General features: G+C 63.7%; 54 protein-coding genes and 2 pseudogenes (1 of these 56 cut by a window edge). 25 read left to right on the top strand and 31 right to left on the bottom strand.

Annotated elements, in window-relative coordinates:
• The 8 genes from NKH97_RS29330 to NKH97_RS29295 form a co-directional block, all read left to right on the top strand.
• Window positions 1-473 carry the 3' end of a sugar ABC transporter ATP-binding protein gene (locus NKH97_RS29330; RefSeq protein WP_352440798.1) on the top strand. Its footprint begins 1,063 nt before the window's first position, so 473 of the gene's 1,536 nt are visible here — the last part of the coding sequence; its start codon lies beyond the left edge, outside the window; its stop codon occupies window positions 471-473.
• A gap of 76 nt (window positions 474-549) precedes the next feature.
• A complete protein-coding gene (locus tag NKH97_RS29325) occupies window positions 550-1,473 on the top strand; it encodes an ABC transporter permease (RefSeq protein ID WP_245270382.1) in 924 nt (307 codons plus the stop codon).
• A 25-nt stretch (window positions 1,474-1,498) separates the two neighbouring features.
• Window positions 1,499-2,479, top strand: a complete 981-nt coding sequence (locus NKH97_RS29320) for a sugar-binding transcriptional regulator (RefSeq protein WP_023812425.1) — start codon at window positions 1,499-1,501, stop codon at window positions 2,477-2,479.
• Window positions 2,476-3,471, top strand: a complete 996-nt coding sequence (locus NKH97_RS29315) for an aldo/keto reductase (protein ID WP_023812426.1) — start codon at window positions 2,476-2,478, stop codon at window positions 3,469-3,471. The genes NKH97_RS29320 and NKH97_RS29315 overlap by 4 nt, the downstream gene beginning before the upstream one ends.
• Before the next feature lie 21 nt (window positions 3,472-3,492).
• Complete coding sequence (locus NKH97_RS29310) at window positions 3,493-5,190, top strand: glycerol-3-phosphate dehydrogenase/oxidase (RefSeq protein ID WP_352799329.1); 1,698 nt, start codon at window positions 3,493-3,495, stop codon at window positions 5,188-5,190.
• Window positions 5,181-6,023, top strand: coding sequence for a class I fructose-bisphosphate aldolase (locus NKH97_RS29305; protein ID WP_352799328.1), 843 nt, complete (start codon window positions 5,181-5,183; stop codon window positions 6,021-6,023). Before NKH97_RS29310 ends, NKH97_RS29305 begins: the two co-directional genes overlap by 10 nt.
• 22 nt (window positions 6,024-6,045) lie before the next feature.
• Complete coding sequence (locus NKH97_RS29300; protein WP_128304537.1) at window positions 6,046-7,560, top strand: FGGY-family carbohydrate kinase; 1,515 nt, start codon at window positions 6,046-6,048, stop codon at window positions 7,558-7,560.
• The gene (locus NKH97_RS29295) at window positions 7,557-9,173 is read left to right on the top strand and encodes a GMC family oxidoreductase (protein WP_352629598.1); all 1,617 of its coding nucleotides are present in this window, start codon (window positions 7,557-7,559) and stop codon (window positions 9,171-9,173) included. Before NKH97_RS29300 ends, NKH97_RS29295 begins: the two co-directional genes overlap by 4 nt.
• Window positions 9,174-9,185: 12 nt before the next feature.
• On the opposite strand, the gene NKH97_RS29290 is transcribed toward NKH97_RS29295, so the two are convergent.
• Window positions 9,186-10,103: a LysR family transcriptional regulator gene (locus NKH97_RS29290; RefSeq protein ID WP_352440802.1), complete on the bottom strand. Its 918-nt coding sequence runs from the start codon at window positions 10,101-10,103 to the stop codon at window positions 9,186-9,188.
• Between the two features lie 131 nt (window positions 10,104-10,234).
• Between NKH97_RS29290 and NKH97_RS29285 the strand changes: the two genes are divergently transcribed.
• Both NKH97_RS29285 and NKH97_RS29280 read left to right on the top strand, forming a co-directional pair.
• A complete protein-coding gene (locus tag NKH97_RS29285) occupies window positions 10,235-10,873 on the top strand; it encodes a DsbA family protein (protein ID WP_352440803.1) in 639 nt (212 codons plus the stop codon).
• A gap of 35 nt (window positions 10,874-10,908) precedes the next feature.
• The gene (locus NKH97_RS29280; protein WP_352799325.1) at window positions 10,909-11,520 is read left to right on the top strand and encodes an NAD(P)-dependent oxidoreductase; all 612 of its coding nucleotides are present in this window, start codon (window positions 10,909-10,911) and stop codon (window positions 11,518-11,520) included.
• Window positions 11,521-11,691: 171 nt separating this feature from the next.
• Here NKH97_RS29280 and NKH97_RS29275 read toward each other — a convergent pair whose 3' ends face one another.
• From NKH97_RS29275 to NKH97_RS29255, 5 genes are all read right to left on the bottom strand, one after another.
• Entirely contained in the window at window positions 11,692-12,468 is a 777-nt protein-coding gene (locus tag NKH97_RS29275; RefSeq protein ID WP_352799323.1) for an ABC transporter ATP-binding protein, read from the bottom strand.
• On the bottom strand, window positions 12,465-13,478 hold the full coding sequence (locus tag NKH97_RS29270; RefSeq protein ID WP_352799321.1) for an ABC transporter ATP-binding protein: 1,014 nt from the start codon (window positions 13,476-13,478) through the stop codon (window positions 12,465-12,467). Before NKH97_RS29270 ends, NKH97_RS29275 begins: the two co-directional genes overlap by 4 nt.
• The gene (locus NKH97_RS29265; RefSeq protein WP_352440807.1) at window positions 13,475-14,305 is read right to left on the bottom strand and encodes an ABC transporter permease; all 831 of its coding nucleotides are present in this window, start codon (window positions 14,303-14,305) and stop codon (window positions 13,475-13,477) included. The genes NKH97_RS29270 and NKH97_RS29265 overlap by 4 nt, the downstream gene beginning before the upstream one ends.
• A complete protein-coding gene (locus tag NKH97_RS29260; RefSeq protein WP_352612873.1) occupies window positions 14,302-15,288 on the bottom strand; it encodes an ABC transporter permease in 987 nt (328 codons plus the stop codon). Before NKH97_RS29260 ends, NKH97_RS29265 begins: the two co-directional genes overlap by 4 nt.
• A gap of 264 nt (window positions 15,289-15,552) precedes the next feature.
• On the bottom strand, window positions 15,553-17,163 hold the full coding sequence (locus NKH97_RS29255; protein ID WP_352440809.1) for an ABC transporter substrate-binding protein: 1,611 nt from the start codon (window positions 17,161-17,163) through the stop codon (window positions 15,553-15,555).
• 370 nt (window positions 17,164-17,533) lie between these two features.
• Here NKH97_RS29255 and NKH97_RS29250 point away from each other — a divergent pair, with 370 nt between their 5' ends.
• Window positions 17,534-18,724 (top strand): M24 family metallopeptidase, encoded by a 1,191-nt coding sequence (locus NKH97_RS29250; RefSeq protein WP_352440811.1) that lies wholly within the window; start codon window positions 17,534-17,536, stop codon window positions 18,722-18,724.
• A gap of 130 nt (window positions 18,725-18,854) precedes the next feature.
• On the opposite strand, the gene NKH97_RS29245 is transcribed toward NKH97_RS29250, so the two are convergent.
• Genes NKH97_RS29245 through NKH97_RS29235 form a run of 3 tightly spaced genes read right to left on the bottom strand, consistent with a single transcriptional unit; the run spans window position 18,855 to window position 21,350 of the window.
• Window positions 18,855-19,271, bottom strand: coding sequence for a cupin domain-containing protein (locus tag NKH97_RS29245; RefSeq protein WP_352793454.1), 417 nt, complete (start codon window positions 19,269-19,271; stop codon window positions 18,855-18,857).
• A 5-nt stretch (window positions 19,272-19,276) separates the two neighbouring features.
• Window positions 19,277-20,140 carry a phosphoenolpyruvate hydrolase family protein gene (locus NKH97_RS29240; protein ID WP_352793455.1) on the bottom strand — a complete coding sequence of 288 codons (864 nt, stop codon included), beginning with the start codon at window positions 20,138-20,140 and terminating at the stop codon, window positions 19,277-19,279.
• 13 nt (window positions 20,141-20,153) lie between these two features.
• A complete protein-coding gene (locus tag NKH97_RS29235; protein WP_352793456.1) occupies window positions 20,154-21,350 on the bottom strand; it encodes a Tm-1-like ATP-binding domain-containing protein in 1,197 nt (398 codons plus the stop codon).
• Between the two features lie 111 nt (window positions 21,351-21,461).
• On the opposite strand from NKH97_RS29235, the gene NKH97_RS29230 reads away from it, so the two are divergent.
• From NKH97_RS29230 to NKH97_RS29200, 7 genes are all read left to right on the top strand, one after another.
• Window positions 21,462-22,157, top strand: coding sequence for a TetR/AcrR family transcriptional regulator (locus NKH97_RS29230; protein ID WP_352793457.1), 696 nt, complete (start codon window positions 21,462-21,464; stop codon window positions 22,155-22,157).
• 359 nt (window positions 22,158-22,516) lie between these two features.
• Window positions 22,517-23,833, top strand: coding sequence for an ABC transporter substrate-binding protein (locus NKH97_RS29225; RefSeq protein WP_127293507.1), 1,317 nt, complete (start codon window positions 22,517-22,519; stop codon window positions 23,831-23,833).
• 65 nt (window positions 23,834-23,898) lie between these two features.
• A complete protein-coding gene (locus NKH97_RS29220) occupies window positions 23,899-24,804 on the top strand; it encodes a carbohydrate ABC transporter permease (protein ID WP_013529495.1) in 906 nt (301 codons plus the stop codon).
• A 1-nt stretch (window position 24,805) separates the two neighbouring features.
• Window positions 24,806-25,765, top strand: a complete 960-nt coding sequence (locus NKH97_RS29215; protein ID WP_013529496.1) for a carbohydrate ABC transporter permease — start codon at window positions 24,806-24,808, stop codon at window positions 25,763-25,765.
• Window positions 25,762-25,983, top strand: coding sequence for a hypothetical protein (locus tag NKH97_RS29210; protein ID WP_352799316.1), 222 nt, complete (start codon window positions 25,762-25,764; stop codon window positions 25,981-25,983). Before NKH97_RS29215 ends, NKH97_RS29210 begins: the two co-directional genes overlap by 4 nt.
• A complete protein-coding gene (locus NKH97_RS29205; RefSeq protein ID WP_023812449.1) occupies window positions 25,980-27,083 on the top strand; it encodes an ABC transporter ATP-binding protein in 1,104 nt (367 codons plus the stop codon). Before NKH97_RS29210 ends, NKH97_RS29205 begins: the two co-directional genes overlap by 4 nt.
• A complete protein-coding gene (locus tag NKH97_RS29200) occupies window positions 27,083-28,186 on the top strand; it encodes an ABC transporter ATP-binding protein (RefSeq protein WP_128304526.1) in 1,104 nt (367 codons plus the stop codon). The genes NKH97_RS29205 and NKH97_RS29200 overlap by 1 nt, the downstream gene beginning before the upstream one ends.
• 13 nt (window positions 28,187-28,199) lie before the next feature.
• Here the strand turns inward: NKH97_RS29200 and NKH97_RS29195 are convergent, their stop codons facing one another.
• From NKH97_RS29195 to NKH97_RS29185, 3 genes are all read right to left on the bottom strand, one after another.
• Window positions 28,200-28,631: a DUF4437 domain-containing protein gene (locus NKH97_RS29195; protein WP_128304525.1), complete on the bottom strand. Its 432-nt coding sequence runs from the start codon at window positions 28,629-28,631 to the stop codon at window positions 28,200-28,202.
• 153 nt (window positions 28,632-28,784) lie between these two features.
• Entirely contained in the window at window positions 28,785-29,756 is a 972-nt protein-coding gene (locus NKH97_RS29190; RefSeq protein ID WP_352728047.1) for an AraC family transcriptional regulator, read from the bottom strand.
• Window positions 29,757-30,054: 298 nt separating this feature from the next.
• On the bottom strand, window positions 30,055-31,038 hold the full coding sequence (locus tag NKH97_RS29185; RefSeq protein ID WP_352612890.1) for an AraC family transcriptional regulator: 984 nt from the start codon (window positions 31,036-31,038) through the stop codon (window positions 30,055-30,057).
• A gap of 92 nt (window positions 31,039-31,130) precedes the next feature.
• Here NKH97_RS29185 and NKH97_RS29180 point away from each other — a divergent pair.
• Window positions 31,131-32,344, top strand: a pseudogene (locus tag NKH97_RS29180) (MFS transporter).
• A 49-nt stretch (window positions 32,345-32,393) separates the two neighbouring features.
• Here NKH97_RS29180 and NKH97_RS29175 read toward each other — a convergent pair.
• Complete coding sequence (locus tag NKH97_RS29175) at window positions 32,394-32,972, bottom strand: TetR/AcrR family transcriptional regulator (protein ID WP_352799313.1); 579 nt, start codon at window positions 32,970-32,972, stop codon at window positions 32,394-32,396.
• Between the two features lie 98 nt (window positions 32,973-33,070).
• On the opposite strand from NKH97_RS29175, the gene NKH97_RS29170 reads away from it, so the two are divergent.
• Window positions 33,071-33,979 (top strand): SDR family oxidoreductase, encoded by a 909-nt coding sequence (locus NKH97_RS29170; protein WP_352799311.1) that lies wholly within the window; start codon window positions 33,071-33,073, stop codon window positions 33,977-33,979.
• 61 nt (window positions 33,980-34,040) lie between these two features.
• Here NKH97_RS29170 and NKH97_RS29165 read toward each other — a convergent pair whose 3' ends face one another.
• Window positions 34,041-34,388: a GFA family protein gene (locus NKH97_RS29165; protein WP_352799309.1), complete on the bottom strand. Its 348-nt coding sequence runs from the start codon at window positions 34,386-34,388 to the stop codon at window positions 34,041-34,043.
• A 107-nt stretch (window positions 34,389-34,495) separates the two neighbouring features.
• Here NKH97_RS29165 and NKH97_RS29160 point away from each other — a divergent pair, with 107 nt between their 5' ends.
• The gene (locus NKH97_RS29160) at window positions 34,496-35,791 is read left to right on the top strand and encodes an amidase (RefSeq protein WP_352799307.1); all 1,296 of its coding nucleotides are present in this window, start codon (window positions 34,496-34,498) and stop codon (window positions 35,789-35,791) included.
• An 18-nt stretch (window positions 35,792-35,809) separates the two neighbouring features.
• Here the strand turns inward: NKH97_RS29160 and NKH97_RS29155 are convergent, their stop codons facing one another.
• The 5 genes from NKH97_RS29155 to NKH97_RS29135 are packed head-to-tail and all read right to left on the bottom strand — an operon-like array spanning window position 35,810 to window position 40,061.
• Window positions 35,810-36,196 carry a hypothetical protein gene (locus NKH97_RS29155; protein ID WP_352799305.1) on the bottom strand — a complete coding sequence of 129 codons (387 nt, stop codon included), beginning with the start codon at window positions 36,194-36,196 and terminating at the stop codon, window positions 35,810-35,812.
• A 42-nt stretch (window positions 36,197-36,238) separates the two neighbouring features.
• On the bottom strand, window positions 36,239-37,219 hold the full coding sequence (locus tag NKH97_RS29150) for a hydroxyacid dehydrogenase (RefSeq protein WP_352799304.1): 981 nt from the start codon (window positions 37,217-37,219) through the stop codon (window positions 36,239-36,241).
• 5 nt (window positions 37,220-37,224) lie between these two features.
• On the bottom strand, window positions 37,225-37,941 hold the full coding sequence (locus tag NKH97_RS29145) for a FadR/GntR family transcriptional regulator (RefSeq protein ID WP_127295118.1): 717 nt from the start codon (window positions 37,939-37,941) through the stop codon (window positions 37,225-37,227).
• A 2-nt stretch (window positions 37,942-37,943) separates the two neighbouring features.
• On the bottom strand, window positions 37,944-39,113 hold the full coding sequence (locus NKH97_RS29140) for a mandelate racemase/muconate lactonizing enzyme family protein (protein WP_023812460.1): 1,170 nt from the start codon (window positions 39,111-39,113) through the stop codon (window positions 37,944-37,946).
• 60 nt (window positions 39,114-39,173) lie between these two features.
• Entirely contained in the window at window positions 39,174-40,061 is an 888-nt protein-coding gene (locus tag NKH97_RS29135; RefSeq protein WP_023812461.1) for a sugar phosphate isomerase/epimerase family protein, read from the bottom strand.
• Between the two features lie 398 nt (window positions 40,062-40,459).
• Here NKH97_RS29135 and NKH97_RS29130 point away from each other — a divergent pair, with 398 nt between their 5' ends.
• The 3 genes from NKH97_RS29130 to NKH97_RS29120 all read left to right on the top strand — a co-directional run bounded on the left by NKH97_RS29130 (window position 40,460) and on the right by NKH97_RS29120 (window position 43,744).
• The gene (locus tag NKH97_RS29130) at window positions 40,460-41,515 is read left to right on the top strand and encodes a sugar phosphate isomerase/epimerase family protein (RefSeq protein WP_128304518.1); all 1,056 of its coding nucleotides are present in this window, start codon (window positions 40,460-40,462) and stop codon (window positions 41,513-41,515) included.
• A gap of 148 nt (window positions 41,516-41,663) precedes the next feature.
• Complete coding sequence (locus tag NKH97_RS29125; RefSeq protein WP_127295124.1) at window positions 41,664-42,851, top strand: Gfo/Idh/MocA family protein; 1,188 nt, start codon at window positions 41,664-41,666, stop codon at window positions 42,849-42,851.
• Between the two features lie 41 nt (window positions 42,852-42,892).
• Window positions 42,893-43,744, top strand: coding sequence for a sugar phosphate isomerase/epimerase family protein (locus NKH97_RS29120; RefSeq protein WP_352774977.1), 852 nt, complete (start codon window positions 42,893-42,895; stop codon window positions 43,742-43,744).
• Between the two features lie 263 nt (window positions 43,745-44,007).
• Here NKH97_RS29120 and phnE (NKH97_RS29115) read toward each other — a convergent pair whose 3' ends face one another.
• From phnE (NKH97_RS29115) to phnG, 12 genes and pseudogenes are all read right to left on the bottom strand, one after another.
• On the bottom strand, window positions 44,008-45,375 hold the full coding sequence (phnE, locus tag NKH97_RS29115; protein ID WP_352799300.1) for a phosphonate ABC transporter, permease protein PhnE: 1,368 nt from the start codon (window positions 45,373-45,375) through the stop codon (window positions 44,008-44,010).
• A gap of 2 nt (window positions 45,376-45,377) precedes the next feature.
• Window positions 45,378-46,334 carry a phosphonate ABC transporter, permease protein PhnE gene (gene phnE / locus NKH97_RS29110; RefSeq protein WP_128306075.1) on the bottom strand — a complete coding sequence of 319 codons (957 nt, stop codon included), beginning with the start codon at window positions 46,332-46,334 and terminating at the stop codon, window positions 45,378-45,380.
• Between the two features lie 57 nt (window positions 46,335-46,391).
• Complete coding sequence (gene phnD, locus NKH97_RS29105; protein ID WP_352799298.1) at window positions 46,392-47,300, bottom strand: phosphonate ABC transporter substrate-binding protein; 909 nt, start codon at window positions 47,298-47,300, stop codon at window positions 46,392-46,394.
• A gap of 92 nt (window positions 47,301-47,392) precedes the next feature.
• Window positions 47,393-48,250: a phosphonate ABC transporter ATP-binding protein gene (gene phnC / locus NKH97_RS29100; RefSeq protein WP_352723354.1), complete on the bottom strand. Its 858-nt coding sequence runs from the start codon at window positions 48,248-48,250 to the stop codon at window positions 47,393-47,395.
• 277 nt (window positions 48,251-48,527) lie between these two features.
• Window positions 48,528-49,145: a DapH/DapD/GlmU-related protein gene (locus tag NKH97_RS29095; protein WP_128306073.1), complete on the bottom strand. Its 618-nt coding sequence runs from the start codon at window positions 49,143-49,145 to the stop codon at window positions 48,528-48,530.
• Window positions 49,142-49,849 (bottom strand): phosphonate C-P lyase system protein PhnL, encoded by a 708-nt coding sequence (phnL, locus tag NKH97_RS29090; RefSeq protein WP_023812471.1) that lies wholly within the window; start codon window positions 49,847-49,849, stop codon window positions 49,142-49,144. Before phnL ends, NKH97_RS29095 begins: the two co-directional genes overlap by 4 nt.
• Window positions 49,850-50,171: 322 nt before the next feature.
• Window positions 50,172-50,948 carry a phosphonate C-P lyase system protein PhnK gene (gene phnK, locus NKH97_RS29085; RefSeq protein ID WP_023760811.1) on the bottom strand — a complete coding sequence of 259 codons (777 nt, stop codon included), beginning with the start codon at window positions 50,946-50,948 and terminating at the stop codon, window positions 50,172-50,174.
• A gap of 134 nt (window positions 50,949-51,082) precedes the next feature.
• Window positions 51,083-51,910 (bottom strand): annotated as a pseudogene (locus NKH97_RS29080) (alpha-D-ribose 1-methylphosphonate 5-phosphate C-P-lyase PhnJ); the annotation flags it as partial.
• Complete coding sequence (gene fosX / locus NKH97_RS29075) at window positions 51,907-52,326, bottom strand: FosX/FosE/FosI family fosfomycin resistance hydrolase (RefSeq protein WP_352555814.1); 420 nt, start codon at window positions 52,324-52,326, stop codon at window positions 51,907-51,909. The pseudogene NKH97_RS29080 and the gene fosX, both read right to left, overlap by 4 nt.
• Complete coding sequence (locus NKH97_RS29070; RefSeq protein ID WP_352555812.1) at window positions 52,323-53,435, bottom strand: carbon-phosphorus lyase complex subunit; 1,113 nt, start codon at window positions 53,433-53,435, stop codon at window positions 52,323-52,325. Before NKH97_RS29070 ends, fosX begins: the two co-directional genes overlap by 4 nt.
• A 3-nt stretch (window positions 53,436-53,438) precedes the next feature.
• Complete coding sequence (gene phnH / locus NKH97_RS29065; RefSeq protein ID WP_352555810.1) at window positions 53,439-54,050, bottom strand: phosphonate C-P lyase system protein PhnH; 612 nt, start codon at window positions 54,048-54,050, stop codon at window positions 53,439-53,441.
• Window positions 54,050-54,511: a phosphonate C-P lyase system protein PhnG gene (phnG, locus tag NKH97_RS29060; protein ID WP_352799294.1), complete on the bottom strand. Its 462-nt coding sequence runs from the start codon at window positions 54,509-54,511 to the stop codon at window positions 54,050-54,052. The genes phnH and phnG overlap by 1 nt, the downstream gene beginning before the upstream one ends.
• Window positions 54,512-54,643: 132 nt before the next feature.
• Here phnG and phnF point away from each other — a divergent pair, with 132 nt between their 5' ends.
• On the top strand, window positions 54,644-55,393 hold the full coding sequence (gene phnF / locus NKH97_RS29055; RefSeq protein WP_352799332.1) for a phosphonate metabolism transcriptional regulator PhnF: 750 nt from the start codon (window positions 54,644-54,646) through the stop codon (window positions 55,391-55,393).
• The last annotated feature ends 291 nt before the right edge of the window (window positions 55,394-55,684 follow it).

Genomic DNA, 55,684 nt, shown 5'->3' with positions numbered 1-55,684 from the left:
TCTCCGCGCTCGACCTCGGCCGGCTCACCGGGCGCCTCGGCCTGCTCGACCGCAAGGCCGAGGATCGTCAGGCGAGGGAACTGACCGGCAGGCTCGGCGTGCGCATGGCCGGCATCGAGGCCGCCGTCTCGACGCTGAGCGGTGGCAACCAGCAGAAGGTCGCCATCGCCAGGCAGCTGTCCGTCAGTCCCAAGGTCATCATCATGGACGAGCCGACGCGCGGAATCGATGTCGGCGCCAAGGTCGAGATCCACCGGCTGCTGCGCCAGCTTGCCGGCAGCGGTGTCGGCGTCATCGTCATCTCGTCGGAACTGCCGGAGCTGATTGGCTTGTGCGACCGCGTTCTCGTGGTGCGCGAAGGCAGGATCGCCGGCGAACTCACCGCCGACGAGCTCGGCGAGGAAGCCATCATCATGCTCGCCTCTGGCGTTCAGGATAGTTCAAATCAAAGGCAGGCCCAGAATGTCGCCTAGGGAATCAGGAGAAGCGCTCGTGCACGCCGAGATCAAGGCCGCCGGGCGGCGCATCAATTTCGCTCAGCTCGCCTCGATGCGCGAGGCCGGGCTGATCGTCATCATCCTGGCGCTGTGCATCGCCATGAGCTTCGCCTCGCCGCACTTCCTGACATGGGGCAATTTCCGCGCCATGCTGATGAGCTTCTCCATCGAAGGGATCGTCGTCGTCGGCATGACGATCCTGCTCATCGTCGGCGGCATCGACCTTTCCGTCGGCTCGGTCGTATGTTTCTCGATGGTGGTCTCGGGTGCGCTGTTCCTCGCCGGCCTCGACCCCTGGACGGCAAGCCTGATCGGCATAGGCGTCAGCGCGCTGATCGGCGCGGCGATGGGCTTCTTCGTCACGGTGATAGGCCTCAATCATTTCATCACGTCGCTGGCCGCCATGGTCATCGTGCGCGGCATGTGCCTGGTCGTCACCAAGGGCACGCCGCTGTCGCTGTTCACCCTGCCGCCGGCCTTCAAGGCCATCGGCCAGGGCAGTTTCAACAACATCCCCTATGTCATCCTGATCTTCGTCGTCGTGGTGGCGATCTTCGACTTCCTGCTGCGCCGCGCCACGGCCTTCCGAAAGGTTTTCTACACCGGCTCCAACGAGAAGGCCGCGCAGTTCTCCGGCATCAGGACCAATCAGGTGAAGTTCTGGGTCACGGTGCTGTGCTCGACCCTCGCTGGACTGGCCGGTGTGATCTACATGGCGCGCTTTGGCGCGGCGACGCCGACCTTCGGCGCCGGCATGGAGCTCAACATCATCGCCGCGGCCGTCATCGGCGGCGCCTCGCTGAATGGCGGCTCGGGCACCATCTTCGGAGCGATCCTCGGCATGGCGTTGCTGTCGGTGGTGACGAGCTCGCTTATCCTGCTCGATGTCTCGGTCTATTGGCAGGACATGATCAAGGGATGCATCCTGCTGGCGGCGGTGTCGATCGATCACTTCCTGCACCGCAAGAAGTCCTGAACCTCAAAGGCGGCGAAGCAAGACCATGGCCCCTCCCAACACCCGAGACGACATCGCCGCTGTTCGTCAGATGCACCAGGCGCTTGTCCTGCATTATATCGAAGGCAAGACCCAGGCCGAGATCGCCGGGGAACTCGGCCTCTCGCACGCGACGGTCAACCGGCTGATCAAGCGCGGCCACCAGCTCGGCCTCGTCGAGATCAAGATCAAGTCGCCGATCGACCATCTGGTCGACCTGGAAGCGCGGCTGGTTGCGCTGGGCGGCATCGAGCGGGCGATGGTGGTGCCGTCGGTTTCCGAAAATCCGCACACGGCCCTGCAGCGGGTCGGCGAGGCGGCGGCTGGGCTGCTGCTCGACACCATCAAGGACGGCGACACGATCTCGATCACCGGCGGCAAGGGCGTCAGCGCGCTGGTCGCCGGTCTCAAGCCGGGGCGCCGATACGACGTCGAGATCATTCCCGCAACCGGCCTGGTGCAGGGCAAGCACTATACCGACGTCAACCACGTCGCCTCGCTGATGGCCGACAAGCTCGGCGGCCGCGCTTACCAGATCCATGCGCCGCTGTTTGCCGACACCGCGCAGCAGCGCGAAATGCTGATGGGCATCAGCTCCGTCGCCGACGTGTTTCGCAAGGCGCGCGAGGCGGATGTCGCGGTGGTGGGTGTCGGCTCCATCCTGACCGACGATTCCAGCTACTACGACCTGCATCCGTCCTCGAATGCCGATCGCCAGGCGATCGAGAAGTCCGGGGCGACAGGCGAGCTGCTCGCTCATCTCATCGACCGCCAGGGCAAGCTTTGCAACTACTCGCTCAACCGTTCGCTGGTCTCGTTGACGCTTGACGAGTTCGCGACCATCCCGCGCTCGATCGGCATTGCAAGCGGCCCCAGCAAGGTCGCGCCGATCCTCGCCGCCCTGCGCGGCAACCATCTCGACACCATCGTCACGGACGAGGCCACGGGGCTCCAGATCCTCGAGCTGGCCGAACAGGAGGTAGCATGAATTCTCGACAGATCCAGCGGCAGATCGGCAAGTCCGGCATATCGGCGTCGGCTGTAGGCCTGGGCACCTGGGCGATTGGCGGGTGGATGTGGGGCGGCACCGACGAGAAGGAGTCGGTCAAGGCGATCGAAGCCTCGATCGATGCCGGCCTCAGCCTGATCGACACAGCGCCGGCCTACGGTCTTGGCCGCAGCGAGGCGATCGTCGGCACCGCCATCAAGGGCAAGCGCGACAAAGTGGTGATCGCGACCAAATGCGGGTTGAACTGGCATTCGGGCAAGGGCGGCCATTTCTTCGATCAGGACGACAAGCCTGTGCATCGCTATCTCGGCGCCGATGGCATCGCCTATGAGGTCGAGCAGAGCCTGCGGCGTCTGGGCACCGACTACATCGACCTCTACATCACCCATTGGCAGGATCCGACGACCCCGATCGCCGAGACGATGGCGGCGCTGGAAAAGCTCAAGGCGGCCGGCAAGATCCGCGCCATTGGCGCCAGCAACATCAGCGCCGAGGATCTTGGCCAGTATATCGATGCCGGCCAGCTCGATGCGATCCAGGAGCGCTATTCGATGATCGACCGCGACATCGAGAGCAGCCTGCTGCCGATCACCCGCCGCCATGACATTGCCACCCTCAGCTACTCGTCGCTGGGGTTGGGGCTACTTACCGGCACGGTCGACCCTGAGCGCACATTCGGCGGCGACGACCAACGCAAGGACAACCCACGCTTCTCCACGGCCAACCGGCAGAAGGTCGCAAAGCTGAAAGAGGCAATCGCCCCGATCGCGGAAAGCCACCAGGCGTCGATGGCGCAGATCGTCATCGCCTGGACGCTCGCCCAGCCGGGCATCACCTTCGCCCTGTGCGGCGCACGCAATCCTGAGCAGGCGCTCGACAATGCACGGGCCGGGGAGATCACGCTTGCCGCAAGCGAGCTTGCGGCAATCGACGCCGCGGCAGCCGCACATCTCACCGCGATGGATGCCTGAGAAAAAAAGGCAACAGCCCCGATGAAGCGTAGTCATACAATCGCCGGTCTGCGCGACCGGCCGGACATTGCCGTGCTCGTCATTGGTGGCGGCATCAACGGCATCAGCGTCTTTCGCGAACTGGCCTTGCAAGGGGTCGATGTCGTGCTGGCGGAAAAGGGCGACTATTGCAGTGGTGCCAGTGCCGCCCTGTCGCGCATGGTGCATGGCGGCCTGCGCTACCTCGAAAACGGCGAATTCAAACTGGTGCGCGAATCGCTGCTCGAACGCGACCGGCTGCTGAGGAATGCCCCGCACTATGTGGCTCCGCTGCCGACGACGGTGCCGGTCTTCGACATTTTCTCCGGTCTCGCCAACGGTGCGGTGCGTTTCCTGGGGCTGACGCGGCGGCCCAGCCGGCGCGGGGCGCTGGTCATCAAAGCCGGGCTTGCCATGTATGACCTTTTCACCGCTGCACGGCGTTTGATGCCGACGCACCGGTTCAGGGGCCGCGCCGAAACCCTGAAGACATGGCCGGCGATCAACCCGGCGATCCGCAATTCGGCGACCTATTACGACGCCTGGGTGAGCCGGCCCGAGCGCCTCGGCCTGGAGATGCTGCTGGACGCCACGACGAGCGGGGCGAACGCGCGCGCCCTGAACTACGCTCAGGCGTCGTCGACCGGCGACGGCCTTGTCATCACCGACACGCTGACCGGCGAAAAGTTGCCGGTGCGGGCGCAACTGGTCATCAACGCCACCGGTGGCTGGATCGACCTGACCAACAAGGCCATCGGGGCGACGGCGCAGACGATGATGGGCGGTACCAAGGGCTCGCATCTGATCGTCGACAACAGCGAACTGTTCGACGCGCTCGGCGGCCACATGGTCTATTACGAAAACGAGGACGGACGCATCTGCATCCTGTTTCCCTATCTAGGCAAGGTGCTGATCGGCTCGACCGACATCCGGGTCGACGATCCGGACAAGGTCCGTTGCGAGGCGGACGAGCAGCGCTACATCCTGCAGTCGCTCGCCTTTGTTTTTCCCTCAATCAGAGTGGCCGAAAACCAGATCGTGTTTCGCTTCGCCGGCGTGCGTCCTTTGCCGGCCAGCGAGGACAGTTTTACCAGCCGCATACCGCGCGATCACTTTTGCGAGTTCGTGGAAGCGAACGGGCATCTGCCGGCGACGTTGTGCATGATCGGCGGCAAGTGGACCACCTTCCGTTCGTTTGGAGCGCTGGCCGCCGACATGGCGCTGAAGCGGCTCGGCCTCGCGCGCAGCAAGGGCACGCAGGACATGGCCATCGGTGGCGGCCGTGGTTTTCCGGCCGACCCGCAGGTCTGGTGCGCATCATTCGCTGGCGAGCATGGCCTGCCGGTCGAGCGCGCGCACACACTTCTGCAGCGCTACGGCACGTCGGCCGGGGATTTCGTTTCGCATCCGGCAGGCGAACAGATGCTGCCGCGGTCGGACTATTCGGCAAGCGAGATCGGGCGCATCATCGAGCGCGAGCAGGTCGAGTGCGTTGCCGACCTGTTCCTGCGCCGCACCACCATCGCCATTTCGGGTGGCCTCAGCTTCGACCTCGTCAACGCCGTTCTCGACATGCTGGCGGCGCACAAGGGTTGGAGCACCAGCGAGGCCGCCACTGAGCGCTCGACCTTCCTCGCCTTGCTGGCAGACCGGCACGGCATCGACCTCCAGACGCATCAAAGGAGCGCCCTATGCGCGTAAACAAGAAAGTCCGCATGAACCGTCTGTTCGGCGGCGGCCGCTGTCTCGACGTCGCCATCGATCACGGCGTCTGCCACGAGCCGAGTTTCCTTGCCGGGCTGGAAGACATGGCAAGCGTCGTCAACCAACTGGTCAAGGCCGGCCCCGACGCCATCCAGATGAACTACGGCCAGGCCGACCTGCTGCAGGCCGTGCCTGGCAAGGACAAGCCGGCGCTGGTGATGCGCATCGACATGGGCAATCCCTACAACAGGATACGCCACCGAGCGATGTGGGCGGTGCTGCAGAACGAAGCCGAGCCCTTGCTTGGCGCCATCGAGATGGATGCGGCTTGCGTCGTGGTCAATCTGTTCATGCTGCCCGACGAGCCGGACCTGTTCCGGCAATGCGTGCAGAACATCGCCCGCGTGCGCGCGGATTGCGAGAAATACGGCCTGCCGCTGATGATCGAGCCGCTGGCCATGCTGCCGGTCGCAGAGCATGGCGGCTACATGGTCGACGGCGATGCCGAAAAGATCGTCACCTTGACCCGGCTTGCCCGCGAGATGGGTGCCGATATCGTCAAGGCCGATCCGACCACCGATCCCAACGACTTCCACCGCGTCGTCGAGGCCGCGCGATGCCCGGTGCTGGTGCGCGGTGGCGGCAAGGAGGATCTGCGTGCCGTGTTCGACAAGTCGGCTGCCTTGATGGCACAGGGTGCGCTTGGCATGGTCTATGGCCGCAACATCTACCAGCATGCCAATCCGAGCGCCGTCGTGCGCGGGCTGATGGCGATCATTCATGACGATGCCGATGGCGGCGTGGCCTGGGATCTGTACAACCAGGCATAGGCTGCGGCCTCGGGAGGCGCCAATGGCAAGCTATATCCTCGGTCTCGATGCCGGCAACACCGTCATCAAGGCTATCCTCTTCGACCTGTCCGGCCGCGAACTGGCATTCGCCGCTCGTGACGGCCGCTCATCCATGCCAAAGCCCGGACATGTCGAACGCGACCTCGACGAACTCTGGCGCAACGCGGTTTCGGTCATCGCCCAATGCATCGCTGAAGCCGGTATCGACGCCCGCGAGATCGTTGCCATCGGCTGCGCCGGTCATGGCAACGGGCTCTACGCGCTCGATCGCGATGGTGCGCCATTGATCGGCATCCAGTCGCTCGACACACGCGCGGTCGGCATCGTTGCCGAATGGGCAGAGCAGAATGTCGGCGACCGCACCTATGCACATTGCCTGCAACGGCCGTGGGCGGCGCAGACGCCAACCCTGCTTGCCTGGCTCAAGCGCTTTTCGCCGGCCTTGTTCGCCAGCATCGGCACCGTCTTCCTGTGCAAGGATTTCGTCGTCAACCGCCTGACAGGTGCGCGCAGCAGCGATACCTCCGACATGTCGGGCTGCGGCCTGCTGCAGATGCGGGATCGGCGTTACGAGCCGGACCTGCTTGCCGCCTATGGGCTCGGCGACTGCGCGGACCTGCTGCCGCCAGTGCTGGAATCGGCCGACATTGCCGGTCATGTCAGCGAGGACGTGGCGGCCCTGACGGGACTGCGCGCCGGCACGCCTGTCGTCGCCGGGCTGTTCGATGTCGTCGCCAGCGCGGTCGGTTCGGGCGTGACCAGAACCGGTGCCGCCTCGGTCATCGCCGGAACCTGGAGCATCAACCAGGTCATCACCGACGAACCGATCCGCGACCCTTCGATCTTCATGCTGTCGACTTTCGATCGCCAGCGCTATCTGGCGATCGAATCCAGTGCCACCTCGGCCGCCAATCTCGAATGGATCGTTCGCGAATTCCTCGAACATGGCGGCGAAGCCGGCAAGTCGCCGTTCGAATTGTGCAGCGAACTGGTGGCGTCAGTCGATCCTAACAGTGACATCCCGATCTATCATCCCTTCCTGTACGGCTCGCAGCAGAATGGCCATGCGCGCGCCGGCTTCTACGGTATCGCCGGCTGGCACAGCCGAGCACATCTGCTTCGTGCGCTGTTCGAGGGCGTCGCCTTCGAGCACAAGCGCCATGTCGAGACCTTGCACAAAGCGGGCGCCGATTTCGACCAGGTGGTGCTGTCTGGCGGCGGCTCGCGCAGCAGCGTCTGGCCGCAGATATTCGCCGATGTGCTCGGCGTGCCCGTCACTGTGGCGCGCAGCCGCGAAACCGGCGCGCTGGGAGCGGCGATCGCGGCGGGCACCGGGGTCGGCATCTTCGCGGACTACAGCGCAGGTGCCGCCGCCATGACTGCGGCCGCTCGACACTTTGTGCCTGACGAGGCGGTTGCCGACGCGTATGCACGGCGGTATCGACTGTACGGCGAGATCAACCAGGCGATGACCCCGATGTGGGAGCGCATCGCCGGACAGCAGGCGCGCACGTGACCGAAGCTCCACCGTCCCCGTTCGGCAGTTACGACTACGTCATCGTCGGGGCCGGCTCCGCCGGCTGCGTGCTCGCCAACCGGCTCTCCGCCGATCCGCGCAACAATGTGCTGCTGCTCGAGGCCGGGGGCAGCGACCGCTATCACTGGGTCGATATCCCGATCGGCTATCTCTTCTGCATGGGCAACCCGCGCACCGACTGGATGATGAAGACGGAGCCGGAAGCCGGTCTCAATGGACGCAGCCTCAACTATCCGCGCGGCAAGGTGCTCGGCGGCTGTTCATCGATCAACGGCATGATCTACATGCGAGGCCAGGCTGCGGACTATGATGGTTGGCGGCAGGCCGGCAATGCCGGCTGGGGCTGGGACGACGTGTTGCCCTATTTCCTCAAATCGGAAGACTATCACGGCGGCAAGAGTGCCATGCACGGCGGTGGCGGCGAGTGGCGGGTCGAACGGCAGCGGCTGTCGTGGCCGATCCTCGACGCCTTTCGGGACGCTGCCGAGGAACTCGGCATTCCGCGCACCGAAGACTTCAACACCGGCACCAATGAAGGCTCGGGTTATTTCGAGGTCAACCAAAGGAAGGGCGTGCGCTGGAACACGTCGAAGGCGTTTTTGCGCGGCATCGCGGGGCGCAAGAACCTGCGCGTGGTGCTCGGCGCGGAGACCGAACGGCTCGAATTCGACGGCCGGCGCGTCACCGGACTGGTTTTCCGCCAAGGCGGCCGCCTACACCAGATCCGCGCTGGACAGACGATCCTTGCGGCCGGTGCCATCAACTCGCCGAAGCTGCTCGAACTGTCGGGGGTGGGCCGCCCCGACCTGCTTTCGAGCATCGGCCTGGATGTTCGTCATGCCTTGCCGGGCGTTGGAGAAAACCTGCAGGACCATTTGCAGATTCGCACCGTCTTCAAGGTCGCCAACACCGCCACGCTCAACCAGCGCTACCACAATCTGGTCAGCCGTGCGTCGATGGGGCTGGAATACGCGCTCAAGCGCAGCGGGCCACTGTCGATGGCGCCGAGCCAGCTCGGCATCTTCGCCAGGAGCGATCCACGCCTCGCAACGCCCGATCTCGAATATCACGTGCAGCCGCTGAGCACCGACCGTCTGGGCGAGCCGCTGCATCGCTTTCCCGCGGTCACCGTCTCGGTCTGCAATCTGCGTCCGGAAAGCCGGGGCAGCGTGCACATGGGTTCAGCCGATGCGCGGGAGGCGGCGAAGATCCGCCCGAACTATCTTTCCACCGAGGGGGACCGCAGCGTGGCCGTCGCGTCGTTGCGCCATGTCCGCAGTCTGATGAAGGCACAGGCGGTGGCGCGCTTTGCGCCGGAAGAGATGCTGCCCGGCACGCAGTATGACAGCGACGAAGAGCTCATCCGCAAGGCCGGCGATATCGGCACGACGATTTTCCACCCCGTCGGCACCTGCAAGATGGGTTCGGATACGATGGCGGTGGTCGACGAGGCCCTGCGTGTTCACGGGCTTGGCGGGCTGCGCGTGGTCGATGCCTCGATCATGCCGACAATCGTCTCGGGCAACACCAACTCGCCGGTCGTCATGATCGCGGAAAAGGCAGCCGAGATGATCCTGCAAGAGGCCCGCTGACCGCCATCGGCTTCAGGCCGCGGCAACACCGCGCGATCGCCGTCTCTCGGCCGCCGCGAGCAGATCGACGAAGGTGCGCACCTTGGCGGGCCGGAACCTGGCCGGCGGAAAAACCGCGTGGATGCCGCCTGACGGCAGGCTCCAGTCGGCAAACACCGGCACCAGTCGCCCCTCGGCGATATCGTCGCTGACGCTGTAGTCCGGAAAGACGCCGAGCCCGATGCCGGCGAGCACACAAGCCAGGGCGGCGGGGCTCTTGTCGCACATGACGACCGGATTGAGTTCGGTCAGCACCGTTTCGCCGTCCCTGGAAAACAGCCATTGGCCGATGCCGCGCAACTGGGTGTTGCCGACCCAGGCCAGCGATCTTGCCTGGCGCGGCGTCACGTCGGGCGGCAGGCTCGCCGCGAAGCCAGGGCTCGCCACCACGATCTGCCGGATCGTCCCCAGGCGCCGCGCCTGGTTCGAGGAATCGGTGAGCCAGCCGACGCGGATGCCGAGATCGATCTGCTCGTCCACCAGATTGCTGACGGCGTCGTCGAAGATCGCCTCGACGCGCATATGCGGATAGGTTCTGAGATAGGCCGCCATGACCGGAGCCACCATCTTGGTGCCGTAGTCGAGTGGCGCCGTGAGCCTCAGCGTTCCGCTCGGTTCGACGGCTCCGCGCGAGATTTCGCCATAGGCCGCCTCCGCTTCGCGCAGGATGATCATCGCGCGGTCATAAAAGAGGCGACCCTCTTCGGTCGGCGTGACACGCCGGGTCGTGCGCTGCAGCAGCGTTGCGCCCAGCTCCTCTTCGAGCTTGCCGATCTGATGGCTGACCACGGCCTTGGCGACGCCAAGCCGGTCGGCCGCGGCAGTGAACGAGCCGGTTTCCATCACCGTGGTGAAATAAGCCAGCCGATTGAGGTTCAGAAGTTCGGCCAAGCTGGCTGCCCTTTGTATGATCAGATCAGACAGTTTGTATAATTGGGCGCCATTTATCGCAAGGCCGCCGTCTGCCACATACGAGCGACGGCCTTGATGAGTCCGGTGGCCGGACAGGAATGGCAGCGACTATGAGCAATTCAGAAGTGACCTATCTTTTCGATCCGCTCTGCGGCTGGTGCTATGGCGCCACCCCGATGCTCGACCGGTTGCCGGCCGCCGGCCTGAACGTCGAACTGCTGCCGACCGGCCTGTTCTCCGGCGCCGGCGCGCGTCCGATGGATGAAGGTTTTGCCGCCCATGCCTGGGCGAACGACCAGCGCATCGAGCGCCTGACCGGACAAGTGTTCACACCGGCCTACCGGCACAATGTCCTTGGCGTCCGCGGAACCCTGCTCGACTCGCATGCCGCCACGCTCGGTATCAGTGCCGCCGGCCTGGAAGATCCCAGCCGCCGGCTTGCCGCGCTGAAGACGATCCAGCGGGCGCGCTACGTGGATGGACGCGATGTCGTGACGATCGGCGGTGTGGCCGAGGTGCTCGCCGCCGCCGGCATGGCGGACGCCGCCGAGATGCTCAAGGCGCCGACCGAAACATTGCTGACGGCCTACCGCGAGATGGTCGGCCGCGGCCGCGCGCTGTTACAGCGCCTGCATGCCGATGGCGTGCCTTCGCTGGCGGTCATCCGCAACGATGCGCCCCGGCTCATCGGTTCGAACGCACTGTTCGGCAGCTTCGACAATCTCGTCGCCCATATCGCGGCGGCGTGATCCCCAGCAAATCTTCAACAAGGGAACTGAAAGACATGGCAAAAGTCGCTCTCATTGGTGCATCCGGCGCAGTTGGTTCGCGCCTTCTCAAAGAACTCTCCGATCGCGGCCACACCGTCACCGGCATTGCGCGCAACCCGGAAAAGATCGCGGCGCTGCCACGCGTGACGGCCAGGAAGGGCGACGTCTTCGACGAGCAGGGTCTTGCCGATCTGATCCGCGGCCATGATGTGGTGATCAGCACGGTGCATTTTCTGGACAGCGACGCCGACACGCTGATTGCCGCTGTGCGGGCCTCCGGCGTGAAGCGCTATCTCGTCGTCGGCGGCGCCGGCAGTCTCGAAGTCGCACCGGGCAAGCGGCTGGTCGATAGCCCCGACTTCCCGGCGATCTACAAGGCAGAAGCGCAGAAGGGCGCCGACTTTCTCGACAGATTGAAGACGGTCAGCGACCTCGATTGGACGTTCCTGTCGCCATCCGCCATGTTCGTGCCTGGTGAGCGCACCGGCAAATTCCGCCTCGGCAAGGACACGCTTCTCGCCTCCGACAAGGGGAGCAGCATTTCCTTCGAGGACTACGCGATCGTCATGGTCGACGAGATCGAGAAGCCTGCCCACATCAGGCAGCGCTTCACCGTCGGCTATTGAGCGAACGGGTGGTGGCGGCCGGAGCTCAATCGAGGCCGGCCGACGCCAGCCGCATCAAGATTTCGCGGACGGCGACGCCCCGGTAGGTCATCGGTGACGACGCCGTCCCGTCTCGGTGCCTTGGGCAAAGCAAATGCTGGGCTGTCATGCCTGCGATCTCACTTTTCGGGATCATGGTCCGGCCCGGTTCAATCTTGGCGCGGCCGCCACCAGCGCCTTGCCGATGGCTGATTGCGGCGCGCCGATGACGGTTTGGGCATCGCCGTTTTCGGCAATTCGGCCGGCGTCGAGAAGGATGACGCGGTGGGCGACCGACCTGATGACGCCGAGATCATGTGAAATGAAGAGATAGGCGATCTTTTCCTGGCGTTGCAGGTCGAGCAAAAGCTCGAGGATCTCCCCGCGCACGGAGACGTCAAGCGCCGACACCGCCTCGTCGAGCACGATCAGCGACGGCTTCGTGACGATGGCGCGGGCAATGGCGACACGCTGCCGCTGGCCGCCGGAGATTTCATGAATGGCGCGCGGCGCGAGATTAGCCGTCAGCCCGACGCGCTCCAGCAACGCGGCGATGCGGCGCGGGCGCTCGGCGCGGGAGGCGATGCCATGGATGCGCAAGGGATCGTCGAGCACACGCGCCACCGTGGCGCGAGGGTTGAAGGCGGCCAATGGATCCTGGAACACCATTTGCAGGCGTGCGCGGCGTGCTCGCAGCGCGGCGCCGCTCAAGGCCAGGAAATCGTCGCTTTCGAATTCGATGCGCCCGGCGTCCGGCTCGATCAATCGCAGCACCAACCGCGCGATCGTCGACTTGCCGCTGCCCGAAGGTCCGGCCAACGCCAGCGTCTCACCGGGGTCGATGTGAAAGGAGACATCGTCGACGGCAGCGATGGTCTTGCCGCCGCGACGGTAGCGCTTGGTGAGGTTGGACACCGCCAGCAGGTTCATGCGTGGAGCCTGGCTCGGTTCAGCAATGGCCTGGTGTCGAGGCCTATATGGGCATCGAGCAATGCGCGCGTATAGGGCTGGGCTGGGGCGCCGACAATCTGCGCCCTCATGCCAAGCTCGACCAACTGGCCATGACGGAAAACAGCGATGCGCTCGGCAAGCTCGGCCGCCAGCGCGATGTCGTGGCTGATGAACAGCAACGTCATGCCGTCCTCGGTCACCAGGCGTCGGATCAAGGCGACGATCTCGGCCTGCACGATGGTATCGAGCGCGCTGGTCGCTTCGTCGGCGATCAGCAATTTCGGACCGGCCGCAATGGCAGCGGCGATCGCCACACGCTGCTTCTGGCCGCCGGAGAGCTGATGTGGGAAGGCGCGCAAGGCCGAGTCCGGGTCCGGCAGGCGGACGCGCTCGAGCAGGCTTTTGGCCCTGGCATAGGACTGGGACCAGGTGAGGCCGAGATGCGTGCGCGCCACTTCGGCGATTTGCTTGCCGATGGTCATCACCGGATCGAGGCTGGCGGAGGGGTCCTGGAAGACGAAGCCGATGTCGCGGCCGAGGCGGGGGATTTTGTTGAGTTCGGATTTGAAAGGTTGGCATTCCGTCACACCCCCCTCTGTCCTGCCGGACATCTCCCCCGCAAGGGGGGAGATCAGCAGCTTCGCCGACCGCTCCCCTTCCGCGACATTGGTGATTGGCGAAGGCAGAGGTGAGAGCGCAATCTCCCCCCTTGCGGGGGAGATGTCCGGCAGGACAGAGGGGGGTGCCTTGGCACCCAAGATTGGCGATGGTTGCAAGAACCAATCGATATGCCCCTCAACCCTGGACGAGACCGGCAGCAGCTCGGCAATGGCCAACGCCAGCGTGCTCTTGCCAGAGCCGCTTTCGCCTATGATAGCCAAGCGCTCGCCAGCCTCTATATCGAGGTTGACACCCTTCAACGCCGTCACTTCGGTGCCGTCACGGCGGTAGGTCACCGTCAGGTCGCGTATCGAAGCCAGCGCGGTCACGACAGGCCTCTCCTGACCGCCGTCGTCTCGACGATGCCTTCACCGGCGAGATAGACGCCGAGCACGGTCAGCACCAGCGCTATGCCCGGGACGATCGACAGGAAGGGTGCGGTGCGCAGGACGGCGCGGCCTTCGGCGATCATGCCGCCCCAGGTGACCCGGTTGGGATCGCCGAGGCCGAGGAAGGACAAGGCCGCCTCGGTGAGGATCGCGGCGGCGACGATCACCGACGACATCGCCAGCACCGGAGGCAAGGCATTGGGCAGCACCTCGCGAAAGGCGATCGCCAGCGGGTGCATGCCGATGACCCTGGCCCCGGCGACATAATCGCGTTCGCGAATGGAGAGGACTTCAGCGCGGGCTACTCTAGCCGGTCCGGTCCAGGTGCCGAGAGCGATGGCAATCACGACGACGCCGAGCGACGGTCCGACGACGCTGACGAAGGCCAGCGCCAACAGGAAGCTCGGCACGGTCTGAAAGGCGTCGGTGACGCGCATCAGCACCTCGTCGACGAGGCCGCCGGCAAAGCCGGCCAATGTGCCGACCACCGCGCCGACGACAAGTGCCGCCGCCGCGGCCGCGAGCCCGACGGCCAGCGACGTGCGGGCGCCATGAAAAAGCTCGGCCAGCACGTTGCGGCCAAGCCGGTCGGTGCCGAGCGGCAGCGACCAGTCCTGGAACGGCGGCAGCAGTGCGGGGCCGGCGATGGCTTGGGGATCGCCTGGGAACAGCAGCGACGCCGACAGCGCCATGGCAATCAGCGCCGCGAGGAGGATGGCACCGGCAACCGCCTCAGGCACGCGCAGAAAGCGGCGGAGCGGGCTCATGCGCGGGCCTCGCTCGCGCCGACGCGCGGATCGAGGAAGGCGTAGGCGATGTCGACGAGCAAATTGATAACGATGACCAGGACGGCGCTGGTGAGGATAATGCCGAGCAGAAGCGGGGTGTCGCGGGAGGCGACCGCCTCCTGCGCCAGCCGGCCGAGGCCGGGCACGGAAAAGACGCTCTCGATGACGACGCTGCCGCCGAGCATCTGCGCCGACTGCAGGCCGAGCATGGTGACCAGCGGCAGCAGCGCATTGCGGGCGACGTGGGCGAGCACGATGCGACGGCGTGACAACCCTTTGGCGCGTGCGGCCAGGACGAAATCCTGCCGCCAGACCTCGGCCATGCCGGCGCGCATCATGCGCAGATAGAGCGCCAGATAGATGAAGCCGAGGGCGGAAACGGGCAGGATAAGATGGACAGCGATGTCGGCGACGCGATCAAGGCCGGTCTTGTCAGAGGCCAACGTCTCGATGCCGCCGATCGGCAGCCAGCGCAGATCGACGGCAAAGACGACGATCAGCACCAGTCCGAGCCAGAACCCAGGCACGGCATAAAGCGCCAGCGAACCGATCGACAGGAAGCGATCGCGAAAACTGCCCGGCCGCGCGCCGGCATAGATGCCGAGTGCCGAGCCGAGCCCGAAGGAAAGCGCGGTGGCGCTGACCATCAACAGCAGCGTGTTGGGCAGGCGCTCGAGGATGACGTCGCGGATCGGCCGGGAGAAGGTCACCGACTGGCCGAGGTCGAGATGCAGCAGCGCCCAGAGGTAATTGGCGAGCCGCGTCAGCTCCGACTGGTCGAGACCCCAGCGATGACGCAACAGCTCGATCATGCCGGCGTCGCCGCCGGTCGAGACGATATAGGCGTCGACCGCGTCGCCGGGAGCTGCTTCGAGCAGCAGGAAGGTGCCTATGACGACGATCAGCAGCACGAAGATGCTGCCGACGAGGCGACGGCGGATGAGCGTGAGGGCGCGGGTCATGGGAAAAGGACGCCGGCCTGATCGTGAGAGGTGCGGTGTCTGGGCACCCCCCTCTGTCCTGCCGGACATCTCCCCCGCAAGGGGGGAGATTGGATGTCACCGACGGCTTCGCCAATTTTCGAGGTTGCATAATTGGCGGGGCGGACAAATAGCCGATCTCCCCCCTTGCGGGGGAGATGTCCGGCAGGACAGAGGGGGGTGTGAAGGAACTCGGCCTTCGGCCAAATTCCCCTTTTCTCGCGAACTTTCATCCGCGCAATTCTGTCACGATTCCAGATACGTGTCCGCCCAGTTCGACACCGCCCAGCGCGGGTTGTTTGCTATGTTGCCGACAGTGTCGCGCGCGACGCTGATAAAACTCCATTCGGCGACGTTGATCAGCGGCAGGTCGGTGGCCACCTCCTTCTGGAATTCCTTGTAGAGGTCGGTGCGGGCTGATGTGTCGAGCGTTTCTGATGCCTTGGCGATGAGCGCGTCGAGCGCGTCGTTCTTGTAGCCGCCCTGGTTGGAGAACGGCACGCCGTCCGGAATGCCGCTCTGCACCAGGATGGTGGTCGAGATCGCCGGGTCGCCGCGGAACACCGGCGGGCCGACCGCGAGGTCGAAGGCGTGGTCGGTGTAGACCGCCTTGATGTGCGCGGCCGAGTCGTTGTTGACCAGTTGGGCGTCGATGCCGATGGCGGCGAGCGCCTGGCGCAGATAGTCGCCGAACTGCTTGGTCTCGTTGAAATAGGGCGCAGGCAGCAGTTTTAGCGTGAAGCGCTTGCCGTCCGGACCTTTCTTGTAGCCGGCCTCGTCGAGCAGCGCGTTGGCCTTGGCGACGTCGAAGGCATAGGTCGGCACATCGGCGGTGTAGAATTGCGGATCGTTCTTCGGCACCGGACCGGTGGCCGTGGCGGCATAGCCGAGGAACACCGTCTTGACGACGAAATCCTTGTCGATGGCGTGCGCGATCGCCTGGCGCACTTTCAGGTCGGCCAGTTCCTTGCGGCGATGGTTGATCTCGACGACGAGCTGATAGGTCAGCCCTTCGTAACCCTTGGAGATCACCTTCAGGCCTGGCACCTTGGAGATGCGGTCGAGGTCGGCCAGCGGCACGGCGGAGAAGGCCGCCAGTTGGATCTCTTCAGCCTCCAGCGCGCTCGCCGCTGACGTGCGATCCGGCAGCACCTGATAGATGATCTCGTCGAGATAGGGCTCGTCCTTGCCCCAGTAGTCGGTGTTTTTGGTCAGCCGGTAATATTGGCCGGCCTTGTACTCGCCGAATTTGAACGGCCCGGTGCCGACGGGCGCGTTGTTGGCCGGGTTTTCCTCGATCTTGCCGACCTCGTAGATGTGCTTCGGCACCACGCTGCTCAGCGCCGGCAGCGCGTTGCGGATCAGCTGGAACGGCGTCGGCTTGGCGAATTTGAAGACGGCGGTGAGATCGTCAGGGGTGTCGACGTTGGCCAGATCCTTGAACACAGTGCGGCCGAGATTCTGCAGCGGCTTCCAGATCTGCAGCGCCGAAAAGGCGACGTCGGCCGAGGTGAACGGCTTGCCGTCATGCCATTTGACGCCGTCGCGCAGTTTGAACGTCGCCGAGAGCCCGTCGGCGGCACCTTCCCAGCTCAGCGCCAGCCGTGGCGCAAGCCCGTCCTTGCCGTCGAATGAGGCTTCGGCCAGCGTTTCGACGATCTTGCTGGAGATGAAGAACACGCCGTTGGAGGCGACGATCGCCGGGTTGAGGTTGCGCGGTTCGGAATCGGCGGCAAGCACCAGCCGCCCGCCCTTCTTCGGCGTCTGCGCCCAGCCCGATGTCGGCATGGCGGTGGAGGCCAGCAGCATTGCCGAGCCGGCAAGCATCGTGCGTCTGGAAATCGTGAAACCTGACATGATCGAACTCCGTCCTCTCCGCGACCCGGTCGGGTGCGCCAATACCCCTCGGACGCCGGCAAGCCCGCCAGCATCCCTTGCGGCGGTGATTATGAGCTTTGCCGAGGGTTTCGCCAGAGACGGAATTGGCGCATCCTCGCTTGGCTTTGAAATTTTCGTCCGCTGGACCAGTTTGGAGGGCGTGGCTCATTTGATCATTCTGGTAGGACCAGATTGATTGAATATGCGACGAATGACAACAAAGAGACATAGAGAGACGACATTTCATCTCTTTCTGGCTGGACCAGAACGGGCAAAATGGTGCAGATTTGACCACTGCCAAGGGATCGGGAGCGGAACAGCGGCGATCCGGCTATTCAGGGAGAGAGAGATGAACATTGCTCCGGGCAAGAATGCGGTCGGCAATATCCCGTTCGACCAGGCAAGGGTCGACCGGCTGATGGAGGACGCCGGCATCGATGTGCTGCTCGCCACCTCCAAGCACAACACGCAATACCTGCTGGGCGGCTACAAGTTCATCTTCTTCGCCGCCATGGATGCGATCGGCCACAGCCGGTATCTGCCGATCGTCGTGTACGAAAAGGGCGGGCCGGACCATGCCGCCTATATCGGCAACCGCATGGAAGGCGGCGAACATCAGAACAACCCGTTCTGGACGCCGACGCTGCACGCCGCCTGCTGGGGCACGCTCGACGCTGCCAATCTCGCCGTCGAACATCTGCAGAAGATCGGCAAGGCCGGCGCCCGCATCGGCATCGAGCCTGGCTTCCTGCCGTCGGATGCCTATACGCTGATCCGCAAGGCGTTGCCGGACGCCAGACTGATCGATGCGACCGATATGCTGGAGCGCATGCGCGCCATCAAGACCGATGCCGAACTGGAGAAGCTGCGCACGGCCTCCGAACTGATCACCGATTCCATGCTGGCGACCATTGCCTGGGCACGCGAAGGCACGACCAAGGCCGAGATCATCGAGCAGCTGCGGCGCGAGGAAACCAATCGCGGCATTCATTTCGAATATTGCCTGCTGACGCTGGGCTCCAGCCACAACCGCGCCGCTTCACCGCAGGCGTGGAAGCAAGGCGAGGTGCTGTCGATCGATTCAGGCGGCAATTATCACGGCTATATCGGCGACCTCTGCCGCATGGGCATCCTCGGCGAACTGGATGCCGAACTTAGAGATTTGCTGGCCGAGGTCGAGACGGTGCAGCAGGCGGCCTTCTCCAAGGTCAAAGCGGGCACGCTGGGCGGCGACATGATTTCCCATGCCGAGGGCGTGCTGAAGGCCTCGAAGGTCGCGCCCTACACGGATTTCTTCGCCCATGGCATGGGCCTGATCACACATGAGGCGCCGTTCCTGATGACCAACCACCCGGTGACCTATGAAGGCACCTATGCGGCCAAGCCGCTGGAGAAGAACATGGTGCTTTCGGTGGAGACAACCATGCTCCACCCGACGCGCGGCTTCATCAAGCTGGAGGACACGCTGGCGGTGACGGATGCTGGTTATGCGATGTTCGGTGATCGGGGCCGGGGGTGGAACAGGGGTGCGAGCGCCTAGCTGGTATTGAGGCTGCTGCCCCCTCACCCGGAGCCGGCGATAATGCTCGTCCCTTCTCCCCTCGGGGAGAAAGTGGCCGCGAAGCGGCCGGATGAGGGGCCCGCCAGCAAACGCGGGAACCGAGGAAAGATCACTGCCCCGGCGGGATCAGCCTGAAATCCGGCAGCTCACGCAAAACCAGTTCAGGCCCGGCCGGCGAATAGACGACGAAAAGCTGCATCGGCCCGTTGCCGGTGTTGAGCGTCGAATGAAAGCGGCTTTCCGGGACATAGATGGTGCAGCCGGGGCCCACTTTTTCGACCACCGGATTGCCTTTCTCGTCCTCGACCATCTGTTCGCCATGGCCCGAAATGACGAAGATGATTTCCTCGGCACCGGGATGATTGTGGCGCGTGTGACCCTTGCCGGACGGCAGATCCACCACGCCGCCGGAAAAGCGGGTCGCGCCATTCACTTCGGGCGCCACCGTCAGCGCCAATTTTCCCCAGTCGAAGCCGAAGGCGCTGACGTCCTTCGGGTAGACAAACATTTTGCTCTTGTCGGTCATCTCTCTCATCCCTTCTTTTTCTTCGTGGTCTTCTGGCCACCAAACGTCACCGATTTGAAATCAGCGGTCTGCCGGGCGATCGCGGCTTCCGCCGGCAGCCGCTCCATCGAGCTGGCGCCATAGAAGCCGTGCAGACCCTTGCAGCGGTCGAGAATGTAGCGGGCGTCGTCCGGCATAGAGATCGGGCCGCCATGGCAAAGCAGGATGACATCCTTGCGCACCGAGCGGGCCGCGTTGGCAATGGCGTCGATCTCGACAACGCAGTCGTCGAGCGACTTGGCCGACGTCGCGCCGATCGAACCGCCGGTCGTCACACCCATATGAGCGACGACGATGTCGGCGCCGGCCTTGGTCATGGCGCGCGCTTCGTCGGGATTAAAGACATAGGGTGTGGTCAAGAGGTCGAGCTTGTGCGCCTCAGCGATCATGTCGACCTCAAGCCCGAAGCCCATGCCGGTCTCCTCGAAACTCTGCCGCATACTGCCGTCGAACAGACCGATGGTTGGAAAGTTCTGCACGCCGGAAAAGCCCATGGTCTTCAGCTCGGCCAGCAGCAGCGGCATGATGATGAAGGGATCGGTGCCGTTGACGCCGGCCAGCACCGGCGTCTTCTTGACTACCGGCAGCACCTCGTAGGCCATTTCCTTGACGATCTCGTTGGCGTTGCCATAGGCGAGCAGGCCGGCGGCCGAGCCGCGCCCGGCCATCCGGTAGCGGCCGGAATTGTAGATGATGATGAGGTCGATGCCGCCGGCTTCCTCGGCTTTCGCCGACAGGCCGGTGCCGGCGCCGCCGCCGACGATCGGCACGCCCTTGTCGATCATTCCCCTGAATTTCTTCAATATGTCCTTGCGCGGTATGGCGGGCATTTTTTGAGATCTCTCACTGTCTGGCGATGTCGAGGAAGGCTGATGTTGCAGCCTTTGCGAATTCCGGGTCGTTGATGTGCAGCGGCAAGTGCGTCACGCGGCGCTTGCCGTTGGGTTCGATGGTGCGCTCGATGGCATCGAACAGAACGGCATCGGCTTCCGGGTCGAAGAAGGCGCCGCCTTCGATGTCGAGCGCCGAGACGCCTTTTTCCGGGATGAGAAAATGCACCGGCCCCCCGCAGCGGGCGAGCCTGGTGCCGATCCACTCGCCGATCGCACGGCATTCGTCCGCCGTGGTGCGCATCAGCGTGACATTGGGATTGTGTTCGTAGAACAGCCGATCGCGATAGTGCTCCGGGATGGTCGAAGGCGCCCAGAAGTTCACCATGTCGAGCGCGCCGACGGAGCCGACATAGGGCAGCCCCGTGCGAGCGATGGCGCCGAAACGATCGTCAGTCGCCGGCAGAACGCCGCCGAACAGCAGATCGCAGACTTCGGTCGTGGTGATGTCTACGACGCCGGACAGCAAGCCGCTGTCGGCCAGCTTTTCCATGCTGCGGCCGCCTGTGCCGGTGGCGTGGAAGACTATGCAGTCATATCTAGAACGGAGCTGGTCGGCGATGGCCGTCACGCAAGGCGTGGTGACGCCGAACATGGTGAGGCCGATCGACGGTCGGCCGTCTGGCGGCGGCGCCGGTCTGGCCGCCATGCCTGATATGGCTTGAGCCGCATTATGCAGCACGACACGGGAGAGCCGGTTCAGTCCGGCCATGTCTGTCACCGCCGGCATCATGATGATGTCGGAGACATCGACGTAGGGTGCGGTATCGCCGGAGGCGAGCGTCGAGACCATGATCTTGGGCAAGCCGAGCGGCAGGGCGCGCATGCCCGACGCGATGATCGATGTGCCGCCACCGCCGCCGATGCCGATCATGGCTGCGATGTCGTTGCGCGATTGGGCAAAGCGGGCGAAGGCGATGCCCATCGCGGCGACCGCGGCGCCACGATCATTGCCGCCGAGCACGGCGTCACGGCCGCCGGGATGATGGTCGGCGATTTCCCTCGCGCTGATATCGACGGGGATGGTTGCGCCGCGCGTTCCGACATCGACACGGCTAACGAGGGCGCCCGCAGCAGCGATCGCATCGGCCAGGAAGGCGAGTTCCTCGCCCTTGGTGTCCGCGGTACCCACCACATAGATACGCTTCATTGCGCTCCTCCAATCCTGGCAGGCGCGATGCCGCCTCCATCGCTCATTGCCCGGGCCACTCGACGATGCGGACGCCATTGCAAATTTTTGAGACGCGCGTATCGTATTGGCATGAATGTCTCACGTCAACAATCCGCTGCGAGTGACGACGCTGAACGGGCAACCGGTCCAGTGCCCGAACGTGGGCCGCGCGCGCGGACGAAACGGCTGATGCTGGAGACGGCAACAAGGCTGATGCAGGCGGGCGTCACACCCTCGGTCAGCGAGGTCGCCGAGGCCGCCGAGGTTTCCCGCGCCACCGCCTATCGTTACTTCCCGAGCCAGTCGGCACTGGTGCAAGCGGTCGTCGACGAGGGGCTGGGGCCAATCCTCACCTGGCGATCGACCTCCGCCGATGCCGAGCGCCGGATCGCCGAGCTGTTCGATACGGCCATGCCGCGCATCGAGGCCTTCGAAGCCACGTTCAAGGCAGCACTGAAGCTGTCGCTCGATCAATGGGCGCGGCGTCAGGCCGGCACGCTGGGCGGTGAGCCCGCCTTTACGCGCGGCCATCGCATCGACTTGCTGAAAGATGCGATCGCGCCGCTCAAGGGCCGTTTGCCGCCGCGCGACTTCAAGCGGCTGGCGCAGGCGCTGTCGCTTATCTTCGGCGTCGAGGTGCTGATCGTGCTCAAGGATATCTGGGGGCTGGACAGCCGCCGGACGAGGGCGGTCGCACAGTGGGCGGCCGGGGCGCTGGTGCGTGCGGCAGTCGCGGAATCGGTCGATGAAGGAGGCAGCCTCGATCCGAAGGCAGTCATGAAATAGAGCCTAACTGGTTCGACCAGATTGGCATGCACACTACCGATCTTAGCCGTTGGGTGGAGTATCGGACAATACCCAATCATATCACTGAGTAGGAAAATCTTGGTAAAACAGGCAGATAAAGCGGGAATCCCATGGCAATGGCCATGTCAAGCTGCCAAGAAAGGGCTTGACGTGCATGCAAAATTGGTAATACCAGATTGGATCAGAAATGCGGATCGAAAGTGAGGGCTGCGATCCATTTTCCGGCGGGGCGAGGAGGCTCGAAACCGGAAAGGTGCGATCACGGGAGGAACTACCAGGGCCGGCCACGTTGCCGGCTCGCACGATAAGGTAGAACGCGCACAAGGGAGGAAATCATTATGCGCAAGTTAGTGACCAGCGTACTTGCTGGTATCGGCTTAACGCTTGCCTGCGGAACGTCCGTTTACGCGCAGGAAAAGTCACTCACCATCTTCTGGGCTGAATGGGATCCCGCAAACTATCTGCAGGAACTCGGCAACGAGTACGAGAAGCAAACCGGCGTCAAGATCACGGTGGAAACCACCCCGTGGGCCGATTTCCAGACCAAGGCCTTCACCGAGTTCAACGCCAAGGGCAGCGCCTATGACCTGGTCGTCGGCGACTCGCAATGGCTTGGTGCCGCCTCCGAGGGCGGTCACTATGTCGACCTCACGGACTTCGTCAAAGAGAACCAGGTTCTCGACAAGATGGCTCCGGCGACGGTCAAGTTCTACTCCGAATATCCCGGCAACAGCGGCAAATACTGGTCTATCCCGGCCGAGGGCGACGCAGTGGGCTGGGCCTACCGCAAGGACTGGTTCGAGGACCCGAAGGAAATGGAAGCGTTCAAGGCCAAGTATGGCTACGAACTTGCCGTTCCCAAGACCTTCAAGGAAATGACCGACATCGCGGAGTTCTTCAATAGGCCCGACCAGAACCGCTACGGCATCGCCATCTACACCCAGAACCAGTATGACGGCCTGGCGATGGGCTTCGAGAACGCGCTGTTCTCGTATGGCGGTGAGCTCGGCGACTTCGGCACTTACAAGGTCGACGGCATCATCAACTCGGACAAGGCGGTAGCCGCGGCAGAAAACTACCGCAAGCTGTTCGGCTTCACGCCTCCGGGCTGGACCAACGCCTTTTTCGTCGAGAACAACCAGGCCATCACCGAAGGCCTGGCGGCGATGAGCATGAACTACTTCGCCTTCTTCCCCTCGTTGATCAACGAGGCGTCGAACCCGCATGCCAAGAACACCGGCTTCTTCGCCAACCCGGCAGGTCCAGGTGGTGAGCAATTCGCCGCGCTCGGCGGCCAGGGCATTTCCGTCGTCTCCTATTCCAACAACAAGGAAGAGGCGATGAAATTCCTGAAGTGGTTCATCCAGGACGATACGCAGAAGAAGTGGGCAGCCCTCGGCGGCTACACCTGCAACAAGGCCGTGCTGGAATCGGCCGAGTTCCAGAACGCCACGCCCTACAACAAGGCCTTCTACGACACGATGTTCAAGGTCAAGGACTTCTGGGCGGTGCCGGAATATGCGGAACTGCTGCAGCAGCTCAACCAGCGTGTCTATCCGTACATCGTAAATGGCGATGGTACGGCCAAGGAAATGCTGGATGCGCTGGCGAAGGATTGGGACGCCACGTTCAAGAAATACGGCCGCGGCCAATAACCGACATGTAGTGCGGAGGAGGCCCGTGCCTCCTCCGTTTTCTTTTTCAGGAATGGGAGCAGGTCTTGGCGACCACAATGATCACACCGCTGAATACCTCCTCCAGAGCCGCCTCTCGCGGCCTCAGCGACATTTCGATACGCAACCTCTTCATCATCCCGACGATCGTGTTCCTGATCGTCTTCAACATCTTTCCGCTGATCTATTCGCTCGGCTATTCCTTCACCGACTTTCGCGCATCGACCAATGCGCCGGCCAATTTCGTCGGACTGAAGAACTATCGCGAACTCCTCAGCGACCCTTATATCTGGAACAATTTCGCGGTGACCGCGAAATACGTCATCGTCTCGGTCGTCGGTCAGGTTGTCGTCGGCTTTGGAACGGCGATGCTGCTCAATCGTACCATTCCGCTCAAGGGCCTGATCACGACATTGCTGCTCTTGCCGATGATGCTTTCGATGGCGGTGGTCGGCCTGTTCTGGAAACTGCTCTACGATCCGTCCTGGGGTGTCATCAACTACGTGCTCGACCTCGGCAAATTCCAATGGCTCGGCGATCCGAAGATGGCGCTCTACGCGGTCGCGTTCACAGACATCTGGATGTGGTCGCCCTTCGTCATGCTGTTGTCGCTCGCCGGGCTTTCGGCGGTGCCGAAGCATCTTTATGAAGCTGCCGCGATCGACCGCGCCGGGCCGTTCTATACCTTCTTCCGCATCACGCTGCCGCTGGTCGCGCCGATCCTGATGATCGCGGTCATCTTCCGCACCATGGAAGCCTTCAAGACTTTCGATCTTGCCTATGTGCTCTCGACGCAGCCGAGCACCGAGGTGATTTCCATCCGTCTCTACAAGATGGCTTTCCAGGAATGGCAGACAGGGCGCTCCTGCGCGCTTGCCTATATCGTGCTGATCATGGTGCTGGCGATCACCAACATCTATGTGAAATACCTCAACAAAGTTAAGGAGCGCTGAGATGGCGGCCGTCCAGACTTCGGGTGAACGGGCGCTCAACAAGGTCGCTATTGTCGCCGTCCTTTTGGTGACGATCATCTTCCTGGCGCCGATCTACTGGATCGTGGCGACCTCGTTCAAGCCACGCAACCTGGCCACGACGATCCCGCCGACCGTGATGTTCGAGCCGACCATCTCGCCTTTCGTCAAACTTTTCACAAAGCGCTCACAGTTGCGCAGCCCGCCGTCGGCCGAAGAATATGCCGCCGCCCCGTGGTGGGAGCGCGTCGTGTTCGACGGCGGCGAGAAGATCGTGCGCGACGGCAAGGGCCAGGTGCAATGGTCGGGATATCCGAGCCGCTTCCTGAACTCGCTCATCATCGCCATCACCTCGACGGTGTTGGCGGTCGGCATGGGGACATTCACCGCCTATGGCTTCTCGCGCTTCAAGGTGAAAGGGGAGGCGGACCTGCTCTTCTTCATCCTGTCGACCCGCATGTTGCCGGCGGTGGTGGTCGCCATTCCGATGTTCCTGATGTACCGGGCAGTCGGGCTCAACGACACGCATCTGGGCCTGATCATTCTCTACACCGCCTTCAACCTGTCCTTCTCCGTGTGGCTGATGAAGGGTTTCATGGACGAGATCCCGAAGGAGTATGAGGAGGCAGCGCTTGTCGACGGCTACACGCGCATGGAGGCGTTCTTCAAGATCGTGCTGCCGGAGGCCGCCACGGGCATCGCCGCCACCGCCGTGTTCTGTTTCATCACCGCGTGGAACGAATACGCCTTTGCGCTGATCATGACCAACCGCCGCGCCCAGACCGCGCCTCCCTTCATCCCGAGCCAGGTCGGTTCGGGCCTGCCGGACTGGACGGTGATCGCCTCCGGAACCTTCCTGTTCCTGCTGCCGGTCGCAATCTTCACCTTCCTGCTTCGCAACCACCTGTTGCGCGGCATGTCCTTCGGAGCGATCCGCAAATGAGTTTTCGCGCCATCAACCAGAAATACCTCGAGCCCGGATCGCAGATCCTGATGGTGCTCGGCATCATCGCGCTCTGCCAGCCCTGGAGCATGCTGCTGCACAGCTATGGCCTGACCATCATCCTGATCGGACTCGTCAGCTTCAACGTAACCTCCAAGATCGCGCCCGAGGAAAAGGCCGGCACCGGCCAGGTGCGCAATCCGGGAGCACAGCATTGACCCAGATCGAGCTTCGCGGCGTCCAGAAATTCTTCGGCGCCGTCCAGGTCATCAAGGACCTGAACCTCAAGATCGCCGACAACGAGTTCATCGTGCTGCTCGGCCAGTCGGGCTGCGGCAAGACGACAACGCTGCGCGCCATCGCCGGGCTGGAAACCATCGACGAGGGCGACATCTTCATCGACGGCAAGCCGGTACAGCATTTGAAGGCCGCCGACCGCGACATCGCCATGGTGTTCCAGTCGTTCTCGCTCTATCCGCATATGAGCGTCTACGAGAACATCGCCTTCCCCTTGCGTGCCACGCGCAAGAGCAAGACGGAGATCGACAGCGAGGTTCGCTCCGTCGCCAAGACGCTGCAGATCACCGACCTGCTGGACAAGAAGCCGTCGGCGCTCTCGGGTGGCGACATGCAGCGCGTCGCCATCGGCCGGGCGCTGGTGCGGCGGCCGAAGGCCATGCTGATGGACGAGCCGATCGGCGCGCTCGACGCCAAGCTGCGCGAGGAGATGCGCGCGGAAATCAAGCGGCTGCACATCAAGCAGGGCTCGACCACCATCTATGTCACGCACGACCAGATCGAGGCCATGAGCCTGGCCGACCGCATCGTCATCATGCACGCAGGCGTCTTGCAGCAGGTCGGTACGCCGGACGAGGTCTATTCGCAGCCGGCAAATCTGTTCGTGGCGCAATTCGTCGGCAGCCCGGTGATGAATGTCACCGATGCCGCAGTCGCCGAGACCGGATCCGCGGTCTCGGTAACGGTCGGCGGCGCGGCTTCCGGCTTCGAATTTCCGCAGGCATTGCTGTCGAAGCTCAACGGCCATGCCGGGCGGCAGCTCGCGCTGGGCATCCGCCCGGAGGGGGTGCTTATTCGGCGCGAGGCGACCGAGGGCTTCGTGCCTGTCGACACGCATATCGTCGAGCCGCTCGGCTCCTTCGACATCGTCGATCTCAAGGTCGGAACCGAGTTACTGCGGGCTCGCACCAAGAGCGGCTTTGTTGCCGGACCCGGTGAAAGGGTCTTCGCCAGGATCGACCCGACCCAGGCGCATTTCTTCGACAAGGCAAGCGGCAAGTCGCTTGAGGTGAGACTCTGATGGCCCATATCCAGCTCAAGAACATCTCGAAGACCTTCGGCAACCACACTGCGCTCACCGGGCTCGATCTCGATATTGCCGATGGCGAGTTCTTCGTGCTGCTGGGCGAGACGGGCGCCGGCAAGACGACGACGCTGCGGCTTATCGCCGGCCTGGAAAAGCCCAGCGAAGGCCAGGTCTTCATCGACGGCGTCGACGTCGCCGACTGGGGTGCGGCCGAGCGTGACGTGGCGCTGGTGCTGCAGCAATACTCGCTCTATCCGCGCTACACGGTGCGCGAAAATCTAGAATTCCCGCTCAAGCCGAAAATCCGCCGGCTGCCCGACGCCGAGATCAAGGATCGCGTCGACCGTGCCGCCCGTACGCTGCGGATCGAGCATCTGCTCGACCGCAAGACGGATCGGCTGTCCGGCGGCGAGATGCAGCGCGTCTCGATCGGCCGCGCCATCGTGCGCAAGCCGCGTGTGTTCCTGATGGACGAGCCGCTGTCGGCGCTCGACGCAAAGCTGCGCGAGGCGCTGCGGACTGAACTGAAGAACCTGCAGATGCAGCTCGGCGCCACCTTCCTGTTCGTCACCCACGACCAGATCGAGGCGATGTCGATGGGCGACAAGGTGGGCGTGCTCAACCATGGCCGCATCGTCCAGACCGGTACGCCGCACGAGATCTACAACAACCCGCGCGACACCTATGTGGCAAGCTTCGTCGGCTCGCCGCCGATGAACCTCATCGACGGCAAGCTTGTGAACGGCCGCGCGGTGATGGCTCCGTTGAACTTCGAACTGCCTTTTTCGCAGGGCGCCAAGACTTTTGGGGGGCTAAAGGCGGGTGCGGCGACCGACGGTCGCCCGCTCGTCTTCGGCATTCGTCCCGAGGACGTCTATCTCGAGAGCGGCGCGCCGGTCGAGGCGCGCGTCCACGACGTCGAGAACCACGGCGTCGAAAAGATCCTGACACTGCGCGTCGGCGACGCGACGCTGCGTGCCACCGTGCCGGCCAGGACCGACGTCGCCATCGAGCAGGCGGTGCGCTTTGCCTGGAACCCCGACAAGGTGGTGCTGTTCGACAAGGGCAGCGGCGTCAGTTTGCGACACGCCTCATAGGCTGCATCCGAGCCTATTTCTGGAAGTAGGTTTCGTAGGGCGTGTCGTTGATCAGCAGGATCACGCATTCCGTGTCGGAGACGCAGGCGTCGTCATGCATCTCATCGGCCTTCTGGGTCCAATAGGATCCAGGAGGCAGTTCGACCTTGGTCGCCTCGCCGCCATCCATCTGCCAGTGCGCCCACAGCCCCTTTATGACCACCGCGCGATAATCCGCGGTGTGCGCATGGACCGGTGCACGCCAGTTGCCGGGAACCTTCAGCAACGTGCCTGCCGGGCCCTTGGCCCGCTCGCCCCACAATGGGCCAAGACGATGCGGCTGGTCGGGTACTTCCGCCACATAGGGGATCTTGTCGGCCGGCAGGTAGCTGTCCTCGAGGGCAAAGGCGCGCCCGGGAACCGCAAGCATGACGGCGAGTGCGATGACCTTCGGATAATTTGGCATTGGTTCTCCTCTTCGGACCGACTGGACGCCGGCCTCTGGCTGCTTGGTTCTGGCAAGCTATTGCATGCGGGTGGCCCGGCAATGGCATTGCGTCCGGAAGGCTTGGCAATTCATCCAGACCCGGCAAGCCACGGCCGCGGATCCGGGATCGCCTCAGCGGTTTTCGGAGGTGCCGTCGACGGTGCGCAGGTGGCTGGGCGCGATGCCTATGATGCGCTTGAACGCCCGGCTGAACGATGCTTCGGAATCGTAACCCAGTCTGGCGGCGACCACTGAAACCCGCATCCGATCGTCGATCAGCCATTGCCGCGCCTGGTGCATGCGTATCCGGGCGACATATCTCGCCGGTGTTTCGCCAACGATGGCCGTGAAGCGTTCGGCGAAGGCCGATCGCGAGGCGCCCATTTCGCGCGCCAGCGCTTCGACAGTCCAGTTCCTGTCGGGCTGCAGATGAATGGCGGCAAGTACGCGGCCGATGTCGCGATCCTTGATCGCCGCGGTCCAGCCTCTGGTGTCGCCGCCACTGTTTTCTACCCAGGAACGGATGATGCTTGCAGCCAGCACGTCGGCCAGTCGCGCCAGCATGCCGCCAGAGCCGGCCCGGTTCATGGTGATTTCGCCGGCCATAGCTTCCAGCAGATGCGGAATACCTGGCTCGCCAGCCATCAATTCCTTGGCGCGCATCATGTCCGGCATCATGCCCAGCAAGGGGTGTGACCCGTCCAGGTTGAAATGCATGCTGCCGCAAAACAGCAAGGTTTTCGGGCCGTGGCCGCCGTTGGAGACATTGAAGACATTGTCCTGCAAAGGCTCGACAGTGTAGCTTTCGATCGGCACGGCCGGAATGCCAGGCGCGCTGGCAACGACATGCTCGGCACCGCGCGGCAAGAGCAATGCATCGCCGGGTGTCAGCTCAATCCATTCCCCGGCTGGCGAAAACAGCCAGCATTGGCGGCGGCCGATAAAGTGAAACCTTGCTGCCTTCTGGGCAGGAAACAACACGGCCCATGGGTTTGAAAGTTCGCAGCGGCCATAGTCGACGCCATCAAGCCGCAATCCGCGCAAGATGTCGGTTAGCGGACCGTCCGAGGCCGGCAGGCCAGTCTTGGGCGAGGTGAAAACCATGCTGATTTCTCTAGCCTGGAATCACCAGTCCGTCACGGCCTCCATGCGTCAGCTCAGGGGCAACAAACTCGGGCCAACGGGTTCCTCCGCCGGGGCGTCGGCTGACGTAGCATCAGACGCAAAACCCGCCTGTGCGGCGGGTCACTGGCGCAAATCAGCACCATGGGCAAAAATGTAGCATAGCTGAGGTCACCGAGTCAAGAAAAAATTCCTATCGCGAAAAGCTGCCGGCAAAAAAACTGCCGGGACCGCCGAACTGGGTGCTGCCTTTGTCAAGCTGAGTTCGGAACCCTGTGCGTCAGCTGGCCTGGCGGATATCGGCCTGTTCCTCGGCCCGGAGATGGCTGGGCGCCGAGCCGATGACGCGCTTGAAGGCGCGGCTGAAGGCGGCGTCCGATTCATAGCCGAGACGCGCCGCAACGACGGAGATCTTAATCCGGTCGCGGACCAGCCATTGCCGTGCCTGATGCATTCTGACCTGGGTGACATATTTTGCCGGGGTTTCGCCGACGATGGTGGCGAAGCGATCGGCAAATCCCGATCGCGAGGCGCCCATCATCCTGGCCAGCGACTCGACCGTCCAGTCATGGTTTGGCTCGAGATGGATGGCGGCCAGCACGCGGCCGATTTCCGGGTCCCTGACGGCGGCGATCCAGCCGGAGGCGTCGCCGCAGCCGCGCTCGACCCATGAGCGGATGACGGTGGCGGCCAGTACGTCGGCCAGCCGCGCCAGGATGCCGCCGGAGCCGACGCGCTCCATCGTCACCTCACGCTCCATCGATTCCAGCAGATGCGGAATGCCGGGCTCATAGGCTTCCAACTCATGCGTGCGCATCACATCCGGCATCATGCCGAGCAGGGGATGCAGGCCATCGAGATTGAAGTACATGCTGCCGCAAAACAACAGGGTTCCCGGCCGGCAGCATTCCGACATGCCTTCGTTCGACGTGCAGTAGACGTCCTTGCAGACCTCCTCGACTTCGTAGCCATGGATCGGCCAGGCCTGGGCGCCGGGCTCGCTGGCAAGCACGTGCGCCGCACCGCGCGGCAGCAGCACCGCGTCGCCTGCCTTGAGTTCCACCCATTCGCCGGATGGCTGCTTCAGCCAGCAGCCTTTGCGGCCGATGAAATGAAACCGCGCCGCTGGCTGGGCTGGAAACTGAATGCCCCAGGGTTCCTTCAGTTCGAAGCGGCCGTATTCGACGCCATCGAGGCGCAAGCCACGCAAAATGTCGGTGAGCGGGTCGCCAGTGATCGGAATTTTGGACGAATTGTCAAGCATGATGGGGTTTCTAGCATGGAAGCTCCAGGTGGTCACTCCCTATGTTGCGTTGCAGCCAAATGCTGCGCTGCAAAACAACTCGGAGACTGACCATGGCCGAACAGGCGACAGGCGTCATCGACGCCACACTTTTGAACCTGCGGACTCCGACGAACGAACCGAGCCGGCCTGGGGCGCCGTTGTTTCGCTGGCACTTGGTGTTTTTGGCCTCGTCACCGCTGAATTTCTCCCCGCCAGCCTGCTGACGCCGATGGCGCGTGATCTCGGCGTCAGCGAAGGCGTGGCCGGACAGGCGGTGACGGCAACCGCGATCGTCGGAGCCATTGCCGCACCCACCATGGCCATCATCACCAGGCGTATGGATCGCAGGCTGGTGATGTGGATGCTGACCGTATTCCTGATCCTGTCCAATCTTCTGGCCACCTTTGCCTCATCGCTGCCCGTGCTTCTGCTTGCCCGTGTCGTGCTCGGCGTAGCACTTGGCGGCTTCTGGGCGATGTCGGCAGCGATGGCGCTGCGGCTGGTGCCGATGCGATTGATGCCGCGCGCCATGTCGATCATCCTGACCGGCGTCTCGCTGGCGACCGTCTGCGCGGCGCCGGTCGGCGCTTACGTTGGTGACATCTGGGGCTGGCGCACGGCATTCATGATTGCGACCGTCGTCGCCGCCCTGGCGCTGCTGGTGCAGCTGGCCACCATTCCGAAATTGCCCCCCGTGCGTGTTGCAAGCTTTCGCACCTTGCTCGACGTGCTGAAGCGTCCGTCGATCAGGGTGGCGCTGCTGGTCGTGCTGCTGGTCGCTTCGGGACACTTTGCCGGCTTCACCTATGTCCGTCCGTTCCTCGAGAAGGTGCCCGTGCTCGACATCGAGACGATCTCGCTGGTGCTGCTGGCCTATGGCATTGGCGGTTTCTTCGGCAATGTCGCCGGCGGCATCCTGGCCGAGCGCAGCCTCAAGGCAGCCGTTGCGCTGGCGCCGTTGCTGATCGCAATGGCCGCCGCCTCGATGCTGATTTTCGGGGCTTCGCCGACGATCGCCGCCGCCGCCGTCGCGGTCTGGGGCTTTGCTTTCGGCGCGGTGCCGGTCGGGCTGCAGAGCTGGCTGGTGCGGGCAGCACCCGACCAGGCAGAAAGCGCCGGCGGACTGATGGTGGCGACGTTCCAGGTGGCGATCGCGCTCGGCGCCGTCTTCGGTGGCCTGCTGGTCGACCACATCGGCGTCGCCAGTGCCTTCGCCTATTGCGGCGCGGCGACATTGCTGGCGGCCATCGTGGTGTTCCTGCGCGGCCCGAAGCAGGCCGAGTAGCCTGGCCGCAATCAGGCTTCCCTGACACTGCGCGTCGGCCCGAGAACCATCACGGTTTTCGGGCCGGCGCCGTTGTGATGGCAGCTACAAAGCGGTTCAGGCTCTCCTCGACGAAGGCGGCCACTTCGATCGCCGGGTCAAAGCTCCACCACAGCAACGAGCCTTGCCAATGGGATGCCATCAGCAGGCCGATGTCGCGTGGCGGGTTGGGCGTTTCAGCAAAACAGGCTGCAAGAGCGTCGCACAGGAACGCCTTCCAGGCTGCACCGCGTGCCCTGAGCAGGGGATCGCGCAGGTCCTCGCGCAGGACAAGCAGGCCTTCGGCATAGGATTCGATGCCGCCGTAGTGTTGCGACAACGCCACCAGTAGCGCGACCGCACCAGCGGGCGTTCTCGGGACGGTAGCTGCCAGGATCCTGGTGTTGTCATCGAGACCGTCCCAGGCGTGCAGCAGGGTGCGCTGTTTAAGCTGCGCCTTGTTCTTGAAGCGCTGCACCAGCGTTGCACCGGAGAGACCACAAGCCTTTGCCAGACCCTCGAAGGTGAGTGCTTGGGGACCATGCTCGTGGATCAACCGGTGCGCGGTCTCCAGCACCTGCTCGTCGGACTGGGTTTTAGGCCGGGTCATCTTGACATCCTGGTATAACCGAATGATCATTTATATATGGTATGAGCAGCGCAGGCTAGCCCGTGCCTGATCGATGGAACCGTTTTTGGGAGAGTTCAATGACGTTGCAAGGGAAAGTTGCCCTGGTCGCAGGCGGGACGCGTGGCGCTGGTCGAGGCATAGCGGTCGAACTTGGCGCCGCCGGCGCCACCGTCTACGTCACCGGGCGCAGCACGCGCGCCCAGCAATCCGAATATGGCCGGCCCGAAACCATCGAGGAAACAGCGGAACTGGTCTCGGCGAACGGAGGCAAGGGCATTGCCGTGCAAGTCGATCATCTCGTGGCCGAAGATGTGCACAGACTGGTTGAGCGCATCCGCACCGAACAGGGCCGGCTCGACATACTGGTCAACGACATCTGGGGTGGCGAAAAGCTGTTCGAGTGGAACAAGCCTGTCTGGGACCACAATCTGGACAACGGCCTGCGCATGCTGCGGCTTGGCATCGACACGCATCTGATCACCGCGCACCATGCGTTGCCGCTGCTGATCGAACGTCCGGGCGGGCTGCTGGTCGAAGTCACCGACGGCACGGCCCAATACAATGCCGATCACTACCGGCTGTCGCCCTTCTACGATCTCGCCAAGGTCGCGGTGACGCGGATGGCATGGGCGCATGCCAAGGATCTGGCAAAACACGACGCAACGTCCGTGTCGCTGACGCCCGGCTGGCTGCGTTCGGAGATGATGCTGGAAGCCTTTGGCGTGAGCGAGGACAATTGGCGCGACGCCACCGCTGAGGTGCCGCATTTCGTCATTTCCGAGACGCCACGCTTCGTCGGTCGCGCCGTTGCGGCTTTGGCGGCGGATCCGGATCGCTCGCGCTGGAACGGGCAGTCGCTGTCCAGCGGCGGGCTGGCGCAGGTCTACGGCTTTACCGACCTCGACGGTTCACGGCCCGACGCCTGGCGTTATGTTCCGGAGGTCCAGGACGCCGGCAAGCCCGCCGATGCGACGGGCTATCGATAGGTGATTTGGTTCCTGCGCAATTCCGGACGGAAAACCGCTGCGCACTTTTCCTGGAGCTGCGTCAGGCCGACCGCCCGTCGAAATCGAAAACCGGCAGGGTCGAGGGGTCGAGATCGGCCACGCAGTTGATGTTGATGTAGGCACTGCGTTCGCTGCCTTCGCGGACATCCTCCGCAAAGGGATGGATGCCGCAGGCCCGGCAGAACCGGTGCGCGATGGCATGATTGCCGAATGTGTAGGTGCCGAGATCGTCGCCCCAGGCCAGGACCTGCAAGGTCCCGTGCGGGATGGCACACAACAGGGCGCCCTTGCGCGAGCAGATCGAGCAATTGCACCGCAAGGCGCCCGTCAGTTCGGCCTTGAATTCGAAGGCGACCTTGCCGCAGTGGCAGCTGCCTTTGTAGAGCATCGGATTTTTCCTCGCATTAGACAGGGTGCAAAACCGCCTGCGCCGGGTTAAGTCTCGGCAATCCATGCCCCAAGGACGTTCAAGACGTCCGGAGTCCGACACCGAAAATGCAATCCGTTCGTGATCATCTGGAAACCATTCTCGCGCGCCTCGCTGCCCGTGCCGGCGAAGAGCGCGTGTTCACGAAGCTCTATGCCGAAGCCGCGCGTGCCGCGGCCGATGCCAGCGATGCGCGCCAGCGCGCGGGCGTAACACTGGGGCCGCTCGATGGCACCATCGTCTCGGTCAAGGACTTGTTCGATGTCGCCGGCGAACCAACCACGGCCGGCTCGCTGATGCTTAGGGCCGCAGCACCTCCGCTGTGCGATGCCGTGATCGTCAGCCGGCTGCGGCAGGCCGGCGCGATGATCATCGGCAAGACCAACATGACCGAATTCGCCTTCACCGCGATCGGCGACAACCAGCACTATGGCACGCCCGGCAATGCCGTGGACACCAGCCGCATTCCGGGCGGTTCATCCTCAGGCGCCGGCGTCTCGGTCGGTGAGGCGACGAGCGAAATATCGATCGGTTCCGACACCGGCGGTTCGATACGCATTCCGGCTTCACTCAACGGTGTCGTCGGCTTCAAGCCGACTGCGCGGCGCGTGCCTCTTGCCGGCGCGTTCCCGCTGTCCGCCACGCTGGACTCGATCGGTCCGCTTGCCCGAACCGTCGCCCAATGTGCCGCCGCCGACGCCGTAATGGCCGGTGAAGTGCCGACCGCGCTGACGCCGATTGCCCTTGCAGGGCTTCGCGTCGGCATTCCGCGCGGCATTCTTTTCGAAGAGATGGAAGACGAGGTGGCGACCGCGTTCGACCGCTGCCTTGGCAAGATCGAACAGACGGGCGCGCGGATCGCGGGCTTATCGATCGATGATCTGCTTGCCGATTTGCGGGCCGCCACCAAGCGTGGCTCGATTGCTGCCATGGAAGGGGCCGAAGTGCATGCCGACTGGCTGGCGGCTGGGGCTTCGGTGCCGGTCGACCCGCATGTCAGCGGACCTTTGTCGCGGGCGGCAATGCTGCCGACGCCTGTCTACATCAGAGCAATGCGCCGTCGCACAGCACTCGTCGTCGCCATGGACGAGCGGCTGGCATCGGTCGATGTGCTGGCTCTGCCGACCACGCCGGTGACGGCGCCGACCATCGTTTCAATGACCGAAGATGCCGAGCTGCGCGACCACGTCGAAGGCCTGCTGTTGCGCAACACGCAGGTTGCCAACCAGTTCGATCTCTGCGCAATCTCGCTGCCGATGCCGGGCACTCCGCTGCCCGCCGGTTTGATGCTGGTGGCGCGCAACGGGCATGATCGGCGCCTGCTGCGGATTGCGGCTGAAATAGAACAGCTGCTTGGCGCGTGACCAGGGCTGGACTGAATATCAGTGCGACGAACAGTGCTTGCGTTCGCTGTCCTTGGCGGTCCGCACGATACGGGTCGCGACCAGCCAGGGGAGATTGTGCTCCTTGCCGGTGATCGTCTGGGTGCGGTGCTCGATCGAGCCTCTGACGACGATCTTGCCGGCATAATGCGCGTCGGAAAGATCGGTTATCGCCTTGTCGGCCTGCGGCAATCCGCGGGGATCGATCGAGACGCCCTTGATGATCGCGCCGGTGGCAAGGTCGAGTGCGCTGTTCGACGGGCACGGCGCCTTGAAGCAGCGCAGCCCGTTGTCGCAATAGACATAGCTGCTTTCGGCCGCGAATGACGGCATGGCGCAGAGCGAACACACGACGGCTACCAGCGATGCGAGGCGTGGATCGGACATGGTGCTCAACGTCGCGGAGAATTGGGGCGAAACCGCGATGCTTTAGCTATCGGCCGGAAACCGTCGCCGGTAATGATCGACCACTTCGGGATTGCGCAGATTGACCGGCAGCTTGCCCGCTAGCACCAGCAAGGCTTCACCCGCCGCGCCGACGCCCATGCGCATCATCGATTCCTCGGTGATGCCGGCCATGTGCGGCGTGATGATGACATTGTCGAAGCCGAAATAGGGATGGTTCGACGGCAGCGGCTGCGTCGCAAAAACGTCGAGCGCGGCACCGCCGATACGGCGTTTCTGCAACGCCTCGATCAACGCGTCGTCATCGATGACCGGTCCGCGAGACACGTTGATGAGCAGCGCCTGCGGCTTCATGCGGGCGATCCGCTCACGGTTGATCAGGCCGCGCGTTTCCGGCGTCAGCGGGCAGCACAGAACGATGATGTCGCTTTGTTCGACTAGGGCGTCGATCGACAGGAAGCCGACCTTGTCCGGCGCCGGCTGCATGCTGCGCGTCGTCGCCACCACCTTCAGGTCGAAGCCGTGCGCGGCGATATGGCCGACCGCTTGGCCGACGGCACCGAGGCCGACGATGCCAATCGTCTTGCCGGCAAGCTCAATGTTGGCATTGGCGTGCTCGCGGCCGGCGAGCCAGCCTTTGGTGCGCAGGTCGCGGTCGACGACGCGGAAGTTGCGCAGCAAGGCGAGCGCCACGAACATGACGTGCTCGGCAACCGAGCGGGCATTGACCGCCGGCACGTTCGCCACCAGCACGCCGGCGGTGGTCGCTGCTTCCATGGGGATCATGTCGAGCCCGGCGCCATGACGGATTGCCGCCCGCAGCAGCGTCGCGCCGTCGAAAAGCTGTGATGGCAGCGGCGCGCGCACGATGACGATGTCGGCATTCCTCGCCTCGGCGGCCAGCGTGGCCGGATCGATGGCGGAAGCGACGACGAGTTCGCCGGCGCCGGCCAGCATGGCCGAGGCGCGCGGGTGTAGCGGGTGTGTCGTGAGGATACGGGCCATGTCGGTCAGGCTTTTTCGAGCGCCGGGCTTTGCGGTTCCTCGCCATGGCCCTCGATCAGGCCTTTCCAGTAGCTCTCAGCCCCTTGCAGATGGGCGCTCATCAGCGCCTGGGCGAGATTGCCGTCGCGGCGCAGCAGCGCCTCATAAATCTGGATATGCTCGGCATGCGAGCGCAGGTTGCGCTCGGGGTCGTTGAAATAGATCGGCAGGCGCTGCTCGCCCATCATGTAGTAGACGCTGCAGACATTGTGGAAGACGCTGTTCTTGGTGGCGCGCACGATTTCGAGGTGGAATTCGCGGTCTTCCCTGGCAAGCCCTTCACCGGCGGCGATGCGCTCTTCCGAAGCCTTCAGGATTTCGCGCAGCCGCTCGAAATTCTCCTCGGTGGCGCGCGAACAGGCAAGTTCGGCCGCCTTGATCTCGTGGATCTTGCGCAGTTCGACCGTCTCGTAGATCTGGATCGGGTCGAGCGGCAGGCCTGCGCGGGCAAAAAGCGCCATGGCCTCCACACTGGCCTGCTTGGTGTCGATGTAGATACCGGACTTGGCTCGACGCTCGACGATGCGCATGGCCTCCAGGATGGCCAGCGCCTCGCGGATCTGACCGCGGCTGACGGCGAAATGCTCCGCCAGTTCGCGTTCCGAAGGCGTTCGGCCGCTCTCCTTGTCCGAATGGGAGAACAGGTAGGCAGCGAGTTCTGCGAGGAGGTTCTTTTCTTTCATCGTCAACCGCGTTGCGCGTGCGCCTCCAGGAACCGCTCCGAAATGGTGAATCCCAGACCCGGTTTTTCCGGGATCGCTATCATACCGTCCCTGGCTTCGACAGTCTCTTCGACCAGATCATGGATCATCGGGTTGGCGCCAAGCGAATATTCGACGGTGAAACTCGACGGCGAGGCGGCGCAGACATGCAAGCCTGCGAAAAAACAGGGCGCGCCGGCCCACAAATGGGGTGCAAAGCGCAAATTGAAGGCGCTGGCGATGGTGCCGATCTTCATCGCCTCGCTGATGCCGCCGCAGAAAGCGGGATCAGGCTGGAAGATGTCGGCGGCTTTGAGCACGGCAAGGTCGCGGAAGGCATAGCGTGTCGCCTCGCTTTCGCCGGTGGCGATCGGGACGGCACCTGACGCCCGCACTTCAGCCATGCCGGGCTTGTCGTCAGCGATAATAGGTTCCTCGAACCAGGCGAGGTCCAAATCGTTGACAAGGTGGATGAAGCGCTTGGCCTCGGCCACCGTGTAGGTGCCGTGCGCGTCGACCATCAGTTCGACATCGGGGCCGAGCGCCTGCCGTGCGGCCCGCACGCGGGTGGCGGAAATGTGCGCCGCGCCATCCATGGCGCCAACCCGCATCTTCAGCGCCTTGAAGCCGCCCTTGGCGATATAGGACTTCAACTGCTCGCCGATGGCGTCGGCGGCCGCCCAGCCGCCGGAGGCATAGGCCGGCATGCGATCGAGCTTGCGGCCGCCGAGCAGCCGCCAGACCGGAACGCCAAGCGATTTGCCAAGAATGTCCCACAGCGCGATGTCGACGGCGCTGATGGCGGCGATGCTCATGCCGCGCCGCGCCAGTTGCGGCATGGCGTGGCCGCCACGCGCGGCGCTGTCGTGGCGCACGCCATTGTAGAGCATCTCCCATATGACGCCGATGTCGGCCGGATCGCGGCCGACCAGTTGCGGCCCGACCTCATGGTTCAGCATGTGGACGAGCGCACCGTAGCTGCCGGCACTGCCAGCGGCGTTCTTGCCTTCGCCCCAGCCGACCAGCCCGTCATCGGTCTCGATGCGCAGGATGGCGGCGTCGAAGGTCGTCACCTGACCGAAGTCGCTGCGGTGCTGCCGAGCGGCTTCGATCGGAACGCGGATCCACCAGGCTTGGACGGACTTGATGCGCATATTCTTCCCCAGCCCCGCCGCCGGTCAGGGCGGAAGGGCGAATTTCCCAGAGGCAGTCGGCTACTTGATCAGCGGCAGCAACGTCTCGGCGTTGATGCGCATCTGGTCGGTGTAGAATTTCTCGGTGAGCACGCTGGAGCCGTGGTCCTGGATGAACTTCAGCTGCTCGGGCGAGATGTCGACCGGATTGCGCTCGACCATGTCGGGATAGGGGGCTGCCGGCGTCCGGTCGACGGGCGCGACGAACTCATTGGTCAGCGCGCCGTCGTAGCCGATCTCGCGCAAGGTGGCGACGATCTTCGGCCAGTCGATCTGGCCGAGGCCGGCGGCAAACCGGTTGTTGTCGGCGACATGGAAGTCGAACAAGCGCTTTCCGGCCTGCCGGATCGCGTCATAGACGTTAAATTCTTCCATGTGGATGTGATAGGCATCGAGGCAGACGCCGCATTCGGGGCTGACCGCATCGGCCAGCGCCAGCGCCTGGGCGCCGCGATTGAACAGATAGGTCTCGAAGCGGTTGAGCGGTTCGACAGCGATCTTGACGCCGACCTTCTTGGCGTGGGTGAAGCACTCGCGGGTGGCGTCGACCACCCACTTCCATTCCTCTTCCTCGGTCCCGTCAGGCACAACCTTGCCGACGGTCGCCGGAACCAGCGTGATGATCTCGCCATCGAGTTCGCTGACCATGGTCAGCACATCCTTGACATATTGAACGGAACGCTCGCGCTGGCCCTGGTTCCTGGCGGCAAGGTTGCGCTCGCCCAGCATCAGGGTCACCGCGCCCCAGCAGCGAATACCATGCTCCTTCAGCAACGCCCGGGTCTCCTTGGTCTTGTACTGCTCGGGCTCGCCGGAAATCTCGATCGACTCATAGCCGAATTTCTTGATGCGCTTGAGCGTCGTCTCCAAGGGTTCCGCGCGCATCCAGTTGTGCGTCGAAAGATGCATGGTCTGTCCTTCCCAACTCGTCTCTATGGTTCGCCTGCGACATGCATCGCCAAAAGGCGACACAAAGGTTCCTCCCCAAGGCGTTCCCAGCCTTTTCTCGCAAACTGGTTCGACCAATTGGGCCTGAAGCGAGGTCTACAGCAAATTCTCCAGATCGGCAAGAAGCGCTGGGATGCAACTTTCGCTGGGGATTATTTGCTTGATTATATTGAGATATATAGGCCTGCACCGGGTGATTTTAGGGTCTTGGTGGCGCATTGCATGGCTTGACCAAATTTCCACATTTGGTAATACCAGAATGGCGGTGCGTGCAAGCACCCGTTGAGAAAAGACCAAAGTGGCTGGCCCTGTTTCCAATCGGCGCTATGCTCGGTCGAGAGAAATGAGGGAGGATGCCGATGCCGACGACAATGAAGGGCCCTGGGCTGTTTCTGGCGCAGTTCGCGGGCGACGCCGCGCCGTTCAACTCACTGGCGTCGATCACCAAATGGGCGGCCGGTCTCGGCTACAAGGGCGTGCAGATCCCGACCTGGGACGCGCGGCTGTTCGACCTCAAGAAGGCGGCTTCTTCCAAGGCCTATTGCGATGAGGTGAAGGGCATCTGCGCGGATGCCGGCGTCGAGATCACCGAGCTGTCGACGCATCTGCAGGGGCAACTGGTGGCGGTGCATCCTGCCTATGACGCGCAGTTCGACGGCTTTGCGCCGGCTTCAGTGCACAACAATCCCAAGGCACGGCAAAAATGGGCGGTCGAACAGATGGAGTTCGGGGCCAAGGCCTCGAAGAACCTTGGCCTCAAGGCCTCGGTCAGCTTCTCGGGAGCGCTGGCCTTTCCCTACCTCTACCCCTGGCCGCAGCGGCCGGCCGGGCTGATCGAGGAAGCGTTCGCTGAGCTCGGCAAGCGCTGGAAGCCGATCCTCGATGTCTATGAGGATAATGGCGTCGATATAGGCTACGAGATTCATCCCGGGGAAGACGTGTTCGACGGCGCCACCTTCGAGATGTTCCTCGATGCGGTCGGCGGCCACAAGCGCTGCAACATCAATTACGATCCGTCGCATTTCCTGCTGCAGCAGCTCGACTATCTCGAATTCATCGACATCTATCACGAGCGCATCAAGGCGTTTCACGTCAAGGACGCAGAGTTCAACCCGACCGGCCGGCAAGGCGTCTATTCCGGCTATCAGAGCTGGACCAACCGTGCCGGCCGCTTCCGTTCGCTGGGCGACGGACAGGTGGATTTCGGCGGCATCTTCTCCAAGCTGACACAGTACAATTATGATTCCTGGGCGGTGCTGGAGTGGGAGTGCTGCCTGAAGCATCCGGAGGATGGTGCGGCCGAGGGCGCGCCTTTCATCGAGCACCACATCATCCGCGTGACCGAAAAGGCATTCGACGACTTCGCCGGTGGCACCACCGACAAGAAGTTGCTGCGCGCCATGATGGGAATCTGACGCGGTTTCCCCTCCCCTCGAGGGGAGGGTGGCCCGAAGGGCCGGGAGGGGTCGGTTCATGCCGAACTCTGCCTCAACGACCCCACCCGATCCGCTGCGCGGATCGACCTCCCCTCAAGGGGAGGTGAGCAACAGCGAGGAGCAAGATATGGTCGGCGCATCGAAGTCGGAAACGGGAGGCGGCCCGATCCGCTATGGCATGGTCGGCGGCGGGCAAGGCGCTTTCATCGGCGCAGTGCACCGGATCGCGGCGCGGCTGGACAATGATTTCGTGCTGGTTGCCGGTGCTTTGTCAGCCGACCCGGCCCGTGCCAAGGCCTCGGCCGCCGAACTGGGGCTCGACCCCGCACGCAGCTATGCATCCTATGCCGAGATGGCCAAGGCCGAGGCGAAGCGCCCCGATGGCATTGAGGCGGTGGCCATCGTCACGCCCAACAATGTCCATGTGCCAGCGGCAAAAGCTTTCCTCGAGGCCGGCATCCACGTCATCTGCGACAAGCCGCTGGCGACGACGCTCGCCGAAGCAAAAAAGCTTGCGGCGATAGTCGAGAAGACCGGCAAGGTGTTCGTGCTGACGCACAACTACACCGCCTATCCGATGATCCGCCAGGCGCGCGAGATGGTCGCCAAGGGTGTGCTCGGCGACATACGCATCGTGCAGTCCGAATATCCGCAGGACTGGTTGACCGAGGACCTTGCCGCGACAGGCCAGAAGCAGGCGGCGTGGCGCTCCGACCCCAAGCAGGCAGGCGCCGGCGGCGCGCTGGGCGATATCGGCACGCATGCCTACAACCTCGCCCGCTTTGTCTCGGGGCTGGAACTGGACTCCCTGTCGGCCGATCTCGACGCCTTCGTGCCGGGCCGGCTACTCGATGACAACGTCAACGTCATGCTGCGCTTCAAGCCGGTCGGCAAGACGCACCCGGCCAAGGGCATGATCTGGGCAAGCCAGGTGGCGCCCGGCCATGAGAACGGGCTGAAGCTGCGCATCTATGGCTCGAAGGGTGGGCTGGAATGGGTGCAGGCCGACCCGAACTATCTCTGGTACACGCCGTTCGGCCAGCCGAAACAACTGATAACCCGCAATGGCGCCGGCGCGCTGCCGGTGGCGGGCCGTGTCAGCCGCGTGCCGTCAGGCCATCCCGAGGGCTATCTCGAAGGTTTCGCCAACATCTACCAGGAGGCCGCGCGCGCTATCCGCGCGGCACGCCGCAAGGGCGGCAAGCCGGCCAAGGACGTCGTCTTCCCGACCATCCAGGACGGCGTCGAGGGCATGGCCTTCATCGAGGCCTGCGTGAAGTCATCGAAGAAGAATGGGGCGTGGACGAAGCTCTGAAATAGAGGCGGTCCGGGGGATCCAAGGGGAGGGGGGCGTCGATGAAAATCGGCATGTGCATGTTCTTATGGACGACGGCCGTGTCCAAGACACACGAGCCGCTGTTGCGCGACATCAAGGCAACCGGTTTCGATGGCGTTGAGATACCGATCTTCGCCGGCACGCCCGACGACTACAAAAAACTCGGCGAACTGCTCGACCGCATCGGACTGGAGCGGACCGCGGTTTCAGCGATGGGCGATCCCCGGATGAACCTGATCTCGGCCGATGCGGCAACGCGCAAGGCCGGTGTCGATTATATGAAATGGGCGATCGACTGCGCCGATGCGCTTGGCGCCAGCACGCTGAGCGGCCCGCTGCATTCGACGCTCGGCGCCTTTTCCGGCTCCGGGCCGACGGCCGCCGAGAAGAAGCGCTCCGTCGCCTCGCAGCGCGCTATCGGCGACCATGCCGGCAACAAGGGCGTTACCATCGGGCTCGAGGCGCTGAACCGCTTCGAATGCTACCTGCTCAACACGATGGCGGACCTGTCCGAGCATATCGATGCCATCGACCGGCCGCACATCAAGGCGATGTACGACACCTTCCACGCCAATATCGAGGAGGCCGACCCGATCGATGCCTACACAAAACACCGCAGGAATGTCGTTCATATCCACATCTCGGAAAACGATCGCGGCGTGCCGGGGCGCGGCAACATTCCGTGGAAGGAAACATTCTCGGCCATTCGCAAGAGCGGCTATGACGGCTGGCTGACGATCGAAGCGTTCGGCCGTTCGCTGAAGGATTTGGCGGCGGCGACCAAGGTGTGGCGCGATTTTTCCGAGAGCCCGGAAGCGGTTTATCGGGATGGGTATAAGCATATCAGGAACGGGTGGAGGAAAGCCGCTTAGGCACCCTTCGTCATGGCGGGACGGAGCAAAGCCTTCCAACACACCTGCCGCCGCGTTCCTTCACACCCCCCTCTGTCCTGCCGGACATCTCCCCCGCAAGGGGGGAGATCGGATGTCCGTCGGCCTTCGCTAATCTTCGGCGTTGGAAGGACGGCGCCGTCAGCGGAACCGCCCAATCTCCCCCCTTGCGGGGGAGATGGCCGGCAGGCCAGAGGGGGGTGCTGTCCCGCCGACTTTTCGCCCAATTGTGCACCACAGGACGATCACCCCTGCTCGGCCTGGATCCTGTTGTAGTCGTGGATCGTCTGGCTCAGCCGGCGGCGCAGGAAGTTGGAGATGTTGTCGAAGATGAAGACAACGGCCAGGATCAGCAGCACCATGTAGAAGACGTTGGCCCAGTTGGAGTTGGTGCGCATCGCTTCCCACAGCTTCAGGCCGATGCCGCCGGCGCCGACAGCGCCAATGATGGTGGCGCCGCGGGTGTTGGATTCCCACTGGTAGAGCGTCTGGCTGATGAACACCGGCACCACTTCCGGCAGCACGCCGTAGCGCTGCACCAGAAGGCCGTTGGCTCCGGTCGAGGTAATACCCTCGCGCGGTTTGTCGTCGATGTTCTCCAGCGCCTCGGAATAGGTTTTGCCGAGCGTGCCGATCTCGGTGAAGAAGATGGCTGCACTGCCCGCCAGCGGTCCCGGCCCGAAGGCACGGGTGAAGAACAGCGCCCAGATCAGCATGTCGATGGAGCGCATGAAGTCGAAGAAGCGCTTGAGCACCTGGTTGACCAGCCGGCTGGGCGTGATGTTTCGGGCGGCGAAGAAGGCCAGCGGGAAGGCGACGATGCCGCCAAGCATGGTGCCGAGAAAGGCCATGACGATGGTCTGCAGGAGCTTCGTCCAGACATCGCCATGCTGCCACTGGGCGTTGTTCCAGATGTTGTCGCCGGCCAGCGCCAGATTGGACGTGCCTGGTTTCAGTTCCGGTCCGGAGACGATCAGCGAGGCGACTTCGCTTGCCGACTTGCCGAAGAAGGGCGAGCGGGTGTCGAAGACGAAGTTTGCCCAGCCGAGAAATCGCTTTCGGATCCTGACGCGGTCAACGGCGACACGGGCCTCGCCGGCAAAGCCCATGTCGGCGACGACCTCATCTTCATGCGCGGTGATCCAGCCGGGTACCGGCCCCGAGATCAGCGGCTTGCCGGTGCCAAGCGCGACCGCAACGGTCTCACCATGGGCAATTATCGTCGCCTGCGTCTTGGCGAAGGTGATCGAGTTGGCGGTGCCGTCGATAAGGACCGTCACCGAACCATCGGCATTGGTCTTGACCCAGTCCGGATCTGGATTCGGGCCGAGCACCGAGAAGCGTGGATATTTGGCGGTGATCTGCGGTTCGTCGAGGCGGAAGATCGGCTGCACGTCGTAGCTGATCCACTGGGTCAGAAACAACGGCAGGCGCTCCCAGTGCGATTCCCGCATGACCTGCGGCAGGTTGAAGAACCACAGGGCATAGAGCAGGTAGAGGAAGATGCCGCCAAGCAGCATCAGCGGCCCGAAGCGCTTGTGGAACGGCCGCTGGCACACCTGCGGGAAGCGCTCTTCGATCGACTGGATTTGATCGGCGGTCAAGGCAGCCATGGTCAAGCCCCCACCACGAAAGCCTGCTCGCCGACCAGCTTGCGGCGCAGCCAGGCGGAGAACTGGTCGACGATGAAGATCGTCGTGAACAGGAGCAGCACGAGAGCTATCGTCTTGGCGCCGAAGCCGCGCGAGATCGACAGCTTCAACTCCTCGCCGATGCCGCCGCCGCCGACCGCGCCCATGATGGTGGAAATGCGGACATTTATCTCAACACGCAGCAGCGTGTAGGACATGAAGTTGGGCAGCACCTGCGGCAGGCCGGCAAAGCGCACCCGCTCGAACCAGTTGGCGCCGACAGCCCTCAGTCCTTCCTCGGCGCGCATGTCGATGTTCTCGTTGATCTCGTAGAACAGCTTGCCCAGCGCGCCGATCGAATGCAGGCCGATGGCGATGATGGCGGCGATCGGGCCGATCGAGACGATGGCGGCGAACAGGCCCGCGATGACGATCTCGGGAAAGGCGCGCAGCAGCTCCATGAGGCGCTTGACGATCAGCCGCAGCACCGGATGCGGCGTCAGATTGCGCGCCGCGATGAAGGAGAACGGCACGGCGAAGACGAAGCCGATGAAGGTCGAGACCAGCGCCACGTTGAGCGTGGTCAGCATCAGCTCGAAATATTCGGGGATGTAGAAGCTGTCCCAGACATACGAGCGGCCAAGCGGAAAGTTGAATTCCTGGGTGCCGGTGTCATGCGGGGAAGCGATATCGAACATCGCCCGCCAGACATCGTTCCAGTCCTTGGGGACGAGCCAGCTCAGGAAGTCCAGCAAATGCGGCAACCGGTCGAAGAAATGCCCGGCATTGGCCTCGTCGGCGAACCACATGGTGCTGCCAAGCGCGATGATGAGAAGGCCGACACCGATGGCGGTGTAGAGCCGGCGCAAGGACGTCTGGCGACGCCAGGCGTCGGCCATCTGGTGAGTGGCGCCGGAAGGGGCTGTCACGGAAAGGGTCATGATCGGACATGCAAGAAGGGCGGCGTTTTATCGACGCCGCCCTTCCTGATTTCGCCGTTAGCCGCCAATGGCTGCCTTACGGGCTTCGACGATGACGTTGTAGAAGTCCGCCTTGACCGGGACGTAGCCGGTAAAGTCGCCGCCTTCGACGCCTTCGAAGCAAGCCTTGTCCTTCTTCGGCAACTGCGTGAAGAAGTCGGCGAGCTTGGCGGTCATTTCGTCGCGGAGCGCGGTGCGCACGACCAGCGGGCCGTTCGGGATCAGGCCCGAGCGCCAGACTTCGACGAAGTCGTTGGGGTCGACGGCGCCCTTGGCGACTTCCTTGTGGAAGGTGCCCGAGGTGTAGCCGTCCTTGAAGTCGCCGATACCGGAGGAATCGTCCACCGCCACATCGACCTTGCCGTCGCGCACGGCCAGAACGTTGTTCTCGTGGCCGCCGTTGAACTGGGTCGAAGCGAAGAAGGTTTCGTTCGAAGCGCCGGTGTCCTTCGGGATCTGGGTCAGCGGGATCAGATAGCCGGAGGTAGAATCCGGATCGGCGTAGCCGAGTTTCTTGCCCTTGGCCGACTTGATATCGGTGATGCCGGAGGATTTCAGCGCCAGGCCGATCGAATAGTAGCCGGTGGCGCCGTCGGTCTGCTGGGTGGTGAGGATCGGGGTGACCGCCTTCGGGTCCTTGAGAGCGATGCTGGCGTAGCCGGAAGCGCCGAGTTCGGCGAAGTCGAGCGTGCCGCCAAGCAGGCCCTGGATCACGCCGTCATAGTCGGCAGCGGGGAACAGCGAGACCTTTTCGAAGCCGAATTCGGCCTTCAGATGGTCGGCGAGGCACTGGTAGTTGCGCAGCCGGTCGGTTTCGTTTTCGCCGCCGAGAATGCCGACGCGAAATTCCTTCATGTCGGCGGCATGGGCCATGCTGGTCGCCATGGCGAGCACCGAAACGGCGCTGAAAACCATCTTCCTGAACATCTGTAATCTCTCCTGTAGGTTCCGGCCCCGCGCCGGCAGCGTTCTCGATTTTGACAGGTGCCCTTGACGCGGGCTGTCGATCCAGGCCGCTCTCAGTATCCCGGGAATGCGGGCTCGAGCGGTCCGGCGGATGCGGCGATCTTTCGGCTGAAGGCAACGCTGGTCGAGGTGATGGCCTCGGAGATTTCCTGGCCATTGCTGTCGGCGCCGTAGACGAGACGCACGGCCTCGCGGTTGAGTTCTTCCGGCGGGCCGTCGAAGACGACCTTGCCGGCGGCCATGCCGATGATGCGGTTGCAGTAGGTGCGGGCGGTGTCCAGCGTGTGAAGATTGGTGACGACGGTGATGCCGTCGCGCAGATTGATGTCCTGCAGCGAATCCATCACCACCTTGGCGTTGAGCGGGTCGAGCGAGGCGATCGGCTCGTCGGCGAGGATCACTTTGGGCTGCTGCATCATGGCGCGGGCAATGGCGACGCGCTGCTGCTGGCCGCCCGACAAGGTGCCTGCGGGCTGCAGCGCGATGCGGGCAATGTCGAGCCGCTCGAGTGCCGCGACCGCCTCGGCGCATTCGGCGCGCGAGAACATGCCGAACAGGTTGGTGATGGTCGAACGGTGGTTCAGCTTGCCGAGCAGCACGTTGGTCAGCACGTCGAGGCGCGGCACCAGGTTGAACTGCTGGAAGATCATGGCGCAGTCACGCTGCCAGCGCCGCAGCGGCGAGCCGCGCAACTGGGAAACCTCGGCGCCGTCAAAAAAGATCGATCCCTGGCTGGGATCGATGAGACGGTTGATCATGCGAAGAAGGGTCGATTTGCCGGCGCCCGAACGGCCGATAATGCCAACCATCTGACCCTGTGGGATGGCGATGTTGATGTCGCTGACGGCGGTGTTCTTACCAAATCGGCGGCTGACACCGCGGATTTCGAGCGTGGCGGAATTTGCTGACATGGGGCAGGTTCCAGTCTGGACCATATTGATCGTCAGGCACTCGCCTAACGCAGCCACATGAACCTGCCGTGTCGCGGTGATGTCAGTTTTGTTACGCTCCACAGGTGTGGAGTTATGGCCGGCCCAGGGCCAGCAGGTCCTCGAAGTGCTCCATGTCCCTGAAGCCGCAGAAGGCGGGAGTTTTGATTTCGATCACGGGAGCCTGCTGCTCGAAAAAGCTTGAGAGAGTCATCGAACAGGTCCTGCCATGTGGCTGCCATGACGATGATGTGAAGAATTATCCTTCGTATTTTTCCAGGAAGGCCTCGGCCGATAGTTCCCGGAAATCGTCGAGCGAAGCGCGCAGCCTGGCATGATCCCAGTCCCACCAGGCAAGCGCCTGATAACGGTCGGCGGTGCGGCGGTCGAAGCGCTCACGGATCGGTTTGGCCGGCACGCCGGCGACGATGGTGTAGGGGGCGACGTCCTTCGAGACGACGGCTCCGGCGCCGATCGCCGCGCCGTCACCGACGGTGACGCCGGGCAGGATGGTCGAGCCGTGGCCGAGCCAGGTGTCGTGGCCGATGGTGACTCGCCTGGCGCGACGCTGGGCGAAGAATTCTGTCTCGTGCTCGGCGTCGTCCCAGTAGTCCGAGGCGCGATAGGTGAAATGGTGCAGCGTTGGCCGCCAGGTCGGGTGGTTGGTGGCGTTGATGCGCACGCTGGCGGCGATGTTGGCGAACTTGCCGATCGTCGCGCACCAGACGGCGCAGTCCTGCATCATGTAGGAATAGTCGCCAAGCTCGCTTTCCGACACCCGGCTGCGGTCGGCGATCTCGGTCCAGCGGCCGAGCGTCGAATTCTGCACATCCGCCGTCGGATGGACCAGCGGCGTCTCGGACAATTTCCTGGTCATGCGGCGATTTTTCCGGGAGCGAAAGCGGTGACGTCGATGATGCGGTCGGCAACCGCCTCGCGTACGTCGTGGTCATGGAAGATGCCGAGCAGCGCGACATCAGCCGCCTTCTTGGCGGCGATGAGTTCAATCACGACATCGCGGTTTTTGGCGTCGAGCGAGGCGGTCGGCTCGTCGAGCAGCAGGATCGGATGCTCGGTGATGAAGCCGCGTGCGATGTTGACGCGCTGCTGCTCGCCACCGGAGAAGGTCGCAGGTGGCAATGCCCAGAGTTTCTCCGGCAGGTTGAGCTGCGCCAGCAAGGCGCGTGCCTTGCCGCGGGCAATCTCGCGATCCTCGCCGCGCTCGACCAGCGGTTCGGCGACGACATCCAGCGCCGAAACGCGCGGCACGGTGCGCAGGAATTGGCTGACATAGCCGATCGTTTGCCGGCGCACGGCAAGCACGGTGCGCGGGCTGGCAGTGGCGAGGTCGATCAGCCCGTCATCGTGGCTGACGATGATCTGGCCTTCGTCGACGGCGTAGTTGCCGTAGAGCATCTTCAGGATCGAGCTCTTGCCGGCACCGGACGGGCCGCCGAGCACGGTGCATTCGCCGGCCCTGATCGAGAACGAGACACCGGCGATAACAGGCAATTTGATGCCGTCGCGCAGATGCATGGTGAAGCTCTTGGCGACGTCTGAGACAACGAGGGGCGTCGGCATCAGAAGGTCCTCCAATCGCTGTTGGTTTGCGGGCCAGCACCCCCCTCTGGCCAATGCAATTGCATGTGCGGAATAACGGTGAAATCTCGAAGCGGGTGTTTGCGAGGTGTCGGCGCGAGGCACCCCCCTCTGTCCTGCCGGACATCTCCCCCGCAAGGGTGGAGATTGGCAGTTTCACCCGCAGCGCTTTTCTTGCAGCCTTGGTAATTGGTGAAAGCAGCAGGGACAGCCGATCTCCCTCCTTGCGGGGGAGATGGCCGGCAGGCCAGAGGGGGGTGCCTCGCGCCAAGGTTTCGCGAACACGCGCTTTGAGACTTCATCGTCAAACCTGCAGAATCGAGGAAACGAGCAACTGGGTGTAGGGCGCGCGCGGGTCGTCGAGCACGCGGTCGGTGAGGCCGCTTTCGACGACGCGGCCGTCCTTCATCACCATCATGCGCTGCGACAACAGCCGCGCCACGGCAAGGTCATGGGTGACGACGATGGCCGCCAGGCCGAGATCGGTGACCAGCCCGCGCAACAGATCGAGCAGGCGCGCCTGGACCGAGACATCGAGGCCGCCGGTCGGTTCGTCCATGAACACCAGACGCGGGCCGGTGACGAGGTTGCGGGCGATCTGCAGGCGCTGGCGCATCCCGCCGGAAAAGGCGCGCGGTTCGTCGTCGATGCGGTCCTCGTCGATCTCGACGCGCGACAGCCAGTCGACCGCGGTGGCGCGGATCTTGCCGTAGTGGCGGTCGCCGACCGCCATCAGCCGCTCGCCGACATTGGCGCCGGCCGATACCGTCATGCGCAGGCCGTCGGCCGGGTTTTGGTGGACAAACCCCCAGTCGGTGCGCATCAGGAAGCGGCGCTCGGCCTCACTCATGCGGTAGAGTTCGCGGAACTGGCCATCGCGCATGCGGTAGCTGGCGGTGCCGGAGGAGGGCAGCAGCCGCGTCGACAGGCAGTTGAGCAATGTCGTCTTGCCGGAGCCGGACTCGCCGACCACAGCCAGGACTTCGCCCGGCCACAGGTCGAAGGAGACGTTGTCGCAGCCGACGCGCGAGCCGTAGAATTTGGAAAGTGCCGAGACGCGCAGCAGCGGTTCGTCGGTCATTGCTTCTCCTTACCCTCCCCCTTGTGGGGAGGGTCGGCGCGCAGCGCCGGGGTGGGGGTTGAGTGGGCCGTAGATTGGTCAAGACCCCCCGCGCCTTCGGCGCGACCTCCCCACAAGGGGGAGGTAGGGGCGTTGCGCCGCTTCTCGCAATGGTCTGTGTCCGAGCAGACGAACATGTGGCCGCCATGGTCGTCGAGGATGACCTCGTCGAGATAGACATTCTCGGCCGCGCACAGCGCGCAGGGCTGGTCGAAGGTCTGCACCTCGAACGGATGATCCTCGAAGTCGAGGCTGACCACGTCGGTGAACGGCGGCACCGCATAGATGCGCTTTTCGCGGCCGGCGCCGAACAGCTGCAGCGCCGGTGAGCGATGCATCTTGGGATTGTCGAATTTCGGCGTCGGCGACGGGTCCATCACATAGCGGCCCTCGACCTTGACCGGATAGGCATAGGTGGTGGCGATGCGGCCGTGTTTGGCGATGTCCTCGTAGAGCTTGACATGCATGAGGCCGTATTCCTCCAGCGCATGCATCTTGCGCGTTTCGGTCTCTCGCGGTTCAAGGAAGCGCAGCGGCTCAGGGATAGGCACCTGATAAACAAGCACCTGGCCCGCCGTCAGCGGACGCTCGGGGATGCGGTGACGGGTCTGGATGATGGTGGCGCTGGCTGTGTCGGTGGTCACCGCGACGTTGGCGACCTTCTTGAAGAAGGCACGGATCGAGACTGCGTTGGTGGTGTCGTCGGCACCCTGGTCGATCACCTTCAAGACATCATCGGGGCCGATGATTGAAGCGGTGACCTGGACGCCGCCGGTGCCCCAGCCATAGGGCATCGGCATTTCGCGCGAGGCGAACGGCACCTGGTAGCCGGGAATGGCGATGCCCTTGAGGATCGCGCGGCGGATCATCCTTTTGGTCTGCTCGTCGAGATAGGCGAAGTTGTAGGTGGCGATGTCGGTCATGGTGCGACTTCCAGTCCCTTGGCGTAGCGCGCCAGCCGCTCAGCGAGCGTGCCGGTGTGCAGTTCGAACATGTGGTTGTCGTCGTCGTAGAAATAGATCGAGCGGCCTTCGCCCTCGACGCGCAGACGCGGCGGGCGCATGTCGAGGCCAAGCGTTTTGACGCGCTCGGCGTAGCGGTCGAAATCGGCGTCATCGATCTTGAAGGCGATGTGGTTGTAGCTGCGCTCCGGCAACGGCTCGCCCTCCATGAGGGCGACCCAGATGTCGCCGATCAGGAAGAATTTTTCGCGCGACAGCGAGAACTGTTCGGCGTCGCTGGCATAGACCTCGCGCGCGTCGAATACGCCCTCGAGGATGTCGGTCATCCGGTCGAGGTCGCGGACGATGAAGGTCATGTGGGACAGGCCTTCGATCATTCCGCGGCCTCCCGCTTCTCTTCGGCCTTGGCGGGGTTTTCGCGGGCGTCGTATTCGGCGCGCATGCGGCGCACGAGGTCGAGTTCGGCCTGGAAGTCGACATAGTGCGGCAGCTTCAGATGTTCGACGAAGCCGGTCGCCTGGACGTTGTCGGAATGCGAAATGACGAACTCCTCGTCCTGCGCGGCGGCGACGACATCCTCGCCGAGTTCGGAGGCGCGCAGCGCCCGGTCGCAAAGCGCCATCGCCATCGCCTTGCGCTCGCTCTGGCCGAAGACCAGGCCGTAGCCGCGGGTAAACTGCGGCGGCGCCTTGGCTGAGCCTTTGAACTGGTTGACCATCTGGCATTCGGTGACGCGGACAGTGCCGAGCGGGACAGCGAAGGGCAGTTCGGGCACGTCGAGCTCAAGCTCGACCTCGCCGATGCGGATCTCGCCGACGAAGGGATGGTTGCGGGCATAGCCGCGCTGGGTGGAATAGCCGAGCGCCAGCAAAAAGCCCTCGTCGCCGCGTGACAGCGCCTGCAGGCGGATGTCGCGCGCCATCGGGAATTCCAGCGGCTCGCGGGTGATGTCGCCGGGGACATGGTCCTGCGGCATGTCGCCGTCCGGTTCGATCAAGCCTTCGCGGGCGAGGATCGCCGATACGCGCGGCATGGCTTGCGCTTCCGTCTCGCGCAGCAAGGGCTGGGCGACGTCGGCGCCGGCGGCAAGCTCGGGATCGAGCAGCCGGTGGGTGTAGTCGAATGTGGGCCCGAGCAATTGGCCGCCGGGCAGGTCCTTATAGGTCGCCGACACGCGCCGCTCGACCAGCATTCCGGCGGTGTCGATGGGCCTGGTGTAGCCGAAGCGCGGCAGCGTGGTGCGATAGGCGCGCACCAGGAAGATCGCCTCGATCAGGTCGCCGCGCGCCTGGACGATTGCGAGTGCCGCCAACTCACGGTCGTAGAGCGAGCCTTCGCTCATCACCCGATCCACGCCGAGCGCCAGCTGCTCGACGATCTGGTCGAGGCGAAGGGCCGGCACCGAACGGTCGCCGCGTCGGCGGTCGGCAAGCAGGCTGTGGGCGTTGGCGATTGCGGCTTCGCCACCTTTTACCGCGACATACATTTTTTACGCCTCCATTGTCTTGATGCGCGTCGTGCGCGGCAGGCAGGCAATGCCATCTGATGTGGCGAGTATGATGTCGACGCCGCGCGGAAAGCGCTGGTTATTCTGCTTCCACTGCTCGACGAAATGGCGCGGTATCTGTGCCGGCGCGATCGTGGCGCTGGTTTCGATGCCGGGACCTTCGAGCAACAGCGGCGTGCCGGACACGAGATCGCCGACTTGCAGGATCAGCGTGGTCGAACGGTCGGGATAGTCCTGGGTGCCCTGCGAAAAACCATCGAGCGACATCATCTCGGCCGGGGCCGCGATGAAGGCGAAATGCGCATCGGCCGGTGTGTTGGCCAATGGCGCGCCGGTGTGGAACCCAAGCCAGGGTCTGATCGCGGTGGAAGCTTGCAGGGTCTGGTCGAGCCAGAGCGGGGTGTCGTTATCGCACAGCGCCAGTGCGATGGCGCCGGCGGCCGCCGAGAGCGGCGCCGGCGGGCGGGCGAAGGCCGGCAGCGGCTGCACGCTGCCTGGCCGCGCCATTGCGTCCATGACGGCGCGGAACACCGTCTGGGCATTGAAGACCGGATCGGCGAAACCGCCCTCTATCGATTGCGCTGCAATGTCCATCAGTCTTCTCCGCGAACCATGGTGAAGAAATCCACCTTCGTTGCCGCCGTCTCGGCGCGGCGTTTTTCATGCGCTGCGGTCAGAGCCGACCGCAGGGGCGCTATCAGTCCGGTCTCGACTTCATTGCGGCGGGCAGGGTCCTGCCACAGTGCGTCGGCGATGGCCGCCAGCTTCGCCTTCTGCTTGTCGCGGCCAAGCGCATAGCAATGACCGACCTCTCCGGACGGCAGCCGGACCGTGGCGCGGGTGACGGTCGCTTCGCCGACATTAAAGGGCGCGCCGCCGCCGCCGATGCGGCCGCGCAGGGTGACCAGGCCGGTCTCAGGGCCGCGCAGCAGTTCAGCGTCCGAAGGCAGTCCGGCCTCATTCCAGAGTCGTACGATGTCATCGCCGCTGGATTGCGTAAGGGTTGCCATGGCGGCCTTGCGCTCGGCCTGGTCGCGGGCTTCCTGTCCTCGCATCAGCAGCATTCCTCTTTGTCAATTTGTCTATTGATATAGACAACTATACAAATTATACCTATTATCTAACGCGTGTCCATGACGGGTGGATGACAGCGATATAAGACTGGGCGCTGGAAGGTTGGGGCAATGATGGTCGGGCGGCTGGCAGCGGACAGCATCGAGCGGCGCAGTGGCGTTTCGCTGTGGCGGCAGATCGCCGACAAGATCCTGCATGCGATCGCGATCGGCGATTTCACGGAGAATGCAGCGCTGCCGCCGGAGGTGGCGCTGGCAGAACGCTATGGCGTCAACCGCCATACAGTGCGCAGCGCCATATCAGCCCTTGTAAGGGAAGGCGTGCTGCGGGCCGAGCAGGGGCGCGGCACCTTCGTGCTGTCGCGCAAGCGGCTGTCCTATCCGATCGGCGCGCGCACACGTTTTTCGACCGGGCTGCAAGGGCAAACGACGGAGCGGCACATCGTCCTGCTCGCCTCGTCGGTCGAGCCGGCCAGCCAGCGCGTCGCCGAGGGACTGGGTCTTCCCAAGGGAGCCGATGTGATCCGGCTGGAAACGCGCGGCGAAGCCGACGGACGGCCGGTGTCGCGCGCTGCCGGCTGGTTCGAGGCCCGGCGCTTTGCCGGCATCGATGCCGCGATGGCGCAAACAGGCTCGATCACCGCCTCGGTGGCGCGGTTCGGCATCGACGACTATCTCCGGCAATCGACCGTGCTGTCGGCGCGCCATGCCGATGCGGCGGACCTTGCCGACCTCGACCTGCAGCCGGGCGCCATCGTGCTGGTCACGGTCGCTGTCAACGTCACGCCGGACGGCCAGCCGATCCAGTTTTCGGAGTCCAGGTTTCCGGCGGAACGGGTGGAGCTGAAGCTGTCGGCGCTGTAGCTAACGTCGTCATCCTTGGGCGAAGCAGGAGCGCAGCTCCGTCGCGGAGACCCAAGGATCCATGCCGCGATCTCGGGCGAAGAGCGCAGCGGCGCAGAATTCTGCACCGAAGCAACGCTCTCAGGTCACGGCATGGATCCTATGGTCTGCGCCGCGTCGCTTCGCTCCTCGCTCCGCCATAGGATGACGAAGCGATGGATGTTGCGGCTAGAGCGATTCCTATTTTGAGAGAATCGTAGGATTCCCAAAGCCGGATGTTTGTGATTCAAGATGCTGGCTGGATTGGAGGCC

It is taken from the genome of Mesorhizobium sp. M0870 (assembly GCF_040319775.1).
In the GTDB taxonomy this organism is placed as follows: domain Bacteria; phylum Pseudomonadota; class Alphaproteobacteria; order Rhizobiales; family Rhizobiaceae; genus Mesorhizobium.
Note: the sequence above shows the minus strand (reverse complement) of the source record. Positions and strands in the feature narration are given on the sequence as shown.

Excerpts from the sequence above, each read along its gene's own strand:
- NKH97_RS29325 (WP_245270382.1), top strand. The coding sequence starts at position 550 with ATGCGCGAGGCCGGGCTGATCGTCATCATCCTGGCGCTGTGCATCGCC.
- NKH97_RS29320 (WP_023812425.1), top strand. The coding sequence starts at position 1,499 with ATGGCCCCTCCCAACACCCGAGACGACATCGCCGCTGTTCGTCAGATG.
- NKH97_RS29315 (WP_023812426.1), top strand. The coding sequence starts at position 2,476 with ATGAATTCTCGACAGATCCAGCGGCAGATCGGCAAGTCCGGCATATCG.
- NKH97_RS29310 (WP_352799329.1), top strand. The coding sequence starts at position 3,493 with ATGAAGCGTAGTCATACAATCGCCGGTCTGCGCGACCGGCCGGACATT.
- NKH97_RS29305 (WP_352799328.1), top strand. The coding sequence starts at position 5,181 with ATGCGCGTAAACAAGAAAGTCCGCATGAACCGTCTGTTCGGCGGCGGC.
- NKH97_RS29300 (WP_128304537.1), top strand. The coding sequence starts at position 6,046 with ATGGCAAGCTATATCCTCGGTCTCGATGCCGGCAACACCGTCATCAAG.
- NKH97_RS29285 (WP_352440803.1), top strand. The coding sequence starts at position 10,235 with ATGAGCAATTCAGAAGTGACCTATCTTTTCGATCCGCTCTGCGGCTGG.
- NKH97_RS29280 (WP_352799325.1), top strand. The coding sequence starts at position 10,909 with ATGGCAAAAGTCGCTCTCATTGGTGCATCCGGCGCAGTTGGTTCGCGC.
- NKH97_RS29275 (WP_352799323.1), bottom strand. The coding sequence starts at position 12,468 with ATGAACCTGCTGGCGGTGTCCAACCTCACCAAGCGCTACCGTCGCGGC.
- NKH97_RS29265 (WP_352440807.1), bottom strand. The coding sequence starts at position 14,305 with ATGAGCCCGCTCCGCCGCTTTCTGCGCGTGCCTGAGGCGGTTGCCGGT.
- NKH97_RS29260 (WP_352612873.1), bottom strand. The coding sequence starts at position 15,288 with ATGACCCGCGCCCTCACGCTCATCCGCCGTCGCCTCGTCGGCAGCATC.
- NKH97_RS29255 (WP_352440809.1), bottom strand. The coding sequence starts at position 17,163 with ATGTCAGGTTTCACGATTTCCAGACGCACGATGCTTGCCGGCTCGGCA.
- NKH97_RS29250 (WP_352440811.1), top strand. The coding sequence starts at position 17,534 with ATGAACATTGCTCCGGGCAAGAATGCGGTCGGCAATATCCCGTTCGAC.
- NKH97_RS29245 (WP_352793454.1), bottom strand. The coding sequence starts at position 19,271 with ATGACCGACAAGAGCAAAATGTTTGTCTACCCGAAGGACGTCAGCGCC.
- NKH97_RS29240 (WP_352793455.1), bottom strand. The coding sequence starts at position 20,140 with ATGCCCGCCATACCGCGCAAGGACATATTGAAGAAATTCAGGGGAATG.
- NKH97_RS29235 (WP_352793456.1), bottom strand. The coding sequence starts at position 21,350 with ATGAAGCGTATCTATGTGGTGGGTACCGCGGACACCAAGGGCGAGGAA.
- NKH97_RS29230 (WP_352793457.1), top strand. The coding sequence starts at position 21,462 with ATGAATGTCTCACGTCAACAATCCGCTGCGAGTGACGACGCTGAACGG.
- NKH97_RS29225 (WP_127293507.1), top strand. The coding sequence starts at position 22,517 with ATGCGCAAGTTAGTGACCAGCGTACTTGCTGGTATCGGCTTAACGCTT.
- NKH97_RS29215 (WP_013529496.1), top strand. The coding sequence starts at position 24,806 with ATGGCGGCCGTCCAGACTTCGGGTGAACGGGCGCTCAACAAGGTCGCT.
- NKH97_RS29210 (WP_352799316.1), top strand. The coding sequence starts at position 25,762 with ATGAGTTTTCGCGCCATCAACCAGAAATACCTCGAGCCCGGATCGCAG.
- NKH97_RS29200 (WP_128304526.1), top strand. The coding sequence starts at position 27,083 with ATGGCCCATATCCAGCTCAAGAACATCTCGAAGACCTTCGGCAACCAC.
- NKH97_RS29195 (WP_128304525.1), bottom strand. The coding sequence starts at position 28,631 with ATGCCAAATTATCCGAAGGTCATCGCACTCGCCGTCATGCTTGCGGTT.
- NKH97_RS29190 (WP_352728047.1), bottom strand. The coding sequence starts at position 29,756 with ATGGTTTTCACCTCGCCCAAGACTGGCCTGCCGGCCTCGGACGGTCCG.
- NKH97_RS29185 (WP_352612890.1), bottom strand. The coding sequence starts at position 31,038 with ATGCTTGACAATTCGTCCAAAATTCCGATCACTGGCGACCCGCTCACC.
- NKH97_RS29175 (WP_352799313.1), bottom strand. The coding sequence starts at position 32,972 with ATGACCCGGCCTAAAACCCAGTCCGACGAGCAGGTGCTGGAGACCGCG.
- NKH97_RS29170 (WP_352799311.1), top strand. The coding sequence starts at position 33,071 with ATGACGTTGCAAGGGAAAGTTGCCCTGGTCGCAGGCGGGACGCGTGGC.
- NKH97_RS29165 (WP_352799309.1), bottom strand. The coding sequence starts at position 34,388 with ATGCTCTACAAAGGCAGCTGCCACTGCGGCAAGGTCGCCTTCGAATTC.
- NKH97_RS29160 (WP_352799307.1), top strand. The coding sequence starts at position 34,496 with ATGCAATCCGTTCGTGATCATCTGGAAACCATTCTCGCGCGCCTCGCT.
- NKH97_RS29155 (WP_352799305.1), bottom strand. The coding sequence starts at position 36,196 with ATGTCCGATCCACGCCTCGCATCGCTGGTAGCCGTCGTGTGTTCGCTC.
- NKH97_RS29150 (WP_352799304.1), bottom strand. The coding sequence starts at position 37,219 with ATGGCCCGTATCCTCACGACACACCCGCTACACCCGCGCGCCTCGGCC.
- NKH97_RS29145 (WP_127295118.1), bottom strand. The coding sequence starts at position 37,941 with ATGAAAGAAAAGAACCTCCTCGCAGAACTCGCTGCCTACCTGTTCTCC.
- NKH97_RS29140 (WP_023812460.1), bottom strand. The coding sequence starts at position 39,113 with ATGCGCATCAAGTCCGTCCAAGCCTGGTGGATCCGCGTTCCGATCGAA.
- NKH97_RS29135 (WP_023812461.1), bottom strand. The coding sequence starts at position 40,061 with ATGCATCTTTCGACGCACAACTGGATGCGCGCGGAACCCTTGGAGACG.
- NKH97_RS29130 (WP_128304518.1), top strand. The coding sequence starts at position 40,460 with ATGCCGACGACAATGAAGGGCCCTGGGCTGTTTCTGGCGCAGTTCGCG.
- NKH97_RS29125 (WP_127295124.1), top strand. The coding sequence starts at position 41,664 with ATGGTCGGCGCATCGAAGTCGGAAACGGGAGGCGGCCCGATCCGCTAT.
- NKH97_RS29120 (WP_352774977.1), top strand. The coding sequence starts at position 42,893 with ATGAAAATCGGCATGTGCATGTTCTTATGGACGACGGCCGTGTCCAAG.
- phnE (WP_352799300.1), bottom strand. The coding sequence starts at position 45,375 with ATGGCTGCCTTGACCGCCGATCAAATCCAGTCGATCGAAGAGCGCTTC.
- phnE (WP_128306075.1), bottom strand. The coding sequence starts at position 46,334 with ATGACCCTTTCCGTGACAGCCCCTTCCGGCGCCACTCACCAGATGGCC.
- phnD (WP_352799298.1), bottom strand. The coding sequence starts at position 47,300 with ATGTTCAGGAAGATGGTTTTCAGCGCCGTTTCGGTGCTCGCCATGGCG.
- phnC (WP_352723354.1), bottom strand. The coding sequence starts at position 48,250 with ATGTCAGCAAATTCCGCCACGCTCGAAATCCGCGGTGTCAGCCGCCGA.
- NKH97_RS29095 (WP_128306073.1), bottom strand. The coding sequence starts at position 49,145 with ATGACCAGGAAATTGTCCGAGACGCCGCTGGTCCATCCGACGGCGGAT.
- phnL (WP_023812471.1), bottom strand. The coding sequence starts at position 49,849 with ATGCCGACGCCCCTCGTTGTCTCAGACGTCGCCAAGAGCTTCACCATG.
- phnK (WP_023760811.1), bottom strand. The coding sequence starts at position 50,948 with ATGACCGACGAACCGCTGCTGCGCGTCTCGGCACTTTCCAAATTCTAC.
- fosX (WP_352555814.1), bottom strand. The coding sequence starts at position 52,326 with ATGATCGAAGGCCTGTCCCACATGACCTTCATCGTCCGCGACCTCGAC.
- NKH97_RS29070 (WP_352555812.1), bottom strand. The coding sequence starts at position 53,435 with ATGTATGTCGCGGTAAAAGGTGGCGAAGCCGCAATCGCCAACGCCCAC.
- phnH (WP_352555810.1), bottom strand. The coding sequence starts at position 54,050 with ATGGACATTGCAGCGCAATCGATAGAGGGCGGTTTCGCCGATCCGGTC.
- phnG (WP_352799294.1), bottom strand. The coding sequence starts at position 54,511 with ATGCGAGGACAGGAAGCCCGCGACCAGGCCGAGCGCAAGGCCGCCATG.
- phnF (WP_352799332.1), top strand. The coding sequence starts at position 54,644 with ATGGTCGGGCGGCTGGCAGCGGACAGCATCGAGCGGCGCAGTGGCGTT.